The sequence below is a fragment of the Bacillus aerolatus genome, from assembly GCF_009183655.1.
Lineage (GTDB): Bacteria > Bacillota > Bacilli > Bacillales > Domibacillaceae > Pseudobacillus > Pseudobacillus aerolatus.
On record NZ_WEIO01000007.1, the window covers coordinates 172,334 to 215,378 of the forward strand.

At 42.7% G+C, this 43,045-nt stretch carries 44 protein-coding genes and 1 other annotated feature (1 of these 45 only partly in view); of the genes, 29 read left to right on the plus strand and 15 right to left on the minus strand.

Going from position 1 to position 43,045, the window contains the following annotated elements:
- Positions 1-336 carry the final stretch of a M48 family metallopeptidase gene (locus tag F9802_RS12965; protein WP_152152582.1) on the plus strand. It extends 1,068 nt beyond the left edge of the window, so only the last 336 of its 1,404 coding nucleotides appear in the window; its start codon lies beyond the left edge, outside the window; the stop codon is at positions 334-336.
- A 22-nt stretch (positions 337-358) separates the two neighbouring features.
- The gene (locus F9802_RS12970; protein WP_152152584.1) at positions 359-763 is read left to right on the plus strand and encodes an RDD family protein; all 405 of its coding nucleotides are present in this window, start codon (positions 359-361) and stop codon (positions 761-763) included.
- Positions 764-875: 112 nt separating this feature from the next.
- On the opposite strand, the gene F9802_RS12975 is transcribed toward F9802_RS12970, so the two are convergent.
- Both F9802_RS12975 and F9802_RS12980 read right to left on the minus strand, forming a co-directional pair.
- Complete coding sequence (locus F9802_RS12975; RefSeq protein WP_152152586.1) at positions 876-2,093, minus strand: MFS transporter; 1,218 nt, start codon at positions 2,091-2,093, stop codon at positions 876-878.
- 25 nt (positions 2,094-2,118) lie between these two features.
- Positions 2,119-2,994, minus strand: a complete 876-nt coding sequence (locus F9802_RS12980) for a TetR/AcrR family transcriptional regulator (RefSeq protein ID WP_152152588.1) — start codon at positions 2,992-2,994, stop codon at positions 2,119-2,121.
- A gap of 323 nt (positions 2,995-3,317) precedes the next feature.
- On the opposite strand from F9802_RS12980, the gene F9802_RS12985 reads away from it, so the two are divergent.
- From F9802_RS12985 to F9802_RS13000, 4 genes are all read left to right on the plus strand, one after another.
- Positions 3,318-3,872: a biotin transporter BioY gene (locus F9802_RS12985; RefSeq protein WP_152152590.1), complete on the plus strand. Its 555-nt coding sequence runs from the start codon at positions 3,318-3,320 to the stop codon at positions 3,870-3,872.
- Between the two features lie 43 nt (positions 3,873-3,915).
- The gene (locus tag F9802_RS12990; RefSeq protein ID WP_152152592.1) at positions 3,916-5,379 is read left to right on the plus strand and encodes an AMP-binding protein; all 1,464 of its coding nucleotides are present in this window, start codon (positions 3,916-3,918) and stop codon (positions 5,377-5,379) included.
- Positions 5,372-6,466, plus strand: a complete 1,095-nt coding sequence (locus F9802_RS12995; RefSeq protein ID WP_152152594.1) for an acetyl-CoA C-acyltransferase — start codon at positions 5,372-5,374, stop codon at positions 6,464-6,466. Before F9802_RS12990 ends, F9802_RS12995 begins: the two co-directional genes overlap by 8 nt.
- Before the next feature lie 222 nt (positions 6,467-6,688).
- Positions 6,689-7,168: a hypothetical protein gene (locus F9802_RS13000; protein WP_152152596.1), complete on the plus strand. Its 480-nt coding sequence runs from the start codon at positions 6,689-6,691 to the stop codon at positions 7,166-7,168.
- A 32-nt stretch (positions 7,169-7,200) separates the two neighbouring features.
- On the opposite strand, the gene F9802_RS13005 is transcribed toward F9802_RS13000, so the two are convergent.
- The 3 genes from F9802_RS13005 to F9802_RS13015 are packed head-to-tail and all read right to left on the minus strand — an operon-like array spanning position 7,201 to position 9,016.
- The gene (locus F9802_RS13005; protein WP_152152598.1) at positions 7,201-7,566 is read right to left on the minus strand and encodes a 2Fe-2S iron-sulfur cluster-binding protein; all 366 of its coding nucleotides are present in this window, start codon (positions 7,564-7,566) and stop codon (positions 7,201-7,203) included.
- Positions 7,567-7,578: 12 nt separating this feature from the next.
- Positions 7,579-8,427: a family 1 encapsulin nanocompartment shell protein gene (locus tag F9802_RS13010; RefSeq protein ID WP_152152600.1), complete on the minus strand. Its 849-nt coding sequence runs from the start codon at positions 8,425-8,427 to the stop codon at positions 7,579-7,581.
- 28 nt (positions 8,428-8,455) lie between these two features.
- The gene (locus F9802_RS13015; RefSeq protein WP_152152602.1) at positions 8,456-9,016 is read right to left on the minus strand and encodes an IMEF encapsulin system ferritin-like cargo protein; all 561 of its coding nucleotides are present in this window, start codon (positions 9,014-9,016) and stop codon (positions 8,456-8,458) included.
- 258 nt (positions 9,017-9,274) lie between these two features.
- Here F9802_RS13015 and F9802_RS13020 point away from each other — a divergent pair, with 258 nt between their 5' ends.
- Entirely contained in the window at positions 9,275-9,835 is a 561-nt protein-coding gene (locus F9802_RS13020; RefSeq protein ID WP_152152604.1) for a GNAT family N-acetyltransferase, read from the plus strand.
- 93 nt (positions 9,836-9,928) lie between these two features.
- The gene (locus F9802_RS19705; protein ID WP_191991940.1) at positions 9,929-10,078 is read left to right on the plus strand and encodes a hypothetical protein; all 150 of its coding nucleotides are present in this window, start codon (positions 9,929-9,931) and stop codon (positions 10,076-10,078) included.
- A gap of 209 nt (positions 10,079-10,287) precedes the next feature.
- Here F9802_RS19705 and F9802_RS13025 read toward each other — a convergent pair whose 3' ends face one another.
- From F9802_RS13025 to F9802_RS13035, 3 genes are all read right to left on the minus strand, one after another.
- Positions 10,288-10,818 carry a hypothetical protein gene (locus tag F9802_RS13025; RefSeq protein ID WP_152152606.1) on the minus strand — a complete coding sequence of 177 codons (531 nt, stop codon included), beginning with the start codon at positions 10,816-10,818 and terminating at the stop codon, positions 10,288-10,290.
- A gap of 793 nt (positions 10,819-11,611) precedes the next feature.
- On the minus strand, positions 11,612-12,019 hold the full coding sequence (locus tag F9802_RS13030; protein WP_152152608.1) for a Mov34/MPN/PAD-1 family protein: 408 nt from the start codon (positions 12,017-12,019) through the stop codon (positions 11,612-11,614).
- Positions 12,016-14,964, minus strand: coding sequence for a hypothetical protein (locus F9802_RS13035; RefSeq protein ID WP_191991943.1), 2,949 nt, complete (start codon positions 14,962-14,964; stop codon positions 12,016-12,018). Before F9802_RS13035 ends, F9802_RS13030 begins: the two co-directional genes overlap by 4 nt.
- A 216-nt stretch (positions 14,965-15,180) precedes the next feature.
- Here F9802_RS13035 and F9802_RS13040 point away from each other — a divergent pair, with 216 nt between their 5' ends.
- From F9802_RS13040 to F9802_RS13055, 4 genes are all read left to right on the plus strand, one after another.
- Positions 15,181-15,852 (plus strand): BMQ_0737 family morphogenetic spore coat protein, encoded by a 672-nt coding sequence (locus F9802_RS13040; RefSeq protein ID WP_152152612.1) that lies wholly within the window; start codon positions 15,181-15,183, stop codon positions 15,850-15,852.
- 81 nt (positions 15,853-15,933) lie between these two features.
- Entirely contained in the window at positions 15,934-16,485 is a 552-nt protein-coding gene (locus F9802_RS13045) for a hypothetical protein (protein ID WP_152152614.1), read from the plus strand.
- 12 nt (positions 16,486-16,497) lie between these two features.
- Complete coding sequence (locus F9802_RS13050) at positions 16,498-16,809, plus strand: hypothetical protein (RefSeq protein ID WP_152152615.1); 312 nt, start codon at positions 16,498-16,500, stop codon at positions 16,807-16,809.
- 643 nt (positions 16,810-17,452) lie between these two features.
- Positions 17,453-17,779, plus strand: a complete 327-nt coding sequence (locus tag F9802_RS13055; protein ID WP_152152616.1) for a four-helix bundle copper-binding protein — start codon at positions 17,453-17,455, stop codon at positions 17,777-17,779.
- A gap of 232 nt (positions 17,780-18,011) precedes the next feature.
- Here the strand turns inward: F9802_RS13055 and F9802_RS13060 are convergent, their stop codons facing one another.
- A complete protein-coding gene (locus F9802_RS13060) occupies positions 18,012-19,040 on the minus strand; it encodes a YheC/YheD family endospore coat-associated protein (protein WP_152152696.1) in 1,029 nt (342 codons plus the stop codon).
- A 163-nt stretch (positions 19,041-19,203) separates the two neighbouring features.
- Between F9802_RS13060 and F9802_RS13065 the strand changes: the two genes are divergently transcribed.
- Positions 19,204-20,460 (plus strand): ATP-grasp domain-containing protein, encoded by a 1,257-nt coding sequence (locus F9802_RS13065; RefSeq protein ID WP_152152618.1) that lies wholly within the window; start codon positions 19,204-19,206, stop codon positions 20,458-20,460.
- A gap of 147 nt (positions 20,461-20,607) precedes the next feature.
- The gene (locus F9802_RS19710; RefSeq protein ID WP_191991945.1) at positions 20,608-20,757 is read left to right on the plus strand and encodes a hypothetical protein; all 150 of its coding nucleotides are present in this window, start codon (positions 20,608-20,610) and stop codon (positions 20,755-20,757) included.
- A gap of 71 nt (positions 20,758-20,828) precedes the next feature.
- Here F9802_RS19710 and F9802_RS13070 read toward each other — a convergent pair whose 3' ends face one another.
- Together F9802_RS13070 and F9802_RS19715 are read right to left on the minus strand one after the other, a co-directional pair.
- Complete coding sequence (locus tag F9802_RS13070) at positions 20,829-21,587, minus strand: STAS domain-containing protein (protein WP_152152620.1); 759 nt, start codon at positions 21,585-21,587, stop codon at positions 20,829-20,831.
- Between the two features lie 159 nt (positions 21,588-21,746).
- Complete coding sequence (locus tag F9802_RS19715) at positions 21,747-22,232, minus strand: hypothetical protein (protein ID WP_191991947.1); 486 nt, start codon at positions 22,230-22,232, stop codon at positions 21,747-21,749.
- Positions 22,233-22,276: 44 nt separating this feature from the next.
- On the opposite strand from F9802_RS19715, the gene F9802_RS13080 reads away from it, so the two are divergent.
- The gene (locus tag F9802_RS13080) at positions 22,277-23,620 is read left to right on the plus strand and encodes an N-acetylmuramoyl-L-alanine amidase (protein ID WP_152152621.1); all 1,344 of its coding nucleotides are present in this window, start codon (positions 22,277-22,279) and stop codon (positions 23,618-23,620) included.
- 217 nt (positions 23,621-23,837) lie between these two features.
- The gene (locus F9802_RS13085) at positions 23,838-25,127 is read left to right on the plus strand and encodes a S8 family peptidase (RefSeq protein WP_152152623.1); all 1,290 of its coding nucleotides are present in this window, start codon (positions 23,838-23,840) and stop codon (positions 25,125-25,127) included.
- A 33-nt stretch (positions 25,128-25,160) separates the two neighbouring features.
- Here the strand turns inward: F9802_RS13085 and F9802_RS13090 are convergent, their stop codons facing one another.
- Together F9802_RS13090 and sspI are read right to left on the minus strand one after the other, a co-directional pair.
- Positions 25,161-25,865, minus strand: coding sequence for a DUF421 domain-containing protein (locus tag F9802_RS13090; protein ID WP_152152626.1), 705 nt, complete (start codon positions 25,863-25,865; stop codon positions 25,161-25,163).
- Between the two features lie 134 nt (positions 25,866-25,999).
- Entirely contained in the window at positions 26,000-26,206 is a 207-nt protein-coding gene (gene sspI / locus F9802_RS13095; protein ID WP_152152628.1) for a small acid-soluble spore protein SspI, read from the minus strand.
- A gap of 113 nt (positions 26,207-26,319) precedes the next feature.
- On the opposite strand from sspI, the gene F9802_RS13100 reads away from it, so the two are divergent.
- The 4 genes from F9802_RS13100 (at position 26,320) to pheT (ending at position 31,180) form a co-directional block, all read left to right on the plus strand.
- On the plus strand, positions 26,320-27,087 hold the full coding sequence (locus tag F9802_RS13100; RefSeq protein ID WP_152152631.1) for a TrmH family RNA methyltransferase: 768 nt from the start codon (positions 26,320-26,322) through the stop codon (positions 27,085-27,087).
- 44 nt (positions 27,088-27,131) lie between these two features.
- Positions 27,132-27,358 (plus strand) — a binding site (T-box leader).
- A 21-nt stretch (positions 27,359-27,379) separates the two neighbouring features.
- Entirely contained in the window at positions 27,380-27,691 is a 312-nt protein-coding gene (locus tag F9802_RS13105) for a hypothetical protein (protein WP_152152633.1), read from the plus strand.
- 23 nt (positions 27,692-27,714) lie between these two features.
- The gene (pheS, locus tag F9802_RS13110) at positions 27,715-28,749 is read left to right on the plus strand and encodes a phenylalanine--tRNA ligase subunit alpha (protein WP_152152635.1); all 1,035 of its coding nucleotides are present in this window, start codon (positions 27,715-27,717) and stop codon (positions 28,747-28,749) included.
- A 16-nt stretch (positions 28,750-28,765) separates the two neighbouring features.
- On the plus strand, positions 28,766-31,180 hold the full coding sequence (gene pheT / locus F9802_RS13115; RefSeq protein WP_152152637.1) for a phenylalanine--tRNA ligase subunit beta: 2,415 nt from the start codon (positions 28,766-28,768) through the stop codon (positions 31,178-31,180).
- 308 nt (positions 31,181-31,488) lie between these two features.
- Here the strand turns inward: pheT and rnhC are convergent, their stop codons facing one another.
- Positions 31,489-32,421 (minus strand): ribonuclease HIII, encoded by a 933-nt coding sequence (rnhC, locus tag F9802_RS13120; protein ID WP_152152639.1) that lies wholly within the window; start codon positions 32,419-32,421, stop codon positions 31,489-31,491.
- 90 nt (positions 32,422-32,511) lie between these two features.
- On the opposite strand from rnhC, the gene zapA reads away from it, so the two are divergent.
- The 5 genes from zapA to F9802_RS13145 all read left to right on the plus strand — a co-directional run bounded on the left by zapA (position 32,512) and on the right by F9802_RS13145 (position 37,938).
- Positions 32,512-32,772: a cell division protein ZapA gene (gene zapA / locus F9802_RS13125; protein WP_152152641.1), complete on the plus strand. Its 261-nt coding sequence runs from the start codon at positions 32,512-32,514 to the stop codon at positions 32,770-32,772.
- Positions 32,773-32,777: 5 nt separating this feature from the next.
- On the plus strand, positions 32,778-33,323 hold the full coding sequence (locus F9802_RS13130) for a CvpA family protein (protein WP_152152642.1): 546 nt from the start codon (positions 32,778-32,780) through the stop codon (positions 33,321-33,323).
- 81 nt (positions 33,324-33,404) lie between these two features.
- Entirely contained in the window at positions 33,405-35,126 is a 1,722-nt protein-coding gene (gene polX / locus F9802_RS13135; protein WP_152152644.1) for a DNA polymerase/3'-5' exonuclease PolX, read from the plus strand.
- Positions 35,127-35,142: 16 nt separating this feature from the next.
- Positions 35,143-37,497, plus strand: a complete 2,355-nt coding sequence (locus F9802_RS13140) for an endonuclease MutS2 (RefSeq protein WP_152152646.1) — start codon at positions 35,143-35,145, stop codon at positions 37,495-37,497.
- A 33-nt stretch (positions 37,498-37,530) separates the two neighbouring features.
- Complete coding sequence (locus tag F9802_RS13145) at positions 37,531-37,938, plus strand: DUF350 domain-containing protein (RefSeq protein ID WP_152152649.1); 408 nt, start codon at positions 37,531-37,533, stop codon at positions 37,936-37,938.
- Between the two features lie 180 nt (positions 37,939-38,118).
- Here F9802_RS13145 and F9802_RS13150 read toward each other — a convergent pair whose 3' ends face one another.
- Entirely contained in the window at positions 38,119-39,108 is a 990-nt protein-coding gene (locus F9802_RS13150; RefSeq protein WP_152152651.1) for a glycerophosphodiester phosphodiesterase family protein, read from the minus strand.
- Between the two features lie 157 nt (positions 39,109-39,265).
- Here F9802_RS13150 and F9802_RS13155 point away from each other — a divergent pair, with 157 nt between their 5' ends.
- The 4 genes from F9802_RS13155 to F9802_RS13170 all read left to right on the plus strand — a co-directional run.
- Entirely contained in the window at positions 39,266-40,954 is a 1,689-nt protein-coding gene (locus F9802_RS13155; protein ID WP_152152653.1) for a long-chain-fatty-acid--CoA ligase, read from the plus strand.
- Between the two features lie 115 nt (positions 40,955-41,069).
- Positions 41,070-41,654: a TetR/AcrR family transcriptional regulator gene (locus tag F9802_RS13160; RefSeq protein WP_152152655.1), complete on the plus strand. Its 585-nt coding sequence runs from the start codon at positions 41,070-41,072 to the stop codon at positions 41,652-41,654.
- Positions 41,655-41,686: 32 nt separating this feature from the next.
- Complete coding sequence (locus F9802_RS13165) at positions 41,687-42,460, plus strand: enoyl-CoA hydratase (RefSeq protein ID WP_152152658.1); 774 nt, start codon at positions 41,687-41,689, stop codon at positions 42,458-42,460.
- A 65-nt stretch (positions 42,461-42,525) separates the two neighbouring features.
- Positions 42,526-43,045, plus strand: a 520-nt coding sequence (locus tag F9802_RS13170) for an electron transfer flavoprotein subunit beta/FixA family protein (RefSeq protein ID WP_152152661.1), incomplete at its 3' end; no start/stop codon positions are given.

Here is a 43,045-nt window from a genome sequence, read left to right on the forward strand (position 1 = left end):
AAAGAGATGGTCGAGCTGTTATTAAATGCTGGAGCTGATCCGAATTATGAAGATTATTATGGAATGACTCCTTTTACGGCAGCCGCTGATCGCGGAAATGCAGAAATGGTCAAAAGGCTGGCAAGTGCGGGAGGAGACCCGAATTATCAGAGTTTGGAAGATGAAACGAGTCCTTTATTTTACGGCGTATTCAGTGAGGATGCAGCAACAGTCGCTGTACTGCTGGAGCTTGGAGCTGACCCGAAACATAAAGACAGCGAAAACATGACTGCTCTTATGCATGCGATCGAATTAGGAAATCGCGATATTATTGATTTATTGAAAAAAGCAAGTTAACGAGAAAAAGGAGATCGACTAAATGATTACACAACCAGCAGGATTTTGGAGAAGATTGTTTGCCAATATTTTAGATGCAATTATTGTTGGCGTGCCTTTATCAGTGATAAGTTATTTTATTATGGGGAATTGGGATGAAAGTGCAATCACAAGCATCGGCAACTTGTTATATGCTTTAGTCGTACCAGTCGTTTGGGCAGGGTATACAATTGGAAAAAGAATTCTCGGCATCCGCATTGCTAAAGTAAACGGCGAAAAATTAGGTTTTGGAGCGATGCTCATGCGGACTATTGTCGCCGGACTCGTTTATGTTTTAACGTTAGGCATCGGTGTAATCGTCAGCGCCTTTATGGCTGGCTTGCGTGAAGATAAGCGCTCTATCCACGACTTCATTGCCGGCACGTACGTTACTCACGAAAAACCTTAATTTCTAAACGAAGCAATTTATGACCTGAACGCATTCAAGTAACTCAATTAAAATGAAAACCCGCTCATGCATTTGCATGAGCGGGTTTTCGTTCTTCACAGAGAGACGGCTTTTATCTCGCCGACCCAGGGTTATAAGTCGTATTCAGATTTTGTTTTTTCTTCATCCCGCGCGCCCATTTCATACAGATCACGAGGGTGACCATAATGATGGCTGCGCCGAATATATAAGGAAGAGCCATGTTGAAATCGAACAAGGCGCCGGCAAGTGCCGGGCCGACCATGTTTCCGATGCTCATATACGCATTGTTCATACCGGCAGCAAATCCTTGTTCGCTTCCCGCCATGTTTGACACGGTCGTATTGATGGCCGGGCGAAGCAGGGAAGCGGCAATAAAGAAAAAGGCGGACACGACGAGCACGGAAACAAAGCCAGTCGCAAACAGCAGGCCGATCATAGCGATAGCAGCGACAACGAGCATCGTATTCATGACGCGCACTTCTCCAAACAGTCTTAGTACACGGTCAAGAACGAATGCTTGAACGATGACGCCGATTAAACCGCCGACGACCATAAGCATGGAAATGTCAGCTGGGCTAAATCCAAATTTCACGTCTGTGTACAAGCTGATCGTTGCCTGGTAGTTCGCCAGACCGAATGAAAGAGTAAACATCATCACGAGAAGGATAAAATACGGCTTTTTCACGGAAAGAGTCATTTGTTTTAACAAAGAATCCCGTTTTTGAGGCGCAGCTGGAATGGCGGCACGCTCCGGTTCTTTCAAAAACAAAATCGACATAATCGCGGCAAAAGCGGCAACGGCGCCTGCAATGAAAAACGGAGCACGCAAGCCGAATGCGGCGAGAAAGCCGCCGATGCCGGGGCCAACGACAAAGCCGAATGACATCGAAGCACCGAGCCGGCCCATTCCTTTCGCCCGCGTTTTTGCTGTTGTAATATCAGCGACAAATGCCATCATCGATGGAATCATAAACGCCGCTCCGATGCCGCCGACCGCACGTGAAATATAAAGCAGCACGAGCTGTTGGGAGAAGGCGAATAAAAATTGGGATAAAGAAAACAAAATAAGCCCAAACACGATCGTTTTTTTCCGGCCCAACCGGTCAGATAAGTCTCCGGCGAGCGGAGAGAAAATAAATTGGGCAAAAGCAAAGGTGGCTATTAATAAGCCAAACGTTTTCCCGCCTGCTCCAAAATCATGAATAATGGTCGGCATGATCGGAATGACAAGCCCTATGCCTGTCATCACGATAAACATGTTGGCCATTAAGATGAGAAGGGGAAATTGTTGTATATTTTTTCGAGACATTTATTCAACCTGCTTTCTTTTCTAGTTAGATCAATGTAGTTGCTGGCATGTTAACGATCGTTTTTTCCAGTTCTTCTGCCAGTTCCGCTAAGTTCTCACTTTCTTTTAAATTGCGGATCATGCCGGATAAAACAGCCCGGCGCGGTTTCATTTCCATCAACTCTTTTTCAAGTATGTCTACAGATTCCACCATAATCGTTTCTGCTTGAGAAGCAGCAGCGGTTTCTTTCATTTTCCGCACAATGTGAAGCGGATGTACTGTTTCCTCCTGCCATCCTTCAGAAAGCTCTTGCATAAGAGGTGCCGTAAAAAATGGTTCAGGCTGTTTTTCTATTAATGTTTGGGCTGCGGCTTCCAGCTGAATAAACAAAAAATGAGCGAGTGCATTGAAGTCACAAGCCGTTCCTTCTTCTAGCACACCGCGCATATATGAGGTCAACATGCCTTTTAGCGTGGCCGTTAAATCTGCTGCATAAGGAGCGGCTTCCTGGCCAAAGACCGACACAATACTTTTTCCAGTTTTACGGACCAACTTGGCGTTTTCGTGGCGCACGAATTGATTAAGTGATTTGTCCTCCAGTCCTTTAATTTCATTCATTTGCATAAGAAAAAACTCCTGAAATTCGCAGTAATGGCGAATGCGGATCGCGATTTCACGGATAAAAGCTTCCTGTACCGTGTCACTGTCTTTTGCCGATGAGGCAATCTGATCATTCAACAGCTGATAATAATAAGAAAAAATGTCTGACAACAGCTCTTCTTTTGATTTGAAATGTGTATATAAGCTTCCTTTTGACACACCGCAAACATCTGCAACCTGCTGCATGGACGTTTGATGAAAGCTCGTTTTTGAAAAAAGCTTCATCGCAGCGATAAGGATCTTTCTTTTCTTCTCGTTCATTACGCACTCCTAACCAATCGGTTTTTTATTTGACCATTTGGTCATTGTTTATAAATTGTAACATATCTCTCGGATACTTTCACGCAAAAAATTTCGATAAGCGAAGTTTTTTTACACTATCTTATAAATGTACAGGCTGAGCGCGCTTCTTTTTATTATTATATGGTCAGCTAGAGCTCCTTTATCCAAAGACGGAATACGCATAAGAATCAATCATTAAATCAATATGTAAACCTCTTTATTTTTAAGTTGACAACACTCTCGCTAGATTATAAAATGACAGTGTTTTCAGATATTAAAATCAAAGGGGCGAGGGAGATTAGATGAAAACAAAAGATATTACATATGTTGCTTTATTTGCAGCGGTTATGGGGGCATTAGGGATGATACCGCCGATTCCATTGTCGTTTACTCCGGTACCGATTACACTGCAAACGTTAGGAGTCGTTTTAGCCGGTGGAATTTTAGGAGCGCGGCTCGGTTTCTTAAGTCAAATGACGTTTTTGCTGCTTGTGGCAGCCGGTTTGCCGCTTCTTTCAGGCGGGCGCGGAGGAATTGGCGTGTTTGTCGGACCGAGTGCCGGTTACTTGTTCAGTTATCCAATTGCTGCCGCCTTACTCGGTTTCATACTTTCCCGCTTCCGGACGTTAACACTTAAGAAAGTTTTGTTCGTTAATTTGACAGCCGGCGTGTTTACTCTTTATTTATTCGGTATCCCGGTGCAAGCTTTCATTATGGACCTTCCGTTAGTTCATACGATTAAAATCAGCCTGATTTATATTCCGGGCGATTTGATTAAAGCGACGGTTGCTTCTTATTTAGTATACAAGCTGCGGAAATCTACTGTAGTTTCAAGGCAATTTGTCAAAGCGAGTTGAGACACATGACGTGTCTCTTTTTAAAAGAAAGGAAGATTCATATATGGCGTCCATCACATCCGTTTATTCCAATCACGCGAAAGATCATCCCTGCCGGACCGCTGTAAAAACGTCCAATCGAGAAGTGAGCTGGCGCGAGTGGAGTGAACTAATTCATCAAACAGCCGGCTGGTTCCAGACTAAACATATCCCGAAGAAAACAGTGGGAATTTTCATGGGCAATGGACTGCCGTTTTTGCAGCTGTTTGCCGGAGCAGCTGCAGCAGGATGGACGGCTGTTCCGTTAGATTTAAAATGGAGCGGTGACGAACGGCAAAAGAGGGTTCGTATTTGCCAGCCGGCTATTATCGTGACGACTCGTGATTTATATGACAAAATCCAATCCATTCACCCGCACGTTCTCATTTGGGAGGATGTTTCCGGGGAAATATATCAAATCCAGTCCAATTCAGCAGAAGAAATTAGCGGAGACGCCCCTTTTTACATGGGGTTTACGTCTGGTTCAACGGGAGAGCCGAAAGCGTTTATCCGCTCCCAAAAGACTTGGACTGCCAGTTTTCAATGCAATAAGCATGATTTTAGACTCGGCGCAGATGAGTATGTGCTTGTGCCAGGTGCACTCATTCACTCCCACTTTTTATACGGAGCGATCAGCACATTGTTCCTTGGCGGCACCGTTCATTTGCTGGACAAGTTTTCTCCAAATGAAACAATGGGCGTAATGCTTGAACATCCTGTGACCGCGGTGTATCTCGTGCCGACTATGATGGAAGCGCTGTTAAAAGAGACAGGCATTGTGGAGAAGAAAATAACGTTTATTTCATCAGGGGCCAAGTGGGAAAAAGAGTCTAAGAGACGGATAAGAGACAAGTTTCCCAATTTAGATATGTTTGAGTTTTACGGAGCAGGCGAGCTGAGCTTCGTGACAGCTCTGTCCAATAAAGAAAATAGCGAGAAACCTGAATCCGTTGGCAAACCTTGCTGCGGCGTTGAGATCCAAATCCGCAAAGCTGACGGGGGGCTGGCAGCTCCATATGAAACAGGAAAAATATATGTAAAAAGCGGGATGGTTTGTACAGGTTACTTGAGCGAAAGGGGAGTGCAGACGATCCAGGATTCGGCAGGCTGGAGCACGGTGGATGACATGGGCTGCCTCGATGAAGAGGGATATTTATACATAGCAGGACGGGAAAAAAACATGATTTTATACGGCGGCATTAATATTTTTCCTGAAGAAATTGAAACGGTTTTATCGTTGCATCCCGATGTGGAATTGGCTGCTGTATTTGGCGTAAAGGACCCTTACTGGGGAGAGATTGTCACAGCCGTTGTAAAAGGCAGTGCGAGTAAACTTGAGCTGAGAAAACTTTGTAAAGAAAAGCTGGCTTCTTATAAAATTCCGCGAAAGTGGTTTTTTACAGAAGACATCCCGCTGACAGCCGGCGGAAAAATTGCTCGTGCCGAGTTAAAAGAAAGGCTGGTAAAGGAGGTGATTTCTCATTCGTAAAGCCGTCATTGTGAAAGCGAAACGAACACCGCTCGGAAAAATAAATGGCATGCTTCATACGCAGCAACCGCATGAATTGGCGGCGCCTTTGCTGCAGCACCTCGGGGCAGGCATCGAATCTGAAATTGATGATGTTATACTTGGCAATGTCGTTGGACCAGGAGGAAACGCAGCGCGATTATCTGCTTTACAGGCAGGACTGCCATTATCCGTTCCAGGATTAACGATTGACCGCCAATGCAGCGCCGGACTCGAAGCGATTCGGCTGGCATGTTATTTCATTCAAGGCGGAGCGGGCCGTACGTACTTAGCCGGTGGGACAGAAAGCACGAGCACGTCTCCTTTTCCAGCACGCGCCCGATTTGCTCCTGATAGCATCGGTGACCCGGATATGGGAATAGCCGCTGAACATGTCGCCAAGAGATACCAGATTACGAGAGAAAAGCAGGATGAGTGGACGAAAATCAGTTATGAGCGCAGCTGGGAAGCGTTTGAACAAGGGGTATACGACCAGGAAATTTTCCCAGTTGGATCATTACAAATGGACGAAGAATTCTTCCGAAAACGCGATATAGAAAAGCTCGCTAAAAGAGCCAAAGCTGTTTTTCAAAAAGACGGCACCGTGACTGCGGTGAATAGCTGTGGCATTCATGACGGTGCCAGCGCCGTGCTCGTTATGGAAGAAGAACAGGCGTTGGAACATGGCTTGCAGCCTGTCTTGCGGTTTGTCGACAGCCAAGTTTCCGGGGTGCATCCTCATTACCCTGGCATTGCGCCGGTCCCGGCTATTAGACAGCTGCTCAAGCGTAATCACTTAACGATGGAAGACATTGATTTAATCGAAATCAATGAAGCATTTGCGTCTAAAATAGCGGCCTGTGCACAGGAGCTTGGCATTCCGTATGAGAAGTTGAATGTCCGGGGAGGAGCACTCGCTTTCGGGCATCCGTATGCAGCATCCGGTGCGATTTTAGTCACCCGGCTGTTTTACGAAGTGCAAAGACAAAAGCAGGCAAAATATGTGCTCGCTGCCATCGGAAGCGGCGGCGGAGTCGGGATCGCTGTCTTGTTTGAGACTGTACGGTGAAAAAAGTAAGTACTAGAATCAAACCGTTGTAAAAGAGATAATTTATAAGAGATGTATCGTCAATCGGTGTGTTAATCGTGACGGTACAGCTCTTTTTTCATGGAGTGAAACGAATCAACTTTCTGAAAATTTTAAAACAGGCTAAAAAAACCAATTGACAATGATTCTCATTTTCTTTACAATGAGATTAACACAACCATAGATCGGAGCGGGGGGAAGAATATGTTTAACATGTTGCACGGATTAAAAGATATTCACACGGTTATATCAAACAGGCGCAAAATTGGCGGAGTAGCGGAAGCGGGCACGATTCAATTGTCATCAGGCGAAGTGTATGATCATCCGGTATTTACGAATGTTGACTTATCAAAAGGGCAATATGTTTCCCTCTGCTTTATCGATGAAAACGGAACGAATATTATGGCGCATGTCGATCAAATCGCCTTGATCAAAGGACTTGAGCACAAGTTAATTTGTCAGCTGAACAATGCGTACGTCAAACAAATGCTGCTGCAGGATACGGTACAATATTTACAAAAGCTATGTGAAATCAATGACGGCTTTGTCACTCATACATTTAAAAAAGAAGCATTGCAGCTCGTTCGCGATATTAGCGTGAATGAACTTAAAAAACATAATGTATCGCTGCCATTTCCGATGGAAGAAAAGCTTGTTCATATAAGCGACCGGCTGCACGCATAAAAAAACGAGGTTCCTCAAGGAACCCCGTTTTTTTATAACATATTTGCCTGGCACGCTAAACGGCAGCCGTCGGTTAAGGCGTGCTGCAACTTTTTTTGCTCTTTTTCATTTGGCGGAGACAATAGTAAAGCGCCTTCGGTTATTTTTACTGTACAGACGCCGCACGTGCCTTTTCGGCATTTAAAGTTGATGGCTTGGTCTTGTTTTAACGCCTCATTTAATAAATTGCCTTTCACATGTTTGATGCGGAAGGTTTGTTGGTTTTGCTGCAAATGAATATGCGCATCCTCTTGTACGTTTTCAGGTTGTTTGTCTTCAGGCTGCTTCATAATAATAGCAGTGTCAGTATTAAGTTGATTCGGAAGCAGAGAGCCGACGGTAAATTTTCGGTTATCCATAGTATCCGGACCTTAGTCCTTCGGATCAACGAGTGTGCAAATTGCCGATGGGCGTTTAATGCGCAGCACAACTGTTTCATACACACGGAACGGATGATTCATTCCTTCTTCTCCTAAATAAGCTGTTTCAAAGTCTTCAGAAACCGCCAAGTCCAAATTGTTGCGTCCAGTGTTTACAATCACGCCCGTTTTTCCTTTTAAGACAGGGGATTGGAACACGCCGTCAGTAATAAGTTCGCGGACATGTTCTATTTCCAGTACATTCGTATCTTTATGTACGCGATGCAAAAGAGAATACAGCTCAGGTGATAACACGAGTGCGTACGGTCCGTTATGGTTCATTTCCAGCAATTTATTCCTAGCGTCGACAATATCTTGAAAAGCGCTTCCTGATTCGTACCAATTGCCGATTAAATGAGTTAATCGTCCTTTTACATTCATCAATCCTGGAATATCAAACTCTTTTGACCCGTGAAAAATCATTTGATCCTCTAAAATGGCGACATCACGAGCCGCATTAGCCGCAACCGAAAAATCGATCGGAATATCGAGCACCTTTGTCTGTTCCAAATCGCGCCAGTACAAAACAAAATCTTTGTACAGCATTGGAATCGTGTAATTGACTCGTTTACTAGATTCAATTTCGGGATCGAATGCACTTTGAAAAGCCATTTTTGCTTCGTGATTCTCAACGAAAATATCATTAGAAACACTTTGAATGCCTCTTCCGAGCGGACCGTACAGTTCAATAAAGCGGCGTCCGACGAGCTGTCTCCGCGCGGCATCGATAACTGTTTGATCTAATGATGCGAAGTCTTGATCTGTCAGGGGTGAATCTGGATACAATTGAGATTTAGTCATTTCATATTTCCTCCTATTCAGTCGTTTCCTAAATTAAGCTTCCAACGGTAAAGCCTCTTCGTTTATTCGGCTCGTTTGCTGCCGGGGGAGTACCTGGTGCAGCTAAATGGTCATGATGTTCATCATGGTGGGCATGCGGATCTACATAATCGTGGTCAAACCGCTCGTTGATCGCTGCCAGCTTCTCTTTTACATACTGATAGCCCTCATAAGCATCGGCTCTCAATTTGTTCAATAACGTGCTCCGTTCCTCATCTGTAAATGAAAAGAGCGCCAAATCCAAATGTTCGACGAAATTATGCAAACCGAACTTCTCAAGATTCAGTTCTTGTAAAAGCCGGTTAAATTCATTATTGTTTGGAGAAAAATCTTTCTCTTCTTTTTCTGTTTGAAATTTGTTGATCAGCGGGATCAATACATCAAGCCGGGACAGCCGCTGTTCTTCCTCTTCATAAATATGGTGGTAATACAGCCGTTCATGATCATCTTTTGCATGTTCAATGACCGGGTCCAGCATGCTCATGAACCGTTCAATCGCATCTTTCGTAGTCGTGAAAATTTGATAAAACAAAGCCAGTTCTTCCTTCACCTATGACACCCCCTAATTATCGAATAATTTCCAGTATAACCAAAGTATTTTATTTTATTACTTATTTCATTTATTGTCCTCACCTGTAATAATATTCCGAATAGTACACCATGTCAATTTCCCTGTTTTCTTGATAAGAAAACTCGTAAATGAGATAATTTTAAAGTGTTGACTTTCCATATTTTAGGTAAATTGTGGTTGTTGTAGGACGAACAGAATGAGCAGAGAAAAATAGATACGTCATGGAGGGGAATATGGTTGAAGCCGATTTTGTTAGAGTTTCCAACTGAGTTTTATTCTAAGCGACTGCAAATTAGACTGCCGAAACCGGGCGATGGACGAGCCATTCACGAAGCAATTGAGGCTTCGAGAGAGGAATTAAAAATGTGGCTGCCATTTGCCTGGCAAGTACAAACAGAAAAAGAAATGGAAGCGAATGTAAGAGAAGCGCACGCAAAGTTTTTAACAAGGGAAGATTTACGCTATCATATTTTTCTAAAAGACACCGGAGAATTTGTGGCTTCATCAGGCTTGCACCGAATCAACTGGGTAGTGCCTAAGTTCGAAATCGGCTACTGGATTGATACCCGCTTTAGCGGGCAAGGCTACATGACTGAAGCCGTTAAAGCAATCACAGGCTTTGCCTTTAACGAGTTGAACGCCCGCAGGGTTGAAATTCGCTGCGATGAAAAAAACAGCAAAAGCCGTGCCATTCCAGAAAAGCTCGGGTTCCATTTAGACGGTATTTTATTTCATGACGACTTGTCGATCGACGGGAAAGAAGTAAGAAACACATGTATTTATTCGAAAATACGGTAGTGAGCGAGGCGCGCGTCAAAAACAGCAGACTTTGCATAATGCGCAGGCAGGCGGGCAAAATAAAGGGCAGTTAAATGAAAGGAGCCGATTGTAATGAGCGCATTTGAACAGTTCCCCGTTGCCGATTTAAAAGAAAACCACCTTCAAAAAGTGCAATCACTGGAAAACGAATTAAGACAGGAATTAGGCGAAAATATCGTGCTGATTGCTTACGATGAAGAAGGAAACGGGCAAGGGAAATAGACCGCAGCTAAAGAGGGGTTTTTATCGTTACGGAAAAGTCGGATTTTTAAACAAAGAGCCTCTAGATAAAGAGGGATGAAGTTTCACAAAGCCATTATTAATCACAAAAAAACAGCCGCTAGATCAAACTAGCCGGCTGTTTTCATTTTTACCGTTGGGGGATTATAGAAATCTTTAATTGTACTACGACTAGGTAGGAAAACTAGGGCTTAAACTCCGCCTCCCCCTCCAGCGGGTGGTGTTGTAGTTGGGAATGTGACTGTTGTAGGGATAGTAGGTGTTTCACAACGATCTGGATTTACGTCTTGAAGGCAGTCAAATGCATGATGATTTGTTTTTGCAATAAGCGGACGAACAACAGTAATCGTTGTGCGTAGGATAACTTTAACTACCGCGACATCAACATCCACCAAACCAGCAATAGTAGCTCCTAGAATAGGTTGAACAAGGGTGCCTTCTACTTGAAGAGGTGTTTCTATTAATGTATCCTCAGGGCATGCTCCGGGGCAATCCGTATGCTCTTGGAATTGCAGAGTAAATGGTAAACCAACCGCACCTGCTACACTAATAGTTACAGGAACAGTCCCCATATTAACGACTTTGTCTCTAAGGATAGTCGCGTTCTGGACAATACCAGCTGTATCTACTGTAACTGTGATAAGAGGAAGTGGTGTTCCTGGTACAGGAGTAATTCCTAGAGCAGCAAGAGGGATGACTGCTTCTGCTACTTTTTGCACCATCTTCGAGCAGACCACTGAATTGACTAAGACGCAGTCGCTGTTTAATTCTACTGGTCTCATTTCTGGTGATTTAAATTTGCACACGCAATGCGAATGCTTAGACCCGCAAGACCCACACGAAGAATCATCGCGTTTATGGTCATGGTCTTTACAATCATGGTGTTTATTACCATCATTGTGTCTCACAACAGGCTTACATCGATTTCCAGAACCCCATCGATTACTAAGTGACATAAAAACACAATCCTTTCATATAATATTATTTTTGTAAACGAATTCGAAATGAATCATCAAAGTGTCCAACAGCGTGATGAGTTGTATTTCAGAAGTAGTTTACATGATATCTTATGAAAGAAGAGGAATGGTCGCTTGGACAATCGCACATCTTTCATAAAATAATCAGACGATCCAACAGCGTGATGAGTTGTATTTCCGAATTAGTTTACATGATATCTTATGAAAGAAGAGGAGTGGCTGCTTGGACAATCGCACATCTTTCATGAAAGATAGAATGTAACCCGCTAACTATTTTAATACCGCTGGGGAACAGTATAAAAGAAAGCACATACACTGTTAGTGATTAGCAAATAACTAATCATTTTCATCCTTCTGTTTAGAGGCCCGATCTATCTCTCCTCGGGCCTTTTTGCCGGTAAGTTAGTTGGAGAAATGTTAAATTTTACAAAAAGCACCTCTATTATTTGACAATGATTCTAACACAAACAAAATCCACAGAGAATCGGATTCTCTGTGGATTTTATTTGTTCGAAAGACCTGCTGAAAAAGTTCTTTCCTATATAATACGTAATGCGAGTTCCTGGTACTTTTTCTCTGCTACAAAAAAGCAGCGGGCGACAGGGGTTTTCTGTTGATAAGAGATGATAATCATATATACATCCGGGTGGGGATGAAATTCAATATCTATATGAGAAGGTATTGCTTCAGCAGCAGGATGAGTATGATAAATGGCAATGGGCATTTCGCCATTGCCATTTATTTTATTTAATACAGCAGATACTGTCGCTTCACCAACGAAATATCGATTTCTAGATTTCTTTTCATTTTCAAGTTTCCAAATGGTTTCCGCTTTCCTTACTCGACCGGATAATATACCACATGCTTCGTAAGGCAATTCTTCAAGCCCATGTTGGACCATCTCATTGTAGATTGAGAGAGGAATACCGAATGCTTTGGATTTCATGTGATTTTATCCCACACAAGTTGGAGTAAGGATTTTTTTTCCGCTTTATTGGCTTTTTCCCGTTCTAGTTTGACGGTCTGTTTATTCGTTTTATTGGCATTTTCCTGATCTAATTTGACCGTCTGTTTATTCGCTTTACTGGCATCTTCCTGTTCTAGTTTGACGGTCTGTTTATTTGCTTTACCGGCATCTTCCTGTTCTAGTTTGACATTTTGTTTATTTGTTTTATTGGCATCTTGCCGTTCTAATTTGACCGTCTTTGTATTCTCTTTATTGACTTCTTGCTGTTCTAATTTGGCGGTCTGTTTATTTGCTTTATTGACTTCATCCTGTTCCAGTTTGGCCGTCTTTTCATTCGTTTTATTGGCTTCTTGATTTGCGGATAATTGGGCAGCAATCTTATCTGAGGTGGCTTCCTTATCTAGCGTATTGGCCTTTCTCTCATAAGTTGAAACGATCCGATATGATCTTGAAGGTCGTTCCGACTCCAAACTATCCAAAACCGGTGAGCTAACTTGATTCTTTTTGGCATCCGTATGTTGAGTTTCATGCTTTTCCTCTGCGGAGTTCTCGCGTTTTTTTTCGGTTTTTTTCTCTTTTTCAACTGGGATGTCAGCAGGGGCCTTTGAATGAGAGTGGCTGCTAGATTCTTCTAATCCTTCGTTTTGAACGGGGTTGTTTGTTTTTTCGGATGTTTGTTTCTTCTTATTATTAGGCATCATTTCATCTGATGAAGCAGCTGTACTTATGTCTTCAGAATCACTTTCAGCTTTCTCCTTGCTTTTTTCCTTTGGTGTAGATGAGTTTGCTTGAATGGGCGGAAGATTAATGACATAAGGACCCTTTCCACTCCAATGATTGATGTCTTTGTTGTACAAATGATGATCATGAACCGTTCCACTTTGTTTATAATCTAATCCCGGTTTGTTAAAGTTTCTTTGGTTTTTTTGAAAATATTCCATGTCGGCACGATGTTTAGATGCTTTACTTCCTAGTGTGGGCTGCATGGTGGATGATCCTTGTAAATCCCGAAAGGTAACGGATTTGGCTGCCGGGTTCACAGGCTGGTTTGGCTGCATTTCCATATTGAAAGGGCCCTTCTCCGATGATCTTTGTTTTTCTGACATGTTCATCTTTATTTCTTTTATTTGTTCCTGTAAATTCATTATTAAATTCTTTTGTTCTAATAAAACTTGAATTAAATCACTCTGGGTTTGATTATTGACGTGTTCTAGCTCTTCAACGGGCTGCTGCGTATTTGGCGAAAACATTTGATGTTGTTCTAAATGTCGATAATCAATTTTCTCATGTTGTTTAAGTGTTTCTGTATTTTGATCAGCTTCATTCATGTGTATGACTGGCTCCTCTCTTTTTATCGAATCCGTCTTTTGTACAGTCGGTTCTTTCAACGTTCGCTCCTGGGCGCCCGCTTTCTTTACTAGCTCTTCATTCAAAGGCAAATAATGTTTAAGATAAGTTTCAAAGAGAAATGCGTATTTCTCAATTTCTTGCTTTGGGATCCCTTTTGAATGTTCATTTAATGGGGCTTCCGTGCCTAATTGATGATAGTTACTTTCGGTTTTTTTCCAGCGTGCCGTTAGCTGCTGATCTTCTTCAGATTCCACCTTTTCTAAAAGATCTGCATACTCTCGTTCGGGCTTATGAAAAAAATCCTTAAGTTCAGAATGTTTCTTTTCTAACAGTTGGTATTTCTTTTCTATCTCATCTTTTGTCTTCTTCAATTCCTGAAGCTCACACTTCAATGAATGATACTGATCTTCTTTAAATTCCATCTTTTCTACAAGATCTGAATGCTCCTGTTCGAGCTTGTGAAAAGAATCCTTAAGTTCAAAATGTTTCTTTTCTGACCTTTGGTGTGCATTTTTTATATCCTCTTTCGTTTTCTTCAATTCCAGGTGTTCATCTTTCAATGAATGGTACTGATCTTTTTCAGATTCCACCTTTTCTAAAAGCCCTGCATACTTCCGTTCGAGCTTGTGAAAAGAGCCCTTAAGTTCAAAATGTTTTCTTTCCATGTCATCTTTTGTCTTCTTCAATTCTAGATGCTCATCCTTCAATGAATGGTACTGATCTTTTTCAGAATCACACTTCCCTAAAAGATCTGCATACTCCTGTTCGAGCTTGTGAAAAAAACCCTTAAGTTCAGAATGTTTCTTTTCTAACATTTGATGTTTCTTTTCTATATCCTCTTTCGTCTTCTTCAACTCCAGGTGCTCACCTTTCAATGAATGGTACTGATCTTCTTCAGATTGAACTTTTTCTAAAAGGTCTGCATGCTCCCGTTCGAGCTTTAAAAAAGAGACCTTAAGTTCAGAGTGTTTCCTTTCTATATTATCTTTCGTCTTCTTCAATTCGAGGTGTTCATCCTTTAATGAATGGTACTGATCTTTTTGTTCATTCAACTTGGAAGAAAGCAGCTCCAGTTGATTTTTGTACGTTTCTGATTCATTTTGTTGCTCAGACAGCTGGTTTTTAATCTGTTCATTTTCTGTTAATAAAGTGGCCTTTTCCTGTTTAACGTTATCCAGAGATTTTAAGATGTCTTTAAGGTTGTCAAAAGGAATGTAATTATTACGTATATATTGCTGTTCATTTTCAAGCTGCTCCTTCTCTTTGCGTAATTCTTCATATAATGCTTCCTTTTCAGAGAAATCTGCATTCCATTTTTGAACTTGCTCATTTAATACAGTCACTTCCTGAGCTGCATGATTTAATTGTGTGGAAAGTTGTTCATTTCTTTGTATTTCCTTTGTTAAGTGTTCTTCATTTTCAATGTTTTTTTCTTCTAATTTTTGAAACTTATCCATTAAGTCAATGTATTCCTGCTCCATATCATTTTGTTTGTAGCTTTGTATCATTTTTTTGTACGTATAAATTTGATCATGTAAATCCTGGATATAATCTTCATATGAATTATCAGGCATACAGTGCCCACCTCCCACAAGTATAAATATAGGGTATCTTATGAATGGGCAAGCGCACATGTGAATAGGCAACAACATCCTTTGTGAGGGCAGTTGGTTACCGCTTATAGGCTGTCGGCTTAATGTAGGCAAACTACGCAAATATCTTGTAGCACAGTTTAACTTTTTACATACCTTATTATTGTGTTAGAAAATTAATAAAAAGGAGTAGATAAAATGCAAAGTCAAAATTTGCAGGGTGCCCAAGAGCTTTTGTGTATTAATGCAGAGAAAGTATATGACTGGGTCATTCTGCAAAATACAGTAAACCAAAACGTTCTTGCAGGCGCTCTAGGTTTACCTGCAGGTTTTAACCCATGTGATCCTAGTGTAACCAACCTTACGACAAGATGTTTCTTAGTAGATGAAGATGGAGATCCACTTCCGGTAAATGCTGAGGTTGAGGTGGAGGAAATTGAAGAAAGAGAAGACAGAACGTTCGTTATTGACGGCGCACTTGTCACGTTACAAAGAGTAACATTTTTAAAGCCTCTATGCGTAAGAGTGGAAATTAGCGGTGTTGCTGGAACAACACCTTTTGTAGGAGTCACGGATCCTATTGGAATTGAAATACCGGAATCTGTTTTCTTATGTGCACCTGAAGGAACTCGGCTCGTTGTTCGGCTTACGGATGTAGATTGTAGTGTGCGGATCAATTGTACAGGAACAGATTTTACAAGTATTGATATCGCATTAAATCTTTGCCAAAGCATTCAAACAGTTGCGGACGTGACTTTAGAATTGGAGGCGGACTTCTGCGAACCGAGAGACATCCTCATCGAACAATGTCCTGCACCAGTTATTCCGCCTCAATGTCCAGTCTTGTTCCCTGGAATCCCGGGAGAATAGCAAATAATCATGCCGCATAGAATTAAAGAGAGGACCAGAGGACCTTGGTTCTCTCTTTAATACTTTAAGCAGGTGATATGAATGACGAGTAAGTTGTTAATAGAGTTAGCTCAGGCGATCAATCAGCTGGAAGTGGAAACGAAAGAATTCCTAAATGAATTTCATACGCTTATTGCCTCGGAGAAAAGCAAACATTCGGACATGACAAGCTGTTTTTTTACTCAATCTTTTCTTTTGAATAAGGACGTGGCAGACAAACAAATGATGGTAGGCAGCTTTTCAATTAAGAACAACAGCAATCATCCCCTTACTTCTCCGGTTATTTTAATTAAGGTGAAAAGTGATACGGCCATCGACTTTTCAGGGAAATTTGCGCATGCTAAACAAACTGGTAAAAATCATAATTTTAGCTGGGAACGGTTAGAAGGTGAAGAGGAGGGTGCCCAAATGGATTTTTGGTTAAAACCTATCCGCGTGGAAAAGATCTCTCCTGGAGAAGTGCTCACTTTTAAAAATTTTCAGATCGGCTTTTCCCTTTTAGAATCCAATAATATTTTAATAGAAGGATTCGCTTATTTTGCAGAGAAAAAATCCGGTGTTTCGTCTTTAAACACAATTAATATTAATTGTTAAAGGAGGGCATTCATGATTTCAGAGGAAAATAAGGAAATCACCCAATTAATTGAAAAGCTTGTCACACAAAAGTTGGACGAACACTTGAAACAAAAGAAAGATGATTCAGCAGCCAATAAAGCTAGTACCGTAATAAACGTGGATAACAGCAGTTTATTATTGGCCATTTTATATATGATCAATTCAAAAGATAATAGCGGCTGTGATAAATCAAAGCCGGCAAATACAGACGCGGATATAGAGAATTTAATTAAACAAGTTAAAGATATACGGAAGCGCAATAAAGAGGCCTATCAGGAAATACTTACATCATTGAATGACTAATATGTAAAAATGAGGAATATTCGTTTTAATTTAATTGATATTCATCCAATCCAATTTTCAAACAAAACATATATATATATTGGATACCTATTATTGAAAGAGGTGAGGATGTTGTCAGCAAACAGATCTAATGGATCTATTCAGAAAGCCAAAAAAGGGGGCTGTGGATGCGGATGGAACAAGTACTCATCAAAAAACCCTACTGTTGTAAATACTAAAGGCCAAAAGGTAATTAGAGCGTATCCTAAAAATAATTAACTGCTATTCCAGCGATCGTATATAAGACTATTCTAAATTCTTCAGTCTTCTGCCGGGGGTTAATTGGAGCATGGAGCGCATCAGTCATTATAAATCCTCTTTCCATATATATAACGTATTTCAATCTGCAATGCTCATAATCCCCAGGTCTATTCTTTTCTAGAACCTTTTTGTCAGTTCGATATGTATATGACCAAACAGCTGTAAGTGTTCACTTCAATTAAATCATTAATAAGTATTGATCATAGATATATGGATTGTTATGATCATTTATTTTGGACAAGCTGTTGTAGGTTAAAAAAAAGAATGAGTATATTTCAATCATTAGCCTAATAGATATAAAACAGCTTTAAGTTTTCAAAAAATGTTTTCAGGAGGGGTTAGTATGAACGCAACGTATGAAGAATGTTTACAGGCTTGTCTGGACTGCCTGGAGGCTTGTAACGTTCGTTATAATGCGTACTTAAACAAAGATGATTTGAAAATGATGGCTAGTTGTATTCGGCTAGACAGAGAATGCGCGGACGCTTGCGCCCTTGCAGTGAAAGCTTTGCAGTTCGACAGCCCCTTTGCCGCTCAAATTTGCCAGCTCTGCGCTGATATTTGTGAAGCGTGTGGAAAAGAGTATGAAAAATACAAGTATGAACATTGCCAAAAACGCGCAGAAGTCTGTTTTAAATGCGCAGAAGCCTGCCGCAAAACGACCGCTTAAAATCATTTAAAGGCCGCTTATAAAGATTGAGCTGGGCTGTCGAGGATTTCTCGACAGCCTTTCTATTGTTCATTCACACAACTACACTTGACCATAAAAGCGGTTGTACATACTGTTTCATTATTTTTAACAGAAATATAGGGTGTATATCTATTCATGTGTTAACTAATCGGATAGCGTTTTTAAAACATAAAGAAGCCACCGTTTTGGCAGTAGACGGTGGTTTCTGGTGTTAACGATTGTTTTTCGCCAAATAAGCGGCATAATGAATGGTATTTCTTGCGACATCTAATTCTAAATTAAAAATGTTAGGCGGGCCGGGCCGCCAATTCACTTCGAATATCCATAGTTTCCGTTTTTGGTCAATGCCAACATCAATTCCTAATTCATCAAAAGAATCATTTTTATATAAAGATTCAAAATGGCTAGGGAAGTTTAGTGCGAACCACTCCAACTGCCGCTGGATATCATACCAGGAATCATCAAACTCTGCTTGTAAAAACTTATCCGTAAAGGCGCTGTAACCTCCGCTGCCCATGTTTGATGTGATCGTTCCTAATGGTCCAATTCTTGGATAAATGGAGGTGATCACCCATTTTCCTTCGCCGTTTTTTTGCACGTGCAATCTGAAATCATACACATGGCCAGATTTTATTTTACAAGAAATAAACGGCTGCACTAAATAAGAATGCTCTTGCATTTTAGAGGATAGGAAATCAAGCAAACCTTGCTTATTAACAATTGATTCTTTTCCTTGGTCATTTATTTTATATTGATTTTTTCCATTTTCCTCGATAAAGGCAATTCCATCTCCTTGATGGCCGGACACGGGTTTAATAATAATTTTTGAGTGTTTTTGAATCATGGCAAGACAGTCGTGGTCACTTGTTAAATTATAAGTAGGAATAACATAGGGCTCAAACTCTTTCCCGCTTACAATTCTGTTGTGTACGGATAATTTATTTCCAATTGAGTGGCTTGTGAATGGAATTTTACTGGACAATTCATCAACGATCCGCTCAGCTTTATCGCTCATTGGCGGGCTTGCATTAAAAATGACATCGGGATAAGGGAACTCTTTATCATGCCAATTACCATTTTCATATACTTTTCCTAGTATCCGTTGCTTTTTTACATTTACTTTTCCCGGGGTGAAATAAAAAAAATGAACACCTTCAGCTTTTGCTACAGCAGCATACGCATATGCCTTCTTTACATTTCTCGGATCTGCCCGGTGATGGAGCATTCCAATTAAGACCATAACGTGTTTCATCTCCCTCTCTGATGGGAGTTTCATTATGAAAACTGCCCATTTTGTCATCAGCCTAGAACAAACTTCGTCCTTTCTTATATTCTGTTTATATATAGATAAAGGAGTTAAACCCTAATGAAAACCTATGATGATGGGATGATGAATATAACTTATGAAAACTCTTATTTTTATTGGGAGTAATAAATCCGGGTCAAGTAGAGAGGCAATTAAAGCGGCAGAACGACTAGGTTTCTTTACTGTATTATTAACGGATAGGGAATTATTCCTGAAACAAAGACTTGAATTTCCGGATGTCCATCAAATGATTCTGGCAAATTTGACTGACAATGATCAATTGATAGAAAAGATCAAAGAAATACAAACTCAAGGAAAGCAAATAGTAGCCATTTTAAGCTTTATCGATCCTTTTGTTCATGTAGCAGCGGCCTTGTCAAAAGAGTTTTGTTCGAGCACCGTTTCTCCTGAACCGATTCAACTAATGGAGGATAAAATTTTAACTCATGAACTTCTTAAAGGCCTCCCAGTGTCTCCGTATTTTGCAAAATATACACAAGGTAATAGCTTAAGTGACTTTATTCGAGAACAAAAGGAGGATTTGCCTCTCGTTGTAAAATCTCCTATATCGACCGGATCAAAAGATGTTTTATTTGCAAAAAATAAGAAAAAATTAAAAAAGGCCATTAAAAAATTATTAAAAAAAGAAAATGAAGAGGTTTTGGTAGAAGAATATTTAGAGGGACCTCAATATTTAATTGAAGCTTTAGTGCATAATGGAAAAGTTCATATTGTCGCTATTATCGAACAAGAGATTACATTTTTTAAACGCTTTATTGTTACCGGCTACTGTTTGTTGGCCGACATGGAGAAGTCTTTTTATAATAACCTCTCTAAAGCGGTGAACACCATTTTAGAACAATTTGAAATGAAAAATGGGGCCTGTCATCTGGAAATGAGATTAGTTAATGGTGAATGGAAATTGGTCGAAGTGAACCCGAGAATATCGGGCGGTGCCATGAATCGTATGATTGAAATAGCCTGTGGAGTTAACTTAGTGGAAGAAACGATTAAAGTATTTTTGGGTCAGGAACCAAATCTTGTAAAAAGGTATAATCAATTTGTATACACACATTATTTAACTGTTGACTCTAGAGGAGAATTAATGAAGGTAACAGGAAAAAATCGCTGTTCACGAACTCCTGGGGTAGAAGAGGTGTTTATCAAGCCTAAAAAAGGAAAAATATTACAAACCCCTTTGTCCATGGGTGATCGTTACGGTTACGTCATAGCATCTTCAAAGGTAAAAGAAGAAGCAATAAAAATTGCGAAAGAATCCGCCACGGAAATAAAATTTCATCTTAAACCACTCGAAATTTCTGAAAAGAGGATTCGTGAAAGAAGAGGTAAATAAATTGATCATTACCACCATCATTATCCGGGGCATCGCATGGAGAGGGGAACGAATAAAATGAAAAGCTGCCGGAAATCTCCGGCAGCTTTTTTATATTCTGTTTATATACAGATAAAGGAGCGAAACCTTACTGAAAGGGAATCATTCTTGGAGCAGAGGCTTGAATTTCCAGATGTCCATCAAATGATTTGGACAAAATTGACGGATAACGATCAATTAATTGCCAATATAAAAGAAATACAAAAACAAGGAAAGCAAATAACAGCTATCAAAGAAATCAAGTTTCATTTTGAATGACTGTGAAATTTTTGAACAAATCACGTTAAAAAGCATCTGCCAAGCTAATATAATCCCGGCAGATGCCTTATTTATTTTTGTCGATTCAAAACGTACTCCAATCCAGCATGTGGAGTATTAAATGTACGAACATTGATATTTAGGACACCAATGGACATAGCTAATTCAGGAGTAATACCAACGATAATGCATTCAGTTCCAATTAAGTTTAAACAATCATTTAATCTTTGAAGGTGTTCCCTTATTTCTTCATCGAAACTATACAAGCCGCTCAGATCTATTAATGCAAATTGAATGCCATGCGCCGCACACTCTTTTAAAACGGAAGAAATAAGCCTATTTGCACGTTCAGCATCAATTTCCCCTATGAGGGGCAATGCGATCGTTTTTTTCCATATTTTCAAAATTGGAACGGATAATGCTTGTATTAGCTTTTCGTTTTTCTTCTCTTCTTCTGCTTTTGTCGTTACATCCATGAGAATGACAACGTATCCTACAAGATCATGATCATCGTTTCTTATTGGTGTGATGACAATATCAGCTGCATAAAGGTCGCGAATAGTAATGCGGGCTTGGTGGCCGCTAGTAAGTTCGTCCATAATTTTTTGCTGGACCTCTGGTTGGGCATGAAATGTGCTCATATTCTGACCAATGATGTCTTCAGCGCCGGGAAGACCGTATAAAGGTGCGACAGCCGATAGAAGTTTGACGGCATGTGAATTCATCCAGCATATATTGTAATCCTTATCAGCAATAATAATATTTTCCCCTATACTGTCCAGCGCCTGAAAAAGAGAAATATTACTTGGGATTTGACCAATTGAATTCATTTTTTTCCACCTTTTTTTCCACTTTATTGATTTAATTACTTAATTATAACATAGGCTTTTTGCAATCGATAATGGGACGGACACATATTGAAGGTATGTAGAATAAGGTAAAGGGCAGGAAGTAAGTGAAGGGGGCAATTATTTTGCATTATCAAAACTTTAACTTTGATGAAGAGCCGTTTTTTTCAGAAGCTCAGTTAGAGGACATAGAAATGGTGGATGAAAGACAGCAGCCCTATGGTATGCAGCATTATCCACAACAACAATATCATTACCAGCCATATCACTATCCACACCATCAGCAGCCGTATCATCACTATCCATATCCGAGACCGAGACCAAGACCAAGACCAATACATTATTATCCATATTACCCTTATCACTATCCTTATCATCACCATCACCATCATCCGCACCACCAGCATTACTCACAACAATACCCGCATCAGATGGGTCATCGCGTGGATGGGTGGAACGAGTAAATGGAAAAACTGCCGAAGATCTCCGGCAGTTTTTTTGGTGAGACAGAGCTGACACTTCAGCACAGATTTGAAAATTAAGAATGTATATGTGCCATGCTAGCGACGATAGATCGAAAAAATGAAAAAGTAGTGTTTTGTCCAATTCTAATTCAATATTTTCCATATTATATAAATGTAAGATCATTTTAATAGAATGGAGGATATTTGATGAAATTGTATTTAGATCCAGGCCACGGCGGCTCGGACCCCGGTGCTCAAGGCCATGGATTGAAAGAAAAAGACGTTGCCTTAGATATCGCTCTTAAAATACGTACTGTTTTAACAAATCAATATAAAAACGTTGAAGTAAAGATAAGTCGTACAAGCGATATCTTTAAAAGTTTAGATCAGCGAACAAATGAGGCTAATTCTTGGGGGGCCAATTATTATTTGTCCATCCATTGTAATGCCGCTAATGGTTCTTCTCAAGGGTATGAAGACTTTATTCACAGTAACTTATCTGACGCTTCTACAACAGCTAAATATCAAGATATTATGCATGCAGAAATTATTAAAGTTAATCAACTGAAAGACCGTGGACAGAAAAAAGCAAACTTTCACGTTTTGCGTGAATCGGCGATGCCAGCACTCTTAACGGAAAATGGATTTATCGATAACGCTCATGATGCAGCTTTAATGAAAGAATCTTTATGGCGTCAAAAAGTGGCACAAGGTCATGTGAATGGTTTAGCAAAGGCATTTAATCTTCAGCGCAAAACCAATGATTCCGGAACGGTTTACAAGGTAATAGCCGGTTCGTTCAAAACAAAAGAAAATGCGGAAGAGCGAGAAACTTACTTGCGCTCAAAGGGGATTAACTCTTTTATTGATTCTATTAATATTTCTGGAGAAATTTGGTACCGCGTTCAAGCCGGGGCCTTTTCAAGTCGAGAAAGTGCAGAAAACCAGTTGGAAGAAGTCAAAAAGACGGGAATCAATGATGCTTTCATTGTGACTGAAGAACTCAACTCTAATCAAGCTGATCATTCTGGATATTCTGTATTAGGTCAGACTTTTCTATCACCAGAACAAATGGATCAGTATGTAAAAAAAGTAAATTCTAACGCTTTAGAGTTGGGGCATTATTATTTAACTTTTGGAGAGTATTATGGAGTTAGAGGGGACGTAGCCTTTGCCCAAGCTATGCATGAAACAGATTTTCTTCGATTTAGTGGAGTCGTAAAACCTAATCAAAACAACTTTTGCGGATTAGGCACAACAGGGCCAGATAATCCCGGAGCAAGTTTTGATACGCCAAGAGAAGGTGTGCTCGCTCATATCCAACATTTATTTGCCTACGCATCTACTAAAACGCTGCCAGATAAATATCCATTAGTTGATCCTCGTTTTAATTTAGTAACTAGAGGATCTGCTTCCACATGGGTCGCTTTAAACGGAAAATGGGCTGTTCCAGGTACCAATTATGGGCAATCCATTTTGAATATTTATGAACGAACGATTAACACTACTATGCAAAATCTAGAGGAAATCCTGCAAAAGATAAAAGGCTGACCTGAAGCAATTTTGAACTGAACTCCGAATACTAGACACTTTTAAAAAGTCTGGTATTCGGGGGACAGTTCAAGTTTGGTTGAATTTATACGGAACAGTTTATTTTCTCTAGTTTGTTTGCCTTTTTTATCTTTTTTGTGCTAATTGATCATTCCACTTTCTAGGAATTTTCGTAATATATATTGTTACTTAAATTTTAAGAGAGGAAGGAATGTTCATGTTCGGTTTTTCCATGATTCAGTTAGTTCGGCAAATGGGACATAAACTTGATAGAAACATGCGCCAAGAACTTGTTCAACTATATTCCCCTTTTCGTTCAATTCCCTGCTTTTTACACCGCCCCTTAGAGTATGTAAGAAAAAAGACAAAGAAGTTACCTGTAGTCATTGAGTTTGAACCAGATTCTTTTGAGCATGGTTTAAATGATGTGAAGAATACTAAATGCCGCACACTTCATGAGTTCCCTTCGATTTCTTGTTGTTCTACTAAATTATCAGTAGAAAAAATAGCGCATTTACTTGAAAATTGCTGTCACATTAAAAAAGTGTATTACGATAGAAAAGTGACGGCTTTACTTGATATAGCCACTCCATCTATTCACTCCGACCAGTTAAAACAATCCGGTTTAACAGGAAAAGATGTAACCATTGCAGTCATTGATACAGGTATATACCCACACAACGATTTAAAAGGACGGATCATCGGCTTTAAAGACTTCGTTAAAAGCGAAACTGTTCCATATGATGATAACGGTCATGGCACCCACTGTGCAGGAGATGCAGCAGGTAACGGATTTTTATCCGATGGAAAATATCAAGGGCCAGCGCCTGAGGCTAACTTAATCGGAGTGAAAGTTCTGGATAAAAAGGGATCTGGTTCACTTTCTACTGTCATAGCCGGTGTTGAATGGTGTATTCAAAATCAAGCGAAATTCAAAATCAGCGTTCTTTCTTTATCGCTTGGGAGCTCTGCAGCACAACCTGCCGAAGACGATCCTGTAGTAAAAGCTGTTGAAAAAGCGTGGGATAGCGGAATGGTTGTTTGCGTAGCCGCCGGTAACTCAGGACCCTCTTCACAAACGATTGCAAGCCCCGGAATAAGCCCTAAGGTTATTACTGTAGGTGCTGTCACCGATCATAATACAGTTGATCGTTCTGCTGATACGGTCGCCGACTTTTCAAGCCGTGGCCCAACAATTGATGGTCTAATGAAACCTGATCTTGTAACACCTGGCGTAAATATTATTTCTTTACGGTCACCAGGATCTTTTCTCGATAAAACGAATTCAGCGGGCCGTGTCGGTACAGACTATTTTTCTTTATCAGGAACCTCAATGGCCACCCCGATATGTGCAGGTGTAGTGGCACAACTACTTCAAAAAGAACCAAATCTATCCCCGGAAGAAGTAAAGCAACAACTTATTAGCGCATGCGAAGATATGGGACAACCACCTAACTTTCAAGGCAATGGCTATTTAGACGCCGCTAATTTAGTTAATAATGAATAACATGAAAAGCTGCCGGGGATTTCTGGCAGCTTTTCATTCGTAATATAAAATCGTTAATCGCTCGTTTTGATCGATGGTTGCTAATAGCACTTCTTTGACAGCCGCATTATGTTTTAGTTTTAGTTTGCTTTCCAGCCATAATTCATTTTTACCTGCTTGTTGTAACTCGTTGTGATCGATTTTTCCATCTTTAATGATCGTGCGGGGAAAAGAAAATGGCGCAGTCGGCAGCTGCATGTCCGCTGGAGTGACGGATTGATGCTTCGGATCTAAAAAAATGGAAATGGTGCCATCAGGCTCCCATAATGCCAGTGCTACTGTTTTTACATCGGTGATTTTTTCTTTCCTAAGCTGGGATAATAAGAAGTCCAGGGATATTCTAGCTTTCGTTAATTTTTTGTAAATGATTTGTCCATCTTTTATAAGAGGAAAGGGAGAGGGATTGAGCCATTTTCTAAGCTTATACCATTTCAGGCTCAAAAAAACGCCAGCAGTGTATAAGACTACTAAAACAGTCATCGTAATCATGGAACCCTTCAGCCCTAATTGTTCATCAGACAGCGGATGGGCAATGATGTTTCCAATTAATATAGCCATGACAAAGTCAAGTAACCTTAACTGAGCAATCGATCGCTGCCCCATTATTTTTGCCGCAAAAAGTAAAAAGAAAAAAGCTACAATTGCTCTTAAAATCCATTGAATAGCCGTTAGTGATTCCTGGGAGCTAAAGAAATCCATTTTTTCACATCCTTAGCTTTGAATAAATATAAACTTGATAGTAGTATGACCTAGAAATCAATGATTATTGGATTCCTTGAGAAATCAATAAATGAAAGAAGTGACCCAAAGCCACTTTGAGTCACTTCTTTCACTTATTTCAACCCTTCTTCAAGCGTCTGCAGCACGTTTTGTTTTTCTTGTTCGTCGGCGTGCTGCCAATATACTTCAAATAAGACGCCGAGACCTGGCAGCATCTTTTCTTCGTTGCGCTGGATAGCATCGATAATCGTGTTTTCCAGCTGTTCCTGAGAACTTCCTGATACATTGGCTAAAACGGCATTGCGTAAGTTGAAATTCATATGGCTCGCTCCTTTTCGCAGTGATCCTTTTTACTTTCCCCGCGCCTTTCGTTTCTTATGCGAAAAAAATAAGCTATAATGAAGCAACGAAAACAGACAGAGGAGCGGAAGTTGTGAAATTTATTCAATCAGTGAAAAACCCGCAAGTGAAGCAGTGGAAAAAGCTGCTCACGAAAAAAGAACGGGAGCAGACGGGCTTATATTTATTGGAAGGCCTTCATTTAGTGGAAACAGCATTGAATCATCAAGACGATCTTATTGAACTGATTGCTTCAGAAGAGGTCACGCTGCCCGCGCATTGGAACTTGGACAGTGTGGAGATGACGATAGTAACGCCGGAAGTAGCGAGGTTATTATCTGACACAGAAGCGGGCCAGGGCGTGTTTGCTGTCTGCCGCAAGCGTAATTTGCCGGATACGCTTACAGGCCGCACGTATTTATTGATCGACGCCGTACAAGACCCGGGCAATATTGGCACGATGATTCGGACAGCAGATGCCGCTGGTGTGGACGGTATCATTCTCGGAACAGGCTGTGCTGATCCGTACAATTCGAAAGTACTTCGTTCGGCGCAAGGAAGCCACTTTCATTTGCCGCTCGTACAAATGCCTCTTCTTCAGGCGATTCGTGAGTTGAAAGAGAGAGGAGTGCCGGTCTTTGGCACGTCGCTGAAAGAAGCATCTGATTTCAGGGAAGCCAAAGTAGAGGAGTCGTTCGCCCTCTTAGTCGGCAATGAAGGGAGCGGCGTCGCTGAACAATTGCTCGCAGAAACGGACAGCAATGTCTTTATTCCGATATACGGCGGCAGTGAATCATTGAATGTAGCAGTCGCCGCCGGTATTTTACTGTATCATTTGAAGCATTCCTTGAAAAACGTTTGAATTTTCCGTTGACGTTGTACTATAATAACGATAATTGCATAAAGGAAAAGGCGATGACAGAGAAGAGGAGCTCAAGTTTATTTCTTTCAGGGAAAAAGTGCCAAAGACTGAAAGCACTTTTAAGAAATGATGAGTGACGTTCACCTCTCGAGCCGGCATCAGGACCGCTCCGTGCGTAAAGATGCTCCGGTGAAGAACCGTTAAGTCAATGAAGTGAACATGTTCGGCATGTTAAAAAGGGTGGTACCGCGACCAAAGCCTCGTCCCTTTCCGGGAGACGGGGCTTTTTTTGTTGGTTAAAAAACTAAAAAATCATCGCATTGTTGAACCTTTGCTAATGAAGCAGGTCTACGTCCAGCTCCAGCTCCTAGCCCCTCGAGGTCAAATAACCTTTCCCAAAGAAAGTCAAAGAGCGACTTTTTTTGGGAAAGAACATTTGCTTGTCGGGGCTGATCAAGGCGCTTGCGCATTTGTGGTCGTCCAGCTTCAGCGCCTAGCCCCTCGAGGTCAAATAACCTTTCCCAAAGAAAGTCAAAGAGCGACTTTTTTTGGGAAAGAACATTTGCTTGTCGGGGCTGATCAAGGCGCTTACGCATTTGTTTGACAAAAATGAAGGAGGAGTCAGACGTGGAGCAGCAATTAAAAGAGTTACAAACAGAGGCGCTCGCAAAAGCAGAAGCAGCCGAAGACTTGAAACAATTGAATGATATTCGTGTCGCTTATTTAGGAAAAAAAGGGCCGATCACGGAAGTATTGAAAGGGATGGGGAAATTATCAGCGGAAGAACGCCCAAAAATGGGGGCGCTCGCCAATGAAGTGCGTGCCGCTGTCGCTTCAGCCATTGAAACGAAGCAAACGGCTTTAGAGCAACAAGCGATCAAGAAACAGCTGGAAAAAGAAACGATTGATGTGACACTGCCGGGCCGACCGGTAAAATCAGGCAATCAGCATCCACTCACAAAAGTCGTGGAAGAAATTGAAGATTTGTTTATCAGCATGGGATATTCGATCGCAGAAGGTCCGGAAGTGGAAACAGACTATTACAACTTCGAAGCGCTCAATCTCCCGAAAGGCCACCCGGCGCGTGACATGCAAGATTCTTTCTATATTACGGAAGACATTTTGCTCCGTACGCATACATCTCCTGTGCAGGCGCGCACGATGGAAAAATATCAGGGCCAAGGGCCGGTCAAAATTATTTGTCCGGGGAAAGTGTACCGCCGTGACAATGATGATGCGACGCATTCTCATCAGTTTACGCAAATTGAAGGGCTCGTCGTTGATGAAAACATCAGCATGGGCGACCTGAAAGGCACGCTTGAAGTGTTCGCAAAAAGATTATTCGGTGAAGATCGTGAAATCCGTCTGCGCCCAAGCTTTTTCCCGTTTACGGAGCCGTCTGTTGAAGTCGATGTCACATGTATGTGCGGAGGCGAAGGCTGCCGGATTTGTAAACACACTGGCTGGATTGAAATTTTAGGCGCGGGTATGGTCCATCCGAATGTTTTGGAAATGGCCGGCTTTGATTCGAAAAAGTATACCGGTTTTGCGTTTGGAATGGGACCTGACCGGATTGCGATGCTGAAATATGGTATTGATGATATTCGCCATTTTTACACAAATGATGTACGATTCTTAACCCAATTTGCGGAGCACGAATAAATAGGAGGTTCAAACAATGTTTGTTTCATATAAATGGCTGAGCGAGTACGTCGATCTTGGCGGCATGCCGGCAAAAGAACTGGCGGAGAAAATTACCCGCAGCGGCATTGAAGTAGAAGGAGTAGAAAAGCTTGACGAAGGTATCAAAGGTGTTGTCACCGGCTATGTCCTTGAAAAAGAACAGCATCCAAATGCGGATAAATTAAATGTGTGTCAAGTAGACATTGGAGAAGACGAACCAGTGCAAATTGTGTGCGGGGCGCCAAACGTCGATAAAGGCCAGAAAGTGGCAGTAGCAAAAGTGGGCGCCGTGCTTCCGGGCAATTTTAAAATTAAAAAAGCAAAATTGCGCGGAGAAGCATCACATGGGATGATTTGTTCCTTGCAAGAGCTCGGCATTGAAAGCAAGCTCATTGCGAAAGAGTACGCGGAAGGTATTTTTGTTTTTCCAAATGACGTCACACCAGGTGAAGACGCCCTGTTGCAGCTGAACTTGGATGACGAAGTACTTGAACTTGGTCTTACGCCGAACCGTTCCGATTGCTTAAGCATGATCGGCGTGGCCTATGAAGTAGCTGCCATTCTCGATTGCAGCGTCAAATTGCCAGAGATCGAAGTAAACGAAGCGGCTGAGCGTGCGGAAGACTGGATTAAAGTGAGCATTGAAGCGAAAGAAGACAATCCGCTTTACGTCGCCCGCGTCGTGAAAAATGTCAAAATTGGCCCATCGCCGCTTTGGATGCAGACGCGTTTAATGGCGGAAGGAATTCGTCCGCACAACAACGTTGTTGATATTACAAACTATATTTTGCTTGAATATGGCCAGCCGCTTCATGCATTTGATTATGACCGGTTAGGCTCAAAAGAAATTGTTGTCCGCCGCGCGCGGGAAGGTGAAAAAATGGTCACGCTTGATAACGCAGAGCGCACATTGTCGCCTGAACATTTGTTGATCACCAACGGAACAGAAGCGGTTGCGATGGCCGGTGTCATGGGCGGTGCTAATTCGGAAGTCGAAGCCGATACAACGACTGTGTTGATTGAGTCTGCTTATTTTAATGGCCAGCGTGTGCGCCAAGCATCAAAAGACCATGGCCTCCGCTCGGAAGCTAGTGCCCGCTTTGAAAAAGGCGTCGATCCGAACCGCTTACAGGCAGCAGCTGACCGTGCCGCGCAGTTAATGGCGGAGTATGCCGGTGGAGAAGTGCTGGCCGGAAGTGTGGTTGCCGGCGAGATCAATCTTGAGCCGAAGACCGTTTCAGTCACACTTGAAAAACTAAATCGCGTGCTTGGAACGAATTTGCAGACGGTAGAAGTGGAAGATATTTTCCGCCGCTTAAAGTTTGAAGTGACGACAGATAATGAACAGTTTATCGTAACCGTGCCGACGCGCCGCGGTGACATTACGATTCCGGAAGATCTCGTTGAAGAAGTGGCCCGCCTATATGGCTATGACAACTTACCGACGACAGTTCCGACCGGTGCAACATCCCCTGGAGGACTAACAGGTTATCAGGAAAAACGTCGGGCCGTCCGCCGCTTTTTAGAAGGAGCCGGTTTGAACCAGGCGATCACTTATTCATTAACGAGTGAGAAAAAAGCGAAAGAATACGCCTTGGATACACGTGAATTAATTAAGCTGGCGATGCCGATGAGTGAAGAACGCGCCTTTTTGCGTTTGAGCATTGTACCGCAGCTGTTGGAAGCTGTTGCTTACAACAACGCCCGTCAAATCGATTCGCTCGCCCTTTATGAAGTAGGCGATGTCTTTTTGAAGGAAACAGGCGCGGAACTGCCGGCAGAAGAAGAGCATCTAGCGGGCGCCATCACTGGGCTGTGGGAAGAAAATCCTTGGCAGGGCGAAAAGAAAGCGGTAGATTTCTTTGTTGCCAAAGGCCTGCTTGAAGGATTGTTTGCCAAGCTTGGTCTCTCAGAGCGCGTTGCATTTAAGAAAGCAGATATTTCCGGTATGCATCCGGGACGGACGGCGGCTGTTGAGCTGGACGGGGAAGCAATCGGTTTCGTCGGCCAGGTGCATCCGCAGCAGGCGAAAGACCTTGATATAAAAGAAACATACGTCTTTGAATTAAAACTCAGCCCGCTGTTTGCAGCTGAAACAGAAGCGGTCGCTTACGAGCCAATCCCACGCTTCCCATCAATTACTCGCGACATTGCGCTCGTCGTTGATTCAAGCGTGGAAGCTGGCGAACTGCAGGCAATTATTAAAGAAGCCGGCGGAGAGCTGCTGAAAGACGCCCGTGTCTTCGACTTATATGAAGGCGAGCATATTGAAGCAGGCAAAAAATCAATTGCCTTCTCGCTGAAATACTTTGATCCAGCCAAAACGCTGACAGACGAAGAAGTCGTCAAAGTGCACAACGGCGTATTAGACGCTTTAAAAGAAAAAGCAGGCGCTGAATTAAGAAGCTAAAATTAGTCAGGCACTCCCGTTTCGTTGCGGGAGTGCTTTTTTGCAAGTGTTTGACTGTGTGCTGACTAGAATAGGCTGTTCGTGCACAAATGGAGTGGGTTCGTGCACAAATTCAGAAAGTGAGTGCGCAAATTGGCCAAAGCCGTACACAAATCAAGCAAACCCGTGCGTAAACCACGGGCTCGTGCACAAATCGAGCATAACCGTTCACAAGCTCAGTAAACCCGTGCATAAATTATCCAAATTGGCGCATAAATCACAGCCCCGCCAAAGAACCGGCCCCGATTCATCGGGACCGGCTGTAACTTTCATCGTTTATAAGCTAGTTTTTTCGCTTTTTCGGCGTTGGCGAAGTGTTTTTTCGTGAAATGAAGGAGGGCATTTTCACCTTTTTCACGTATGAGCCGGGCCGCCGCCGCATCAACTTGGCTGCCAGCGCCTTTCGGAATCGGGAAGCCCGCTTCATCGCTCAATTTGTCCATTTCCTTAACGAATGCATAACGGGCGATGATGGAGGCGGCGGCAACAGATAAGTGGACGCTTTCGCCTTTCGTGCTGAAAAAAACGTTTTCCTGAAAAATGTGCTTTTGTTCTTTTAAATAGCGGTAATATGTGTTTTTTTCAGCAAACTGGTCAATGAGCACGGCTTCCGGCCGCTCCGGGAGAATCTTCACGTGCAAGTTAATGAGTGCCTGGTTATGAAGCAATGCTTTAATTTTTCCTTGAGACATACCTTTTTGCTGCCATTCGTTGTATTTTTCATTTTTTAAAATCAGCAGGCTGTACGGTACAACTTTGGCGATCTTTTTGGCGATGCTGATGATTTGCGGGTCCGTTAAATCTTTCGAATCACGGACGCCGATTGCCTGCAGTTCACTCATTTGTTCTTTGCGCACATACGCGCTGACAACGGTGATGGGTCCGAAGAAATCGCCGGTGCCGACTTCATCGCTGCCGATCACAGACATGCCCGAAAATCCGGGTGGCAAAATGGCAGGAGACGGCTTCTTTTTGTTAGCGGGAGCGGCTTTAGCCGTTTTTCCCTGCCACTTGGCGGTCTCTGCTTCTGCTCCTTTTCCTTGGAACAACACTTTCCCTGAACGGTAGCCGGTAATCGAGCAGGCAGCTGTTTTGGCAGCAAAGACTGCTCCTGGTGGCAGCTTGCCGGTAGAATGGGCAGAATAATGGTCTTTCATTTGCGAAAGGGCGCTGTTTGATACGTTCAATACAGTATGGCTCAATATGAATTCTCCTTCATGCTTACGACTTTTCATGCTTTATTACTCATGTTATGATAACAGGTAGGATTCTTTACGAATGGGGGCATTCCATTGTCGGACGAACAGAAAAACCGAATCACGGTTGATATATACGGACAACATTATACAATTGTTGGCACGGAATCAAAAAGTCATATGCGCCGCGTGGCCCGTTTGGTCGATGAAAAAATGCAGGAAATTAAATCGAAGAATCCTGTGCTAGACTTGAATAAAATTGCTGTTTTGACTGCTGTGAACACAGTTCATGACTATTTAAAGCTAAAGGAAGAAACAGAACTTTTAAAAGAAGAACTAAAAAGACTAAAGGATTGACTAACATGATTGACATCATTTTGCTTCTTTTTTTATTTTCAGGAATTGTCGTCGGCTTGAAGCGCGGGTTTATCCTGCAATTCTTCCATATGGCTAGTTCCATTATCGCTATTATTGCTGCCTTTGCTCTTCGGGAGCAGGTCGCTCCGCTGCTAAAGTGGATCCCGATGCCGCCAATTGACGGAAACCCTGCACTCGGAATTTTATCCGCCGGATTCGAATCTTTCTACTACGGTGCGATTGCATTTATTCTTATTTTTATGTTAGTGAAAATTGCCTTATCTGTACTTGCTTCCTTTATTAATGTGGTTGCCCATATTCCTATTATAAGGGAAGTAAATAAAATTGGCGGAGGAATTCTCGGATTTGTGGAAATCTATGTTGTGCTCTTCGTGCTTTTATATCTTGGCATGCTGCTTCCGCAAGCTGGAATTCAATCAATGATTGCTGATTCGGCTGTGGCTGATTACATGATTCGCAACACGCCTTATTTATCGGACGCACTGAAAAATTTAAATCCGCTCGACCAGCTAAATCGCTTCTCTTTTTAAAAGAGAAGTTTTTGTTTTGTTGGGCTTTTCTGCTACTATAAAGAGAAGAAAACGACTGATTTTGAAAGCATGGTGACGAATATGATCAATAAAAAAGATATTATCCGTTTACTGGAAAAGATCGCAATATATATGGAATTAAAAGGGGAAAATCCATTTAAAATATCGGCTTTTCGCAAAGCAGCAGCTGCGCTTGAAACAGATGAACGCAGCTTGTCGGAAATAGAAGACATTACAAAAATTCCGGGGATTGGAAAAGGAACGAGTGCGGTTATTGAAGAGTACCGCGAAACAGGAGAATCAGCTGTTTTAAAAGAATTGCAGGAAGAAGTGCCGGCAGGTCTTATTCCTTTGCTTCAGCTGCCGGGGCTCGGCGGCAAAAAAATTGCTAAATTATATAAAGAACTCGATGTAAAACATATCGACGAGCTAAAAGAAGTATGTGAAATGAAAAAAGTGCGCGAGCTGGCCGGGTTCGGCGCGAAAACGGAAGAAAAAATCCTCGCTGCCATCGGAGAAGCAGGAAAGCGGCCGGAGCGACTTTCGATTGCGTATATGCTGCCGCTTGCAGAATCGATTGAACAAGCACTCGCTGGCATGCAAGGTATCCGGCGATTTTCACGGGCAGGCAGCCTGCGCCGTTTGCGTGAAACAATAAAGGATCTTGATTTTATCATTGCCGCTGATGATGCACCAGTGGTTAAAGAGCAGCTATTACAGCTTGCCGGTATTAAAGAAGTGATTGCTGCCGGCGACACGAAAGTTTCGGTCGTCCTCGAAGGGCAATGGGACGTATCTGTAGATTTTCGTATTGTGACGGAGAAAGAATTTGCGTCAACGCTTCATCATTTTACCGGCTCGAAAGACCATAATGTCCGCATGCGGCAGCTGGCAAAAGAGCGCGGAGAAAAAATCAGCGAATACGGCGTCGAAACGATTGAAACAGGCGAAGTGAAAACGTTTCAAACAGAAGAAGAATTTTACCATTATTTTGAGCTGCCGTGGATTCCACCGGAAATTCGGGAGGACGGGACAGAAGTGGAGGCATTCAAAGAAGAAGGCAGCTTGATTAAACTCAGTGACATTAAAGGCGACGTTCATCTGCATACAACTTGGTCGGACGGAGCGTATTCACTCGAAGAAATGATAGAAGCGTGTCGCGCCAAAGGATACGAATACATGGCGATCACCGATCATTCCCGCTTTTTAAAAGTGGCGAACGGCTTGTCGGTGGAACGGCTTCTGCAGCAAAATGAAGAAATCCGCCGGCTGAATAAGCAATACGATGATATTGAAATTCTGTCCGGTATTGAAATGGATATTTTACCGGACGGTACGCTTGATTACGACGATGACGTGCTGAGTCGATTAGACTTTGTTATTGCTTCGATTCATTCTAGTTTTTCGCAGCCGCGGGAAACGATTATGGAACGATTGAAAACGGCGTTAATGAACCCGCATGTCGACTTGATCGCCCATCCAACCGGCCGGCTGATCGGCCGCCGTGACGGCTACGATGTTGACGTGGACATGCTAATCGAACTGGCGACAGAAACGAACACGGCACTCGAGTTAAATGCGAATCCGCAGCGGCTGGATTTATCAGCGGATTACTTGAAAAAGGCACAGGCCGCAGGAGTAAAGATATTTATTAATACGGATGCTCATGCGACCGAACATCTTGAATTTATGGAAATCGGTGCCAAAGCTGCAAGAAAAGGCTGGCTCCGTCCTGAAACGGTTGTCAATACGTATAGCAAAGAAGATTTTCTGGCGTTTATTAACCGAAATAAAGGCAAATAGGGAGGATTCCTGTTACGTGAATAAAAAAGTATTAAACACTCTTGAATTTGACAAAATTAAGCAGCAGCTTACCGAACATGCCGCCTCCTCCTTAGGAAGGGAACAGGCAGAATCTTTGCACCCTTCTGTGTCGTTTGATGAAGTGGTTCGCTTGCAGGAAGAAACAGACGAAGCGGCGCGCGTGCTGCGCATAAAAGGACACGCTCCGCTCGGCGGCATTTACAATGTCCGTCCGCAAGTGAAGCGGGCGCAGATCGGCGGCATGCTGAACGGCTTGGAGTTCGTCCAGGTCGCAAGCACGATTCATGCGGGCCGCATGATGAAGCAGTTTATCGCTGATTTGATTGAAGAGGGCGAAGAGCTGCCGATTCTTTCTGAAAAAGGAGGCGAGCTGCCTGTATTAACGCCGCTTGAACAACGGATTAAGCATACAGTCGATGAACACGGCGGTGTACTAGACTCAGCAAGCGAAACTTTGCGGCACATCCGCCAGCAGCTGCGCGCTAATGAAAGCCGGATCCGCGGTAAGCTCGAAAGCTTAATTCGTGGGAAAAACGCGCAAAAAATGCTGTCTGATGCCATTATTACCATTCGAAACGACCGCTACGTCATCCCGGTCAAACAAGAATACCGCGGACAGTATGGCGGCATCATCCATGACCAGTCTTCATCCGGCCAAACTTTGTTTATTGAGCCGGAATCGATTGTGCAAATGAACAACCAGATTCGGGAATTTAAATTGAAAGAACAATTGGAAATTGAACGAATTTTTACCGAGCTGACAGTGGAAGTGGAACAGCACGGAGAAGAATTGTACTATTTAACAGGCTTGCTTGGCGAGCTTGATTTTATGTTTATGAAAGCCAAATTCGGCAAGGCCATAAAAGGTACGAAGCCAATAGTGAATAAGGACGGATATATCCGTCTGAATAAAGCACGCCATCCGCTTTTGCCGATTGATGAGGCCGTAGCAAGCGACATTGAACTTGGCAAAGACTATACGACGATTTTAATTACCGGACCGAATACCGGCGGGAAAACGGTCACAATAAAAACGGTCGGACTGACGACATTAATGGCCCAGTCAGGACTGCCAATCCCAGCGCTAGACGGCTCGGAAACAGCGGTGTTCAGCTCGATTTTTGCTGATATTGGCGATGAGCAGTCGATTGAACAAAGCTTGAGTACATTTTCTTCCCATATGGTGAATATCGTTGACATATTAAAGCATGTAGATGATGACAGCCTCGTCCTATTTGACGAACTTGGCGCTGGCACCGACCCGCAGGAAGGAGCGGCGCTCGCGATGTCGATTCTCGATGATGTGCACAACCGCGGCGCCCGCGTCATAGCGACTACGCATTATCCGGAGCTGAAAGCGTACGGCTACAACCGTGAAGGCGTCATCAATGCGAGCGTGGAGTTTGACGTGGAAACACTCAGCCCGACGTACCGCCTGTTAATTGGTGTGCCGGGACGAAGCAACGCTTTTGAAATTTCTACCCGCCTGGGGCTCGATGCCGGCATTATTCAGCAGGCCCGCGGTTTAATCGGTGCCGATACGAATGAAGTGGATCAAATGATCGCTTCACTTGAACAAGCGCGCAGAAAAGCAGAAGAAGAAGAAAAAGAAGCCCGCGAGTATTTGAAACTTGCGGAACAGCTTCATAAAGATATGCAAAAGCAAATGCAGGATTTTTATGCAAATGAAGAGGAGCTTGCGGAAAAAGCCCGCAAAAAAGCGGCGGACATTGTGGAGCAGGCGAAAGTGGAAGCAGAAGAAGTGATCCGTGATTTGCGCAACATGAGGCTGGAAAAACAAGCAGATGTGAAAGAACACGAATTGATTGAAGCAAAGCGGCGGTTAACAGAAGCCACTCCAGAAACGAAAGCAGCACCAAAGAAAAAAGCAACTGCGACAGAACGAACGCTGAAACAAGGCGACGAAGTGAAAGTGCTCAGCTTCGACCAGAAAGGCACGCTGCTTGAAAAAGCAGGCGATGGCCAGTGGCACGTACAAATCGGTATTATGAAAATGAAAGTGAAAGAAAGCGATTTGCAATTCATAAAGTCAGAGAAAAAAGCCGAACCAAAGCCGCTTGCCACTGTTCGCGGCAAAGATTATCACGTCAGCCTTGAACTTGATTTGCGCGGCGAGCGGTACGAAGATGCGTTAGTAAAAGTGGAGAAATATATTGATGATGCCTTGCTCGCAGGTTATTCGCGCGTTTCCATCATTCATGGTAAAGGAACAGGCGCACTCAGAAAAGGCGTTCAAGACTATTTGAAAAATCACCGGTCCGTGAAGCGTTCCCGTTTTGGTGAAGCAGGAGAAGGCGGACTCGGTGTCACTGTTGTCGAACTGAAATAAAAAGCAAATCCAAAAAAGAGGGGCTTTATTTACATGAACCTATTTTGGGAAAATGAATTCGTGCAGCTGGCTGGCTATTACAGTGTAGTGGTCGTTTGTATTACGTTGTCGTTAGCCGTGTTTGAACTTGTAACCAAATACCGCAATTGGGAAGAAATCAAAAAAGGCAATATGGCTGTTGCAATGGCAACCGGCGGAAAAATATTTGGGCTCTCTAATATTTTCCGTCATTCCATTGCTCACAACGATAGCGTTTTGACGATGATCGGCTGGGGAGCTTTCGGCTTTATTTTGCTGCTTGTCGGCTACTTTATTTTTGAATTTCTAACCCCCCGCTTTAAAATTGATGAAGAAATCGAAAGAGACAACCGCGCCGTCGGTTTTATCTCAATGATCATTTCCGTCGGGCTTTCGTACGTCATTGGTTCAGCTTTAATTTAATAAGGAGATTGGGAAACTTATGGAAACATTAGCGAAAGTACTGCTCGCATTATGCGGCGTCTTTCTTGCCATCGGTATTATTTATATGTTGTTTTTTGCTTGAAAATAAGAGAACTTCCCTGGCGGCTGCCGGGGAAGTTTTCTTATCCCTATTTGAATCCCTTCAATTCTTTATATCCATCATTCTGGTTTGTTATAAATCTCTCCGATCTTATCGATCCGGTTCGTCCAAATGCCGCCTGTATAATTTTCCGGCAGCCTTTTTATGTCTTCTTCAGAGTCAAAGCCGGAAGAGAAGCCGCTGCCGTTTCCGCCGACGATGATCGTTCGGACATTTGCTTCATCCATTCTGTCGAGGAATCGGTTTGGCCATCCCCAAAGGAAAGGGGCGATTTTCTCGGGAACGTGGAGCTCTGTATTTTGGCAAGCTTCAGGTACATGGCCGGTCCACCCTGTCGCTATGTAAGGAATCAGGCACGCTTTCATTGTTTCCTTGGACATCACTTTCATTTCCGGCAATTGTTTCCGCAGTTCGGCCACCGGTTCATCACCGCCATAGACCGTGATCGCTTTTAATCGTTCCTTCGGAAATTGCGACAAGTATTGAGCGAGCAGAGTGCCTTCTTCGGGGTCATTGCTCTTTACATGAATGAGCAGCGGCTCGTTCGGAAAATGCTTCATTACTTCATTAAGAGAGGGCATAAGATTGATGCCTTTTCCTCGAAAAGGATGAGTCTTTCCTCCGTCAGCTGTGTAGCCATACCCGATATCGAGCTTTTTTAACTCGGCCATCGTGTAATCGCGAGTCACACCTGTGCCATTCGTCCGGCAGTCAAGCGTCCAGTCGTGAAAAACGGCAAACTGATTATCTTTAGTAATATGGACATCTAGTTCAACGATATCTGCTCCCGCTGCAAACGCTGCCTCCATCGAAGGGATGGTATTTTCCAAAAATGAGTGTTCCGGCGGATAAATCCGCTCAGCGGTACACGTATCACCTTCCACGCCCTCCAGACTAAATGTTTGGGCGATTCCCCGATGGGCAAGAAGCAGCGGTTTGCCTTCTCTTTCCTTCGCAAACAGCGAGCTGTTGTTAATATACATAAAGACCATCAGCACGAGAAGCAGCCAAACAATCTTACTTTTTTTTATTCTTTTAAAAAACTTCATAAATATCCTCCACCTTATGATCTTAGCTTTCCTATGAATCATACAAAATAAGCTGAATGTTCACAATTGCTTTTTTAACATTTGGCAAAGCTGGAACGAATATATTATAATTGAATAGAATATTGTTAATATTCTAACCGAATGGGGAGGGATGGAAATGAGTAATCATCCATGGCTTGCACACTACCCGGAAACTATACCAGCTACATTGACTTACGAGGAGAAGCCGGTGCAAATGTATTTGACGAATGCGGCGAAAGATTATCCTGAAAAAACAGCGATTCATTTTATGGGGAAAGAGCTGACATTTCGGGAAGTGTATGACTCTTCTTTAAAGCTCGGGCATTATTTAAGGAAGCTCGGTATCGAAAAAGGCGATCGGGTAGCGATTATGCTGCCAAACGGACCGCAGGCGGTTATTAGTTATTTTGGCGTTTTGTATGCCGGCGGTGTTGTTGTCCAGACAAACCCGCTGTATACAGAAAGAGAAATAGAGTATCAAATGAAAGATTCAGGTCCCAAAGTCATCATTACCCTGGATATTTTATACCCCCGCGTACGGCAGGCAATGAAGCACACCGATTTAGAACATATTATTGTAACCGCTGTCAAAGACTATTTGCCTTTCCCTAAAAACATTATTTATCCTTTTATACAGGCAAAACAAACGGGCTTGAAAGTTTACGTGGAAGAACGCGGAACAAATCATGAGTTTAAGCGCATTATGGCGTTAGAATCAGCGGAAGAACTAAATATCCCTATTAATTTTGAAGAAGACCTTGCTTTGCTTCAATACACGGGTGGCACGACTGGTTTTCCGAAAGGCGTGATGCTGACCCACAAAAATCTTGCAGCGAACGCTTCTATGTGTGCGTCTTGGTTGTATAAGTGTAAAACAGGAGAAGAAGTTGTACTCGGAGTGCTGCCGTTTTTTCACGTATATGGCATGACGACGGTCATGATATTATCGATTATGCAAGGATATAAAATGGTGCTGCTGCCAAAATTTGATGTGAAAACCACTTTAAAAACAATCCAAAAGCAGCGGCCGACATTGTTTCCAGGCGCTCCCACTATTTATATTGCACTATTAAATGATCCTGACTTGAAAAAATATGACTTATCTTCGATTCATTCGTGCATTAGCGGTTCGGCACCACTCCCGGTTGAAGTGCAGCAAAACTTTGAGAAAATTACAGGGGGCAAACTCGTCGAAGGATACGGGCTATCTGAAACTTCTCCCGTCACTCATTCCAATTTTCTATGGGACCGTGAGCGGGTCAAAGGCAGCATCGGTGTCCCATGGCCGGATACAGAAGCAGCTATTTTATCAATGGAAACGGGGAAAATCCTGCCACCGGATGAAGTGGGGGAAATTGTAATTAAAGGGCCGCAGGTGATGAAAGGCTACTGGAACCGGCCGGAAGAAACAGCTATGACGTTTAAAGATGGCTGGCTGCTCACTGGAGATATTGGTTACATGGATAAGAATGGATATTTCTTTGTCGTCGATAGAAAGAAAGATATGATCCTTGCCAGCGGTTACAATATATATCCGCGCGAAATTGAAGAAGTGCTGTATGAACATGAAGCGGTACAGGAAGCAGTGGCTGTGGGCGTGCCTGATCCGTATCGGGGAGAAACAGTCAAAGTCTATGTGGTGTTAAAAGAAGGTTACTCTGTAACAGAAGAAGAATTAAACGAATTTGCCAGAGCTCATTTAGCGGCATATAAAGTTCCAAGAATGTATGAATTCAGAGAGGAATTGCCCAAAACGGCCGTCGGTAAAATATTGCGGCGTGTACTAGTGGATGAAGAGAAAAAGAAAATAGAGAAAATAGGCTGAATAAAAAGAAAATGCTTGTCCCCCTCTTGACTCTTTCAGCGGGAAAAGGTAATATAAAGTGGTGAATGAATAGTCATTCATTTTTCATACATCGAAAGAGCGGGAGGGGCAGCCTATGAAAAGAAACAAACCTAAATATCATCAAATTATTGATGCAGCTGTTGTAGCGATCGCAGAAAATGGCTATCATCAAGCCCAGGTTGCGAAAATAGCCAAGCAAGCAGGAGTCGCAGACGGCACAATTTATTTATATTTTAAAAATAAAGAAGACATTTTAATTTCATTGTTCCAGGAAAAAATGGGCAGTTTCGTCGAGAAAATTCAACAAGTTTTAGCAGGAAAAACAACGGCAGCAGAGAAGTTATTATTGTTGGTGGAAAACCATTTTGCGATGTTGTCTGAAGATCGGCATTTAGCAGTCGTGACTCAATTGGAGCTCAGACAGTCAAATAAAGAACTCCGCCTGAAAATTAACGAAGTGCTCAAAGGCTATTTGCAGCTCATTGACGACGTGTTAAAGGAAGGCGTCGAAAAAGGTGAATTCAAAGCGTCACTCAACCTTTTGCTTGCGAGGCAAATGATTTTTGGGACAATTGATGAAACCGTTACCACCTGGGTGATGAATGAGCAAAAATACGATCTTACGGCACTTGCTCCCGAAGTAGGAGACATGCTGTTAAATGGGTTTTCGATCCGCTGACCTTTATCGAACAAAAGGGGGATGGTGAAAAAATGGAATACATATCGTGGAAAAGAGAAGGGCGGGTAGCTGAGGTTTTTATTCAAAGGCCGCCTGCCAACGCTCTTTCTGGCTCAGTGATTGCTGACATTGAGCAAGCGCTCAGTGAAATCGAGCAGGACAAAGAAATACGAGTCGTCCTTATTAGCGGCGAAGGTAAATTTTTTTCAGCCGGTGCCGACATTAAAGAATTTACGACAGTAGAAAGCGGGGAAGAGTTCTCGAAGCTTGCTGCCAGGGGACAGCGGGTATTTGAGCGGATTGAAACCTTTTCAAAACCGGTCATCGCCGCCATTCACGGAGCAGCACTCGGCGGCGGACTGGAACTTGCGATGAGCTGTCATATCCGGCTCGTGACCGAACAGGCAAAGCTCGGATTACCCGAACTTTCTCTTGGACTCGTTCCTGGTTTCGCAGGTTCACAGCGTCTGCCGCGTTACGTAGGTACAGCGAAAGCAGCGGAATTATTGCTGACAAGCGAGCCGATTACCGGTAAAGAAGCTGTGCAGTGGGGGCTGGCTAATCATGCCTATCCAGAAGAGGAGCTGCTCACGAAAGCGAGAGAGATGGCTGCGAAAATTGCTTTAAAAAGTCCGGTCAGTATGAAAGCAGCGATCGAACTGCTCAATTTTTCAAAGCATGCCGAGTATCATCAAGGGGTGGCAAGAGAAGCAAAGCTATTCGGAGAAGTATTTGAATCTCAAGATGCAAAAGAAGGCATCGGCGCGTTTATTGAAAAACGCCGGCCAGAATTTACAGGTAATTAATTTTTTCGGAAAAATATTCGCAATCTTTTAAAAGCACAGAAAAGAACAAAATGGGAGGGGAAAACATGAATATTTACGTATTGTTAAAAAGAACATTCGATACAGAGGAAAAAATCAGCGTAGTTAATAGAGCGATTCAGGAAGACGGCGCGGAATTCATCATCAACCCGTACGATGAGTATGCGGTCGAAGAAGCGATTCAAATCCGCGACGATAAAGGCGGCGAAGTGACGGTCATCTCGGTTGGCACGGAAGAAGCGGAAAAGCAGCTGCGCACGGCGCTTGCGATGGGGGCGGACAAAGCGGTCCTCATTAATATCGAGGATGACGTCGAAAACGGCGATCAATTTACAACGGCAAAAATTCTTGCGGAATACTTAAAAGACAAAGACGCCGACTTAATTATCGCCGGCAACGTGGCAATCGATGGCGGCAGCGGCCAGGTCGGCCCGCGTGTCGCAGATCAGCTCGGCATTCCGTACGTGACAACGATCACGAACATTGAGATCGACGGTGAAACGGTAAACATTATCCGCGACGTCGAAGGCGATTCAGAAAAAATCCAAACATCCCTGCCATTGCTTG

What these genes read in the sequence shown, in the direction of transcription:
- F9802_RS19705 (WP_191991940.1), top strand. Translation starts at nt 9,929, where the DNA reads ATGAGCGCATTTGAACAGTTCCCCGTTGCCGATTTAAAAGAAAACCAC.
- F9802_RS13010 (WP_152152600.1), bottom strand. Translation starts at nt 8,427, where the DNA reads ATGACTAAATCTCAATTGTATCCAGATTCACCCCTGACAGATCAAGAC.
- F9802_RS13070 (WP_152152620.1), bottom strand. Translation starts at nt 21,587, where the DNA reads ATGAATTCAATTGGTCAAATCCCAAGTAATATTTCTCTTTTTCAGGCG.
- F9802_RS13050 (WP_152152615.1), top strand. Translation starts at nt 16,498, where the DNA reads ATGATTTCAGAGGAAAATAAGGAAATCACCCAATTAATTGAAAAGCTT.
- F9802_RS13160 (WP_152152655.1), top strand. Translation starts at nt 41,070, where the DNA reads ATGAAAAGAAACAAACCTAAATATCATCAAATTATTGATGCAGCTGTT.
- F9802_RS13005 (WP_152152598.1), bottom strand. Translation starts at nt 7,566, where the DNA reads ATGGATAACCGAAAATTTACCGTCGGCTCTCTGCTTCCGAATCAACTT.
- F9802_RS13165 (WP_152152658.1), top strand. Translation starts at nt 41,687, where the DNA reads ATGGAATACATATCGTGGAAAAGAGAAGGGCGGGTAGCTGAGGTTTTT.
- F9802_RS12970 (WP_152152584.1), top strand. Translation starts at nt 359, where the DNA reads ATGATTACACAACCAGCAGGATTTTGGAGAAGATTGTTTGCCAATATT.
- F9802_RS13040 (WP_152152612.1), top strand. Translation starts at nt 15,181, where the DNA reads ATGCAAAGTCAAAATTTGCAGGGTGCCCAAGAGCTTTTGTGTATTAAT.
- F9802_RS13035 (WP_191991943.1), bottom strand. Translation starts at nt 14,964, where the DNA reads ATGCCTGATAATTCATATGAAGATTATATCCAGGATTTACATGATCAA.
- F9802_RS13025 (WP_152152606.1), bottom strand. Translation starts at nt 10,818, where the DNA reads ATGGTGCAAAAAGTAGCAGAAGCAGTCATCCCTCTTGCTGCTCTAGGA.
- F9802_RS13150 (WP_152152651.1), bottom strand. Translation starts at nt 39,108, where the DNA reads ATGAAGTTTTTTAAAAGAATAAAAAAAAGTAAGATTGTTTGGCTGCTT.
- F9802_RS13085 (WP_152152623.1), top strand. Translation starts at nt 23,838, where the DNA reads ATGTTCGGTTTTTCCATGATTCAGTTAGTTCGGCAAATGGGACATAAA.
- F9802_RS19715 (WP_191991947.1), bottom strand. Translation starts at nt 22,232, where the DNA reads ATGGAAAATATTGAATTAGAATTGGACAAAACACTACTTTTTCATTTT.
- F9802_RS13145 (WP_152152649.1), top strand. Translation starts at nt 37,531, where the DNA reads ATGAACCTATTTTGGGAAAATGAATTCGTGCAGCTGGCTGGCTATTAC.
- F9802_RS12985 (WP_152152590.1), top strand. Translation starts at nt 3,318, where the DNA reads ATGAAAACAAAAGATATTACATATGTTGCTTTATTTGCAGCGGTTATG.
- F9802_RS13090 (WP_152152626.1), bottom strand. Translation starts at nt 25,865, where the DNA reads ATGGATTTCTTTAGCTCCCAGGAATCACTAACGGCTATTCAATGGATT.
- F9802_RS13130 (WP_152152642.1), top strand. Translation starts at nt 32,778, where the DNA reads ATGATTGACATCATTTTGCTTCTTTTTTTATTTTCAGGAATTGTCGTC.
- F9802_RS13045 (WP_152152614.1), top strand. Translation starts at nt 15,934, where the DNA reads ATGACGAGTAAGTTGTTAATAGAGTTAGCTCAGGCGATCAATCAGCTG.
- F9802_RS13030 (WP_152152608.1), bottom strand. Translation starts at nt 12,019, where the DNA reads ATGAAATCCAAAGCATTCGGTATTCCTCTCTCAATCTACAATGAGATG.
- F9802_RS13080 (WP_152152621.1), top strand. Translation starts at nt 22,277, where the DNA reads ATGAAATTGTATTTAGATCCAGGCCACGGCGGCTCGGACCCCGGTGCT.
- F9802_RS13060 (WP_152152696.1), bottom strand. Translation starts at nt 19,040, where the DNA reads ATGGTCTTAATTGGAATGCTCCATCACCGGGCAGATCCGAGAAATGTA.
- pheT (WP_152152637.1), top strand. Translation starts at nt 28,766, where the DNA reads ATGTTTGTTTCATATAAATGGCTGAGCGAGTACGTCGATCTTGGCGGC.
- F9802_RS13155 (WP_152152653.1), top strand. Translation starts at nt 39,266, where the DNA reads ATGAGTAATCATCCATGGCTTGCACACTACCCGGAAACTATACCAGCT.
- F9802_RS13000 (WP_152152596.1), top strand. Translation starts at nt 6,689, where the DNA reads ATGTTTAACATGTTGCACGGATTAAAAGATATTCACACGGTTATATCA.
- F9802_RS12975 (WP_152152586.1), bottom strand. Translation starts at nt 2,093, where the DNA reads ATGTCTCGAAAAAATATACAACAATTTCCCCTTCTCATCTTAATGGCC.
- F9802_RS12980 (WP_152152588.1), bottom strand. Translation starts at nt 2,994, where the DNA reads ATGAACGAGAAGAAAAGAAAGATCCTTATCGCTGCGATGAAGCTTTTT.
- F9802_RS13055 (WP_152152616.1), top strand. Translation starts at nt 17,453, where the DNA reads ATGAACGCAACGTATGAAGAATGTTTACAGGCTTGTCTGGACTGCCTG.
- sspI (WP_152152628.1), bottom strand. Translation starts at nt 26,206, where the DNA reads ATGAATTTCAACTTACGCAATGCCGTTTTAGCCAATGTATCAGGAAGT.
- F9802_RS13065 (WP_152152618.1), top strand. Translation starts at nt 19,204, where the DNA reads ATGAAAACTCTTATTTTTATTGGGAGTAATAAATCCGGGTCAAGTAGA.
- polX (WP_152152644.1), top strand. Translation starts at nt 33,405, where the DNA reads ATGATCAATAAAAAAGATATTATCCGTTTACTGGAAAAGATCGCAATA.
- F9802_RS12990 (WP_152152592.1), top strand. Translation starts at nt 3,916, where the DNA reads ATGGCGTCCATCACATCCGTTTATTCCAATCACGCGAAAGATCATCCC.